General features: G+C 71.2%; 56 protein-coding genes (2 of these 56 cut by a window edge). 31 read left to right on the plus strand and 25 right to left on the minus strand.

All coding sequences use genetic code 11. The features are described 5' to 3' along the window. Window positions 1-701: the 5' portion of a hypothetical protein gene (locus tag QSK18_RS29325; RefSeq protein ID WP_285625787.1), read on the minus strand. The gene continues 49 nt to the left of window position 1, outside the view; 701 of the gene's 750 nt are visible here — the first part of the coding sequence; its start codon is at window positions 699-701; its stop codon lies beyond the left edge, outside the window. 116 nt (window positions 702-817) lie between these two features. On the opposite strand from QSK18_RS29325, the gene QSK18_RS29330 reads away from it, so the two are divergent. Further along, entirely contained in the window at window positions 818-1,675 is an 858-nt protein-coding gene (locus QSK18_RS29330; RefSeq protein WP_285625790.1) for an aminoglycoside phosphotransferase family protein, read from the plus strand. Window positions 1,676-1,757: 82 nt separating this feature from the next. Further along, complete coding sequence (locus QSK18_RS29335; protein ID WP_232812165.1) at window positions 1,758-2,750, plus strand: lysylphosphatidylglycerol synthase transmembrane domain-containing protein; 993 nt, start codon at window positions 1,758-1,760, stop codon at window positions 2,748-2,750. Window positions 2,751-2,762: 12 nt separating this feature from the next. On the opposite strand, the gene QSK18_RS29340 is transcribed toward QSK18_RS29335, so the two are convergent. Further along, entirely contained in the window at window positions 2,763-3,137 is a 375-nt protein-coding gene (locus QSK18_RS29340) for a winged helix-turn-helix transcriptional regulator (RefSeq protein WP_232812164.1), read from the minus strand. Window positions 3,138-3,228: 91 nt separating this feature from the next. Here QSK18_RS29340 and QSK18_RS29345 point away from each other — a divergent pair, with 91 nt between their 5' ends. Continuing rightward, window positions 3,229-4,062: an NAD(P)H-binding protein gene (locus QSK18_RS29345; RefSeq protein WP_285625795.1), complete on the plus strand. Its 834-nt coding sequence runs from the start codon at window positions 3,229-3,231 to the stop codon at window positions 4,060-4,062. Between the two features lie 6 nt (window positions 4,063-4,068). Here QSK18_RS29345 and QSK18_RS29350 read toward each other — a convergent pair whose 3' ends face one another. The 4 genes from QSK18_RS29350 to QSK18_RS29365 are packed head-to-tail and all read right to left on the minus strand — an operon-like array spanning window position 4,069 to window position 9,154. After that, on the minus strand, window positions 4,069-6,132 hold the full coding sequence (locus tag QSK18_RS29350; RefSeq protein WP_285625798.1) for a S9 family peptidase: 2,064 nt from the start codon (window positions 6,130-6,132) through the stop codon (window positions 4,069-4,071). Window positions 6,133-6,186: 54 nt separating this feature from the next. Further along, a complete protein-coding gene (locus QSK18_RS29355; protein WP_232812161.1) occupies window positions 6,187-7,008 on the minus strand; it encodes a carbohydrate ABC transporter permease in 822 nt (273 codons plus the stop codon). Then, window positions 7,008-7,868 carry a carbohydrate ABC transporter permease gene (locus QSK18_RS29360; RefSeq protein ID WP_232812160.1) on the minus strand — a complete coding sequence of 287 codons (861 nt, stop codon included), beginning with the start codon at window positions 7,866-7,868 and terminating at the stop codon, window positions 7,008-7,010. The genes QSK18_RS29355 and QSK18_RS29360 overlap by 1 nt, the downstream gene beginning before the upstream one ends. Then, entirely contained in the window at window positions 7,865-9,154 is a 1,290-nt protein-coding gene (locus tag QSK18_RS29365) for an ABC transporter substrate-binding protein (protein WP_285625803.1), read from the minus strand. The genes QSK18_RS29360 and QSK18_RS29365 overlap by 4 nt, the downstream gene beginning before the upstream one ends. Before the next feature lie 111 nt (window positions 9,155-9,265). On the opposite strand from QSK18_RS29365, the gene QSK18_RS29370 reads away from it, so the two are divergent. The 4 genes from QSK18_RS29370 to QSK18_RS29385 all read left to right on the plus strand — a co-directional run bounded on the left by QSK18_RS29370 (window position 9,266) and on the right by QSK18_RS29385 (window position 12,889). Next, window positions 9,266-10,411 (plus strand): ROK family transcriptional regulator, encoded by a 1,146-nt coding sequence (locus tag QSK18_RS29370; protein ID WP_232812158.1) that lies wholly within the window; start codon window positions 9,266-9,268, stop codon window positions 10,409-10,411. Window positions 10,412-10,474: 63 nt separating this feature from the next. Continuing rightward, window positions 10,475-11,557, plus strand: coding sequence for a hypothetical protein (locus QSK18_RS29375; RefSeq protein WP_285625807.1), 1,083 nt, complete (start codon window positions 10,475-10,477; stop codon window positions 11,555-11,557). Continuing rightward, window positions 11,554-12,078, plus strand: a complete 525-nt coding sequence (locus QSK18_RS29380) for a SigE family RNA polymerase sigma factor (RefSeq protein ID WP_232812156.1) — start codon at window positions 11,554-11,556, stop codon at window positions 12,076-12,078. Before QSK18_RS29375 ends, QSK18_RS29380 begins: the two co-directional genes overlap by 4 nt. Window positions 12,079-12,127: 49 nt before the next feature. After that, a complete protein-coding gene (locus tag QSK18_RS29385) occupies window positions 12,128-12,889 on the plus strand; it encodes a hypothetical protein (protein WP_285625811.1) in 762 nt (253 codons plus the stop codon). A gap of 38 nt (window positions 12,890-12,927) precedes the next feature. Here QSK18_RS29385 and QSK18_RS29390 read toward each other — a convergent pair whose 3' ends face one another. The 3 genes from QSK18_RS29390 to QSK18_RS29400 all read right to left on the minus strand — a co-directional run bounded on the left by QSK18_RS29390 (window position 12,928) and on the right by QSK18_RS29400 (window position 16,544). After that, window positions 12,928-14,583: a DUF885 domain-containing protein gene (locus tag QSK18_RS29390; RefSeq protein WP_285625814.1), complete on the minus strand. Its 1,656-nt coding sequence runs from the start codon at window positions 14,581-14,583 to the stop codon at window positions 12,928-12,930. After that, entirely contained in the window at window positions 14,580-15,548 is a 969-nt protein-coding gene (gene pip, locus QSK18_RS29395; protein WP_285625817.1) for a prolyl aminopeptidase, read from the minus strand. Before pip ends, QSK18_RS29390 begins: the two co-directional genes overlap by 4 nt. A 75-nt stretch (window positions 15,549-15,623) precedes the next feature. After that, entirely contained in the window at window positions 15,624-16,544 is a 921-nt protein-coding gene (locus tag QSK18_RS29400; RefSeq protein ID WP_285625820.1) for a hypothetical protein, read from the minus strand. A 763-nt stretch (window positions 16,545-17,307) separates the two neighbouring features. Between QSK18_RS29400 and QSK18_RS29405 the strand changes: the two genes are divergently transcribed. The 4 genes from QSK18_RS29405 (at window position 17,308) to QSK18_RS29420 (ending at window position 18,830) form a co-directional block, all read left to right on the plus strand. Continuing rightward, complete coding sequence (locus QSK18_RS29405) at window positions 17,308-17,448, plus strand: hypothetical protein (RefSeq protein ID WP_285625823.1); 141 nt, start codon at window positions 17,308-17,310, stop codon at window positions 17,446-17,448. A gap of 114 nt (window positions 17,449-17,562) precedes the next feature. After that, window positions 17,563-17,889, plus strand: coding sequence for a hypothetical protein (locus QSK18_RS29410; protein WP_285625826.1), 327 nt, complete (start codon window positions 17,563-17,565; stop codon window positions 17,887-17,889). A 9-nt stretch (window positions 17,890-17,898) separates the two neighbouring features. Continuing rightward, entirely contained in the window at window positions 17,899-18,144 is a 246-nt protein-coding gene (locus tag QSK18_RS29415) for a hypothetical protein (protein ID WP_285625830.1), read from the plus strand. A gap of 401 nt (window positions 18,145-18,545) precedes the next feature. Next, a complete protein-coding gene (locus QSK18_RS29420; RefSeq protein WP_285625833.1) occupies window positions 18,546-18,830 on the plus strand; it encodes a hypothetical protein in 285 nt (94 codons plus the stop codon). A gap of 10 nt (window positions 18,831-18,840) precedes the next feature. Here the strand turns inward: QSK18_RS29420 and QSK18_RS29425 are convergent, their stop codons facing one another. After that, window positions 18,841-19,557 carry a GntR family transcriptional regulator gene (locus QSK18_RS29425; RefSeq protein ID WP_232812150.1) on the minus strand — a complete coding sequence of 239 codons (717 nt, stop codon included), beginning with the start codon at window positions 19,555-19,557 and terminating at the stop codon, window positions 18,841-18,843. A 121-nt stretch (window positions 19,558-19,678) separates the two neighbouring features. Between QSK18_RS29425 and manD the strand changes: the two genes are divergently transcribed. Both manD and QSK18_RS29435 read left to right on the plus strand, forming a co-directional pair. Then, window positions 19,679-20,887: a D-mannonate dehydratase ManD gene (gene manD, locus QSK18_RS29430; protein WP_285625836.1), complete on the plus strand. Its 1,209-nt coding sequence runs from the start codon at window positions 19,679-19,681 to the stop codon at window positions 20,885-20,887. Next, a complete protein-coding gene (locus tag QSK18_RS29435) occupies window positions 20,884-22,341 on the plus strand; it encodes a mannitol dehydrogenase family protein (RefSeq protein WP_285625840.1) in 1,458 nt (485 codons plus the stop codon). The genes manD and QSK18_RS29435 overlap by 4 nt, the downstream gene beginning before the upstream one ends. A gap of 3 nt (window positions 22,342-22,344) precedes the next feature. On the opposite strand, the gene QSK18_RS29440 is transcribed toward QSK18_RS29435, so the two are convergent. After that, window positions 22,345-23,214 carry a hypothetical protein gene (locus QSK18_RS29440; RefSeq protein WP_285625843.1) on the minus strand — a complete coding sequence of 290 codons (870 nt, stop codon included), beginning with the start codon at window positions 23,212-23,214 and terminating at the stop codon, window positions 22,345-22,347. A gap of 231 nt (window positions 23,215-23,445) precedes the next feature. On the opposite strand from QSK18_RS29440, the gene QSK18_RS29445 reads away from it, so the two are divergent. The 5 genes from QSK18_RS29445 (at window position 23,446) to QSK18_RS29465 (ending at window position 28,806) form a co-directional block, all read left to right on the plus strand. Then, window positions 23,446-24,822, plus strand: a complete 1,377-nt coding sequence (locus QSK18_RS29445) for an MFS transporter (protein WP_232812147.1) — start codon at window positions 23,446-23,448, stop codon at window positions 24,820-24,822. Then, window positions 24,819-25,856: an L-idonate 5-dehydrogenase gene (locus tag QSK18_RS29450; protein WP_232812146.1), complete on the plus strand. Its 1,038-nt coding sequence runs from the start codon at window positions 24,819-24,821 to the stop codon at window positions 25,854-25,856. The genes QSK18_RS29445 and QSK18_RS29450 overlap by 4 nt, the downstream gene beginning before the upstream one ends. A gap of 89 nt (window positions 25,857-25,945) precedes the next feature. Further along, entirely contained in the window at window positions 25,946-26,929 is a 984-nt protein-coding gene (locus QSK18_RS29455; RefSeq protein ID WP_285625848.1) for a sugar kinase, read from the plus strand. A 38-nt stretch (window positions 26,930-26,967) separates the two neighbouring features. Further along, complete coding sequence (eda, locus tag QSK18_RS29460) at window positions 26,968-27,597, plus strand: bifunctional 4-hydroxy-2-oxoglutarate aldolase/2-dehydro-3-deoxy-phosphogluconate aldolase (RefSeq protein WP_285625851.1); 630 nt, start codon at window positions 26,968-26,970, stop codon at window positions 27,595-27,597. A 63-nt stretch (window positions 27,598-27,660) separates the two neighbouring features. Beyond that, the gene (locus tag QSK18_RS29465; RefSeq protein WP_232812143.1) at window positions 27,661-28,806 is read left to right on the plus strand and encodes an acyl-CoA dehydrogenase family protein; all 1,146 of its coding nucleotides are present in this window, start codon (window positions 27,661-27,663) and stop codon (window positions 28,804-28,806) included. Window positions 28,807-28,948: 142 nt separating this feature from the next. Here QSK18_RS29465 and QSK18_RS29470 read toward each other — a convergent pair whose 3' ends face one another. Then, complete coding sequence (locus QSK18_RS29470) at window positions 28,949-29,992, minus strand: zinc-dependent alcohol dehydrogenase (RefSeq protein ID WP_232812142.1); 1,044 nt, start codon at window positions 29,990-29,992, stop codon at window positions 28,949-28,951. Between the two features lie 78 nt (window positions 29,993-30,070). Next, window positions 30,071-30,325: a hypothetical protein gene (locus tag QSK18_RS29475; protein WP_232812141.1), complete on the minus strand. Its 255-nt coding sequence runs from the start codon at window positions 30,323-30,325 to the stop codon at window positions 30,071-30,073. Window positions 30,326-30,483: 158 nt separating this feature from the next. On the opposite strand from QSK18_RS29475, the gene QSK18_RS29480 reads away from it, so the two are divergent. The 3 genes from QSK18_RS29480 (at window position 30,484) to QSK18_RS29490 (ending at window position 33,535) form a co-directional block, all read left to right on the plus strand. Further along, window positions 30,484-31,752 carry a sensor histidine kinase gene (locus QSK18_RS29480; RefSeq protein ID WP_285625857.1) on the plus strand — a complete coding sequence of 423 codons (1,269 nt, stop codon included), beginning with the start codon at window positions 30,484-30,486 and terminating at the stop codon, window positions 31,750-31,752. Next, on the plus strand, window positions 31,740-32,396 hold the full coding sequence (locus QSK18_RS29485; protein WP_232812139.1) for a response regulator transcription factor: 657 nt from the start codon (window positions 31,740-31,742) through the stop codon (window positions 32,394-32,396). Before QSK18_RS29480 ends, QSK18_RS29485 begins: the two co-directional genes overlap by 13 nt. Before the next feature lie 248 nt (window positions 32,397-32,644). After that, entirely contained in the window at window positions 32,645-33,535 is an 891-nt protein-coding gene (locus QSK18_RS29490) for a tetratricopeptide repeat protein (protein ID WP_285625860.1), read from the plus strand. Between the two features lie 6 nt (window positions 33,536-33,541). Here the strand turns inward: QSK18_RS29490 and QSK18_RS29495 are convergent, their stop codons facing one another. Further along, window positions 33,542-33,982, minus strand: coding sequence for a hypothetical protein (locus QSK18_RS29495; RefSeq protein ID WP_285625863.1), 441 nt, complete (start codon window positions 33,980-33,982; stop codon window positions 33,542-33,544). Window positions 33,983-34,116: 134 nt separating this feature from the next. Between QSK18_RS29495 and QSK18_RS29500 the strand changes: the two genes are divergently transcribed. From QSK18_RS29500 to QSK18_RS29515, 4 genes are all read left to right on the plus strand, one after another. Next, window positions 34,117-34,824, plus strand: a complete 708-nt coding sequence (locus QSK18_RS29500; protein WP_285625866.1) for a GOLPH3/VPS74 family protein — start codon at window positions 34,117-34,119, stop codon at window positions 34,822-34,824. Window positions 34,825-35,094: 270 nt separating this feature from the next. Further along, a complete protein-coding gene (locus QSK18_RS29505) occupies window positions 35,095-36,651 on the plus strand; it encodes an N-acyl-D-amino-acid deacylase family protein (RefSeq protein ID WP_285625868.1) in 1,557 nt (518 codons plus the stop codon). Next, complete coding sequence (locus QSK18_RS29510) at window positions 36,648-37,955, plus strand: alanine racemase (RefSeq protein ID WP_285625871.1); 1,308 nt, start codon at window positions 36,648-36,650, stop codon at window positions 37,953-37,955. The genes QSK18_RS29505 and QSK18_RS29510 overlap by 4 nt, the downstream gene beginning before the upstream one ends. Before the next feature lie 62 nt (window positions 37,956-38,017). Further along, the gene (locus QSK18_RS29515; RefSeq protein WP_285625874.1) at window positions 38,018-38,989 is read left to right on the plus strand and encodes a serine hydrolase domain-containing protein; all 972 of its coding nucleotides are present in this window, start codon (window positions 38,018-38,020) and stop codon (window positions 38,987-38,989) included. On the opposite strand, the gene QSK18_RS29520 is transcribed toward QSK18_RS29515, so the two are convergent. Further along, window positions 38,973-39,518 carry a TetR/AcrR family transcriptional regulator gene (locus tag QSK18_RS29520; protein WP_232812132.1) on the minus strand — a complete coding sequence of 182 codons (546 nt, stop codon included), beginning with the start codon at window positions 39,516-39,518 and terminating at the stop codon, window positions 38,973-38,975. The genes QSK18_RS29515 and QSK18_RS29520 overlap by 17 nt on opposite strands. 106 nt (window positions 39,519-39,624) lie before the next feature. Here QSK18_RS29520 and QSK18_RS29525 point away from each other — a divergent pair, with 106 nt between their 5' ends. Beyond that, window positions 39,625-40,017 carry a VOC family protein gene (locus QSK18_RS29525; RefSeq protein WP_285625879.1) on the plus strand — a complete coding sequence of 131 codons (393 nt, stop codon included), beginning with the start codon at window positions 39,625-39,627 and terminating at the stop codon, window positions 40,015-40,017. Here QSK18_RS29525 and QSK18_RS29530 read toward each other — a convergent pair. Continuing rightward, a complete protein-coding gene (locus QSK18_RS29530) occupies window positions 40,007-40,342 on the minus strand; it encodes an antibiotic biosynthesis monooxygenase family protein (protein ID WP_232812130.1) in 336 nt (111 codons plus the stop codon). The genes QSK18_RS29525 and QSK18_RS29530 overlap by 11 nt on opposite strands. A gap of 127 nt (window positions 40,343-40,469) precedes the next feature. Between QSK18_RS29530 and QSK18_RS29535 the strand changes: the two genes are divergently transcribed. Further along, window positions 40,470-41,690, plus strand: coding sequence for a hypothetical protein (locus QSK18_RS29535; protein ID WP_285625884.1), 1,221 nt, complete (start codon window positions 40,470-40,472; stop codon window positions 41,688-41,690). On the opposite strand, the gene QSK18_RS29540 is transcribed toward QSK18_RS29535, so the two are convergent. Then, entirely contained in the window at window positions 41,678-42,238 is a 561-nt protein-coding gene (locus tag QSK18_RS29540) for a TetR/AcrR family transcriptional regulator (protein ID WP_232812128.1), read from the minus strand. The two genes, QSK18_RS29535 and QSK18_RS29540, sit on opposite strands and share 13 nt — an antisense overlap. Continuing rightward, a complete protein-coding gene (locus QSK18_RS29545) occupies window positions 42,238-42,819 on the minus strand; it encodes a sugar O-acetyltransferase (protein ID WP_269810440.1) in 582 nt (193 codons plus the stop codon). The genes QSK18_RS29540 and QSK18_RS29545 overlap by 1 nt, the downstream gene beginning before the upstream one ends. 47 nt (window positions 42,820-42,866) lie before the next feature. On the opposite strand from QSK18_RS29545, the gene QSK18_RS29550 reads away from it, so the two are divergent. Next, the gene (locus tag QSK18_RS29550; protein WP_285625892.1) at window positions 42,867-44,126 is read left to right on the plus strand and encodes an MFS transporter; all 1,260 of its coding nucleotides are present in this window, start codon (window positions 42,867-42,869) and stop codon (window positions 44,124-44,126) included. 12 nt (window positions 44,127-44,138) lie between these two features. Then, window positions 44,139-44,891: a maleylpyruvate isomerase family mycothiol-dependent enzyme gene (locus tag QSK18_RS29555; RefSeq protein WP_285625896.1), complete on the plus strand. Its 753-nt coding sequence runs from the start codon at window positions 44,139-44,141 to the stop codon at window positions 44,889-44,891. Window positions 44,892-44,910: 19 nt separating this feature from the next. Here QSK18_RS29555 and QSK18_RS29560 read toward each other — a convergent pair whose 3' ends face one another. The 4 genes from QSK18_RS29560 to QSK18_RS29575 form a co-directional block, all read right to left on the minus strand. Continuing rightward, the gene (locus QSK18_RS29560; RefSeq protein WP_285625900.1) at window positions 44,911-45,774 is read right to left on the minus strand and encodes a carbohydrate-binding protein; all 864 of its coding nucleotides are present in this window, start codon (window positions 45,772-45,774) and stop codon (window positions 44,911-44,913) included. After that, a complete protein-coding gene (locus tag QSK18_RS29565) occupies window positions 45,771-46,967 on the minus strand; it encodes a sensor histidine kinase (protein WP_232812124.1) in 1,197 nt (398 codons plus the stop codon). The genes QSK18_RS29560 and QSK18_RS29565 overlap by 4 nt, the downstream gene beginning before the upstream one ends. A gap of 106 nt (window positions 46,968-47,073) precedes the next feature. Further along, the gene (locus QSK18_RS29570; RefSeq protein WP_285625905.1) at window positions 47,074-48,654 is read right to left on the minus strand and encodes a carboxylesterase/lipase family protein; all 1,581 of its coding nucleotides are present in this window, start codon (window positions 48,652-48,654) and stop codon (window positions 47,074-47,076) included. A gap of 131 nt (window positions 48,655-48,785) precedes the next feature. Next, on the minus strand, window positions 48,786-49,331 hold the full coding sequence (locus QSK18_RS29575) for a MarR family winged helix-turn-helix transcriptional regulator (protein ID WP_232812122.1): 546 nt from the start codon (window positions 49,329-49,331) through the stop codon (window positions 48,786-48,788). Between the two features lie 23 nt (window positions 49,332-49,354). Here QSK18_RS29575 and QSK18_RS29580 point away from each other — a divergent pair, with 23 nt between their 5' ends. Next, on the plus strand, window positions 49,355-51,469 hold the full coding sequence (locus QSK18_RS29580; RefSeq protein ID WP_285625910.1) for an MMPL family transporter: 2,115 nt from the start codon (window positions 49,355-49,357) through the stop codon (window positions 51,467-51,469). Between the two features lie 41 nt (window positions 51,470-51,510). Here the strand turns inward: QSK18_RS29580 and QSK18_RS29585 are convergent, their stop codons facing one another. Both QSK18_RS29585 and QSK18_RS29590 read right to left on the minus strand, forming a co-directional pair. Continuing rightward, window positions 51,511-53,106 carry a multicopper oxidase family protein gene (locus QSK18_RS29585; protein ID WP_285625913.1) on the minus strand — a complete coding sequence of 532 codons (1,596 nt, stop codon included), beginning with the start codon at window positions 53,104-53,106 and terminating at the stop codon, window positions 51,511-51,513. A gap of 31 nt (window positions 53,107-53,137) precedes the next feature. Continuing rightward, a complete protein-coding gene (locus QSK18_RS29590) occupies window positions 53,138-53,713 on the minus strand; it encodes a TetR/AcrR family transcriptional regulator (protein ID WP_232812119.1) in 576 nt (191 codons plus the stop codon). 87 nt (window positions 53,714-53,800) lie between these two features. Here QSK18_RS29590 and QSK18_RS29595 point away from each other — a divergent pair, with 87 nt between their 5' ends. Continuing rightward, window positions 53,801-54,370, plus strand: coding sequence for a dihydrofolate reductase family protein (locus QSK18_RS29595; RefSeq protein ID WP_232812307.1), 570 nt, complete (start codon window positions 53,801-53,803; stop codon window positions 54,368-54,370). Window positions 54,371-54,536: 166 nt separating this feature from the next. On the opposite strand, the gene QSK18_RS29600 is transcribed toward QSK18_RS29595, so the two are convergent. Beyond that, window positions 54,537-55,146, minus strand: partial view of an NADP-dependent oxidoreductase gene (locus QSK18_RS29600; RefSeq protein WP_285625917.1) — the 3' portion only. The gene runs 326 nt beyond the window's last position; only the last 610 of its 936 coding nucleotides appear in the window; the start codon falls outside the window, past its right edge — the gene reads right to left on this strand; it ends in the stop codon at window positions 54,537-54,539.

The raw sequence follows: 55,146 nt of genomic DNA on the forward strand, positions 1-55,146 counted from the left end.
ACCTCGAGGCGATCCTCTGAACGCTCGGGTGTGGTGAGGACAGTGCCGGCGGCGAGTCCGCCGTGATGCACCCCGTCCAGGTCGGCGCTCCCACCGCCGCCCGAAAAGGTCGCCTGCGCAGAAACATTTGCGGGCAGGGTCAGACTGATGCTGTTCGCTCCACCGCTGATGCGGGTGGGCAGCACGCCGTCCGGGTGAGGCAGGTAGGCCTGGATGGTGGCCACGCCCTGCGTCACGTCCAGGCTCAGCACCCGCCCCTCACGCAGGTCGAGCGTCAAGGCCGACGAGCCGCCATCGATCTGGATCTGCCACCGCACGTCCCGGGCCAGTTTCACCGCCAGATCGACTCCGCCACCGCCGTCCTGGTCGGCTGCTTCGGTCGAGACGCTCACCGTCTCGGGGTCCTGCTCCCGCAGGACCGGCACCGCGCTCTGTGCGTCGGGGGTCTGCGCCTGCACGAGGTCACCACCGAGGTCGGCTGCGGTCACCGTCAGCCGATCGGTGCCACCGTGCACCACCAGGCGCGCCGTGCTCTGCCCCTGACCGGCCAGGGCCGGCGTGTGGTCGACGGCCCGGTGCCCGCCGGACCCGTCACGGGTGAAGTGCACGATCAGGAGGATGGCGAGAACCGTGATCGCCACCGCCGCCACGATCCGGCCGCCCGGCCAGTAGGCGGCGGGTGAGGAATGTGGGGAAGACACGGCTCGATGATTGCGCTCGCCCCGGCGGGCAGCGATCCGAGATGCCTGAGTTTGCCGATCAGACCGTGCAAGGCGCGGTCCTCCGGCCAAGGGGGAACCCGGCATACCCTCCGGGCATGACTTCGGGCTTCGGTCTGCTCACGCCGCAGCAGCGCGAACTGGTGGCCGAGTGGCTGCCGGGGGCCGAGCTGATCCACGACCACAGCCGCGGGCCGGCCGGCACACGAGTGCTGGAGCTGGAGGGCGACCGCGGGAAGTTCATCGTGAAGGCCGGGGACGACGAGCGCGTTGCCCAGGAGATCCGGGCGCACGAGCAGTGGCTGTCCGTATGGGTCCCGCAGGGGCGTGCCCCGGCTCTGGCCTGGGCCGATTCCGCCGCCAGGATCCTGGTCACGCGCTACCTGCCGGGAGTGCTGGTGGAGGGAGCAGGCGCCGAGTTCCGGGCGAACACCTACCACCAGGCCGGCGAGCTGCTCGCCGCCTTTCACGCCCAGGCCGGCGTTCAGGACGACGACTACGAGGCCCGGGCGCGTGCGAAGACGTTGTGGCGGCTGGAGCAGCCGCACCGTATCCCCGCCGCGACCGTGTCCCGGCTGCGGGAGCTGGTGGCCGCGTGGCCGACACCGCCGGTCAGATCGGTTCCCACGCACGGCGACTGGCAACCGCGCAACTGGCTGATTGAGGACGGGGTGGTGCGGGTGATCGATTTCGGTCACGCGGCGCTGCGGCCGGCTTGGTGCGACTTCACCCGGCTGGCGGCCCAGCAGTTCCGTACCGACTCCCGGTTCGAGGCGGCCTTCCTGGCGGGGTACGGCGAGCGTCCCGGTGATGAGGCGGCGTGGCAGCGGGCCTGCGTGCGCGAGGCCATCGGCACGGCGGTGTTCGCGCACCGGATCGGCAACCAGCGGTTCGAGCAGCAGGGGCTGCGCATGATCGCCGCCGCTCTGGACGCGCCGGGGTCGGACCGACGCTGAGGGGCCTCGTTCGCCTGAAGTTCGGCTTGCCTCAACTCGTTGCGTAGCACCCTGTTCAGGGCCGGCTACCCATGATTCGGTCATGAACCCGCGGGAGTTCGCCGTCGCGTACCGGCGCCTGGCCGGCAACGCGCTGCTCGTGCTGTCGGTCCCGGTGATGATCTGGTTCGTGGTGCGCACCGTCTCGGCGATGGGCGCGGGCTGGAGCGAGGCCGGGCACACCCTGCTGAGTGTGGAGATGCTCTGGCTGCCGGCCCTCACGTTCTTCTGGTGGGCCGGGCACTGCGCCCGGGCCGGCCAGGTCACCGCGTGCCTGCCCGGCCTGAGTCTGGGCAAGGCGCTGAGCCTGTGCTTCGCCGGCAGCGCGGTGGCCAACAGCCTGCCGCTGGGCGGGGCGCTGAGCTTCGGGGTGAGCGCGGCCATGATCAAGTCGTGGGGCTTCAGCGCCCGCGCGATGACCAGCTACTTCACCCTCAACCAGATCTACACCGTGCTGCTGCGGGTGCTCTTCGGGGCGCTGTCGCTGGCCTGGTTCATGACCTACGGCCCGGGCGCGCAGATCGGCTCGGCCCCGGTGTGGGTGAGCGTGGGCACGGCCGCGCTGCTCGTGGTGATCTGCGTGCTGCTGGCCCGGGGGCAGGCGGCGGCCTGGGCCGGGCGGCGGCTCGGGGCCCTGCTGACCGCCCTGCGCGAGGACATGGGCACGGCGTTGCGCCGGGCCTGGGTGCAGCTGGTGCTCAGCGGCCTGGTCTACATGGTGCTGCTCGGCGTGCTGCTGCACCTGTGCCTGCTCGGACTGGGCGTGAACCAGCCGTTCGTGCTGATCCTGGCCGTGGTCGGGATCGAGCGCATGGTCACCACCGTGCCCCTCACACCCGGTGGGGCGGGCGCGGCCGAGCTCACCATCTTCACCTGCCTGACCGCGGCCGGCGTGGACCCGGCCAAGGCCCTGGCCGGAGCCCTGCTCTACCGGTTCTTCACGTTCCTGCTGGAGATCCCGGTGGGAGCGGCGGTGATCGTGGGCTGGCGGGTGCGGCACCACTTCACTGCTCCAGTCACTTCAGCCACCGCCTGAGGGGGGCACCTCTCAGGACGCGTCGTAGGCCAGCCGGGCCTGTTCCACCGCCCCCAGGTGCTCGGTGCCCCAGGTGGCGAGGTGGGCGAACAACGGCGCGAGAGTGGCACCCAGCTCGGTGATCTCGTACTCAACGCGGGGCGGGACCTCGCGGTGGTAGGCCCGGGAGACCAGGCCGTCGCGCTCGAGGCGGCGCAGGCTGTCGGTCAGGACCTTCGGTGAGATACCGGGGATGCCCTGCTGGAGTTCGAGGAACCGCTGCCGGCCCCGGAAGTTCAGCGTCCACAGGATCGGCGTGGTCCAGCGGCTCAGCACGACGTCGACCACCGGCCCCACCGGGCAGGTGCCGGACGCCTCCGGCCAGGTTCCGGGCTGTGAAGTCTGCACGTGATCCCCTCCGCCGCAACACTTTCCCCTAGGTGAGTACTGTACCGGGGCGGTTAGGTTCAGCGCATCGCCGAACGGGACGGAGCTGGACATGATCGTGGTGACAGGTGCTACCGGCAATGTGGGCCGGGTGCTGGTGCAGACGCTGACCGGGCTGGGCGAGGAGGTGACCGCGGTCTCCCGGGGACAGGCGCCGGTGCCGGACGGGGTACGCCATCACCGGGCCGATCTGGGCCGGCCCGGCGCGCTGGAGGCACCGTTACGTGGGGCCAAGGCCTTGTTCCTGCTCGTGTCCGGCGCAGGCGCACATGTCGACGCGGGCGAGCTCACTGCTGTCGTTCGCAGAAGTGGGGTGGAACGGGTGGTGCTGCTCTCCTCGCAAGCCGCGGGCACCCGTCCTCAATCTGTTTCTCATGCACCACTGCGGAAATTGGAGGACGCGGTACGCGCGGCTTCGACGGACTGGACGATCTTGAGGCCGGGCGGCTTCGCCACCAACGCCTACGCCTGGGCGCAGACGGTGCGTGACCGTCGGGAGGTGGCTGCGCCCTTCGCGGACGTCGGGCTGCCGGTGATCGACCCGGACGACATCGCGGCGGTGGCCGCCGCCGCCCTGACCCAGGACGGGCACGCCGGCGTTGTTCACGAACTCACCGGCCCCGCCCTGAGCACTCCGCGCGAGCGCGCTCAGGCGCTGGCGGAGGCTCTGGGCGAGCCGGTGCGGTTCGTGGAGCAGACGCCCGAGCAGGCCCGGGCCCAGCTGCTGACCTTCATGCCCGAACCGGTGGTGGAGGGCACCCTGGACATCCTCGGCCGGCCGACCGCCGCCGAACAGCAGATCAGCCCGGCCGTCGAGCAGATCCTCGGACGCCCTCCCCGCACCTTCGGCGACTGGGCCCGCCGGAACGTGGCCGCGTTCGCCTGACGAAGGTCAGCCCTTCTTCAGCGCCCGCTCCAGGATCCAGGCGTAGACCATGGCCTCGTCCTTCCAGGCGTCGTAACGCCCCGAGGGCCCACCGTGCCCGGCCCCCATCTCGATCTTCATGACGATCTGGTTGGGCCCGGTGTTGGCCTCACGCAGCCGCTGCACCCACTTGGCCGGCTCCCAGTAGCTCACCCGCGGGTCGTTCAGGCCGGCCGTGACCAGCATGGCCGGGTAGGCCGCGGGCACCACGTTGTCGTAGGGGGAGTAGCTCTTGATCACGTTGTAGAACTTCTCCTCCTCCGGGTTGCCCCACTCCTCGTACTCGTGCACCGTCAGCGGCAGCGACGGGTCGAGCATCGTGGTCAGCGTGTCCACGAAGGGCACCTCGGCGATCACCCCGGCGAACAGGTCGGGCCGCAGGTTGGTCACCGCGCCCATCAGCAGGCCGCCGGCGCTGCCGCCGCGGGCGATCAGGGTCTGCGGCGAGGTGTAGCCCTCGGCCACCAGGTGCTCGGCGGCGGCCACGAAGTCGCTGAAGGTGTTCGGCTTCTTCTCGAACTTGCCGTCCTCGTACCAGAGGCGGCCCAGGTCACCACCGCCGCGGATGTGCGCGATGGCGAACACGAAACCGCGGTCGAGCAGGCTCAGACGGAACGAGGAGAAGTACGGGTCGGTCGACATCTCGTAGGCGCCGTAGCCGTACAGCACCGCCGGGCCACCGTCTTTCGCCCGGTCGGCGCGGTAGACCAGGGAGACCGGCACGTCCACACCGTCGGCGGCCTTGGCCCACACCCGCTCGGTGGTGTAAGCCGTGGGGTCGTAGCCGCCGAGCACCGGCTGCTGCTTGAGCAGGGTGCGCTCGCCGGTGCGCACGTCGTACTCGTACACCGAGCGCGGGGTGACCATCGAGGTGTAGGAGTAGCGCACCACGTGGGTGTCGAACTCGGCGTTGCCGCCGGCCCCGGCCGTGTACACCGTCTCGGGCTGCTCCATCACCGAGTGCGTGCCGGTGGCCAGTTCGTACAGGGCCAGCCGGGCGGTGCCCTCGGCGCGCTCGGACATGATCAGGTAGCCGGCCATCGGCTCGACCCCGTCGAGCTTCACGTCGGGGCGGTGCGCGATGACCTCCTGCCAGTGCTCGCGGCCGGGAGTGGCGGCAGGCGTGACCATGAGCCTGAAGTTGGGCGAGTCCTCGTTGGTGGTCACGTAGAACTCGTCGCGCTCGGCGTCCTTGTAGTGCGAGAGGTGGTACTCCACCCCCTGCCGGCGCGGCTCGACCACCTGGAACTCACCGGTCGGGTCGCCGGCCGGCAGGATCCAGGTCTCGCTGGTCAGCGAGCTGCTGGTGACGATGAGCAGGTAGTCCTCGGTCTTGGAACCGCCGACGCCGACGAAGAAGCGCTCGTCGTCCTCCTGGAAGACCTTGACGTCTTCGGCCGCCGGGGTGCCGATCACGTGCCGCCACACCTGGTAGGGGCGCTTGGCCTCGTCCTGGCGGGTGTAGAAGAGCACGCTGCCGTCGCGGTTGAAGGTGGCGCCGTAGTAGACGTCTTCGATCACGTCTTCCAGGTCGGTCATCGTGTTCAGGTCGCGCACCCGCAGGGTGAACGTCTCGCTGCCGGAGAGGTCGGTCGAGTAGGCCAGCCGCTCGCCGGTGGGGGCCACCGAGAAGGCGCCCAGGGAGAAGAACTCCGCGTCGCCGGCCACCTCGTTCTGGTCGAGCAGGACGATCTCTTCTTCGGCCGGCTTGCCGTCGACGTCGGCCTTGCGGCAGCTGATGCCGTACTGGCGGCCCTCCTCGGTGCGGCTGTAGTACCACCAGCCGTGCTTGCGCACCGGCACCGACAGGTCGGTCTCCTGGATCCGCGAGCGGAACTCCTCGAACAGCTCCTCCTGCAGCGCCCCGGTGCCCTCGAGGTAGGCCTTGAGGTGCTCGTTCTCCGCCTCCAGCAGCGCGATCACCTCGGGGTCGGACTTCTCCCGCAGCCAGTACCACTCGTCGGTGCGGTTGTCTCCGTGCTTGGTCAGGGTGGTCGGGCGCTTGGGGGCCTGGGGTGCGCTGCTGGTCATGGGGACAGCTTGCCCGAAGCCCCCGACACTCTTCGACCACCGTTCGCCGAGGGCTCACTTCACCGCGCCCCGGGTGACTCCGGAGATCACCCAGCGCTGGGCGAAGACGTAGACCACGAACAGCGGGGCCATGGCCATCAGGTAACTGGCGAAGGCCACCGGGTAGTTGGTCTGGAACTGGCTCTGGAACACGAACTGCACCAGCGGCAGGGTGGCCGAGCCCGGGTCGGACAGGATGACCAGCGGCAGCAGGAAGTCGTTCCAGGCCCACAGACAGGTCAGGATGCCGACGGTGGCGTTCATCGGGGCCAGCAGCGGGAAGATGACCCGCCAGAAGGTTCCCCAGGTGGAGGCCCCGTCGATCGCCGCGGCCTCCTCCAGTTCGCGGGGGATGGAGTTGATGTACGCGGTGAACACGAAGATGTTGAACGCCAGCCCGTAGACCACGTAGAGCACCACCAGGCCGAGCCGGTTGTCCAGGTGGAGCAGGGCGGTCTGCTTGGCCACCGGCAGCATGATGATCGGGAAGGGCACGAACAGCGCCGAGACGAAGTAGAAGTACAGGCCGCGGAAGAGGCGGCGGTGCATGTTGCGGGCGATCGCGTAGGCCACCATCGAGTTGGTCAGCAGGGTCGCCACCACCGCCCCGACGGTGATCAGCGCGCTGTTCAGGGCGGTGGTGGGGAAGTCGGTCAGCCGCCAGGCGTCGGCGAAGTTCGACCAGCGCACCTCCTGCGGCAGCCCGAAACCGGTGCCGCCCAGCTGGTCCGGGGTCTTCAGGGCGGTGACCACGGCGAAGTACAGCGGCACGAGGACGGTCAGGGCGAGCACCGCCAGCAGGGCGGTCAGCCACCAGTTGACCCTTCGGGTGTCCATCAGACGCTCATCTCCCTCTTCTGCAGGAATCGCAGCTGGACGATCGAGAGGGTGACGATGACGACGAAGAAGATCACCGAGTTCGCGCTCTGGTAACCGTACTCGCCGCCCTGGAAGCCGCCCTTGTAGATCAGCAGGGCCACCGACTCGGTGTCGGTGCCGGGCCCGCCGCCGGTCAGCGCCACGATGTGGTCGAAGATCTGCAGGAAGCTCTTCAGCGACAGCACCATGTTGATGGTGAAGAACCCGGCGATCATCGGGAAGGTGATGCTGCGGAACTGCCGCCAGGCGCCCGCCCCGTCGATCGAGGCCGCCTCGTACAGGTCGCCGGGCACGGTCTGCAGCCCGGCGATGTAGATGACGATGTTGAATGCGGCGGCCTGCCACACGGCCAGGACCACGATGCCCAGCCAGGCGGTGGAGGCGTCGGTCAGCAGCGACGTGGAGAGCCACTCCACACCGAGCTTCTGGCCCAGGGCGGGCAGCGAGTTGGAGAACAGGTAGTTGAAGATGTAGCCGACGATCAGGATGGCCAGGATGTTCGGCACGAAGTAGACCCCGCGCAGGGTGGTGCGCCACTTGATCCGCGCGTTCAGGCCGACCGCGATCGCCAGGGAGACGATGTTCACCGCGACGGTGGCCACCCCGGCGATGAGGAACGTGAACCAGTAGGCGTGCAGCACCCGGGAATCGGTGAACAGGGCCACGTAGTTGCGGAATCCGACCAGGTCGAACGGCCCGTAGCCGGGGGAGTCGGTGAAACTGTAGAAGACGCCCTGGATCACCGGCACGGTGTGGAACACGAAGAAGATCACCACGGCCGGGGCGACCATGAGGTAGAAAGCCCGCTGGGTCTTCATGAGATCACCGTTCCCAGGCCCCAGGTGCGCCGCTGGGCCACCTTGTCCCAGTCCGAGTCCAGGTCCCGCAGGAAGGTCTGCTCGTCGCCGCCGAGCAGGAAGGTCTGCAGCAGCGGGGCGAGCGGGATGGCCGGGATGAACTGGTGGTCGGTGAACCCGACGATCCGCCCCGCCTCGATGTAGTCACGCACTCCGGCCAGGGCCGGGTCGTCGTTGGTGAGTCCTTCCAGGGTAGGCACCGCGACCTGGGCCCGGCAGTAGGCGCTCATCACCGGCTCCTGCATCAGGAACTGCAGGAAACGATCCACCACCTCGGGGTTCTCGCCCTCACGGCTGGCGGTCAGCACCACGTCGACGCCGGAGACCAGGGTGGTGCGGGACGGGTCGTCGGTGGCCGGCAGGGCCATGCTGCCCACCGTGAACTCGGACTTTCCGAGCCGGATCTGGGGTACGGCGTAGCTGCCCAGCAGCAGCATCGCCGACTCGCCACGGGCGAAGGCGGCGGTGCCGTCCTCGTACCCCTTGGAGAGCGGGTCGGGCTGGGTGAACCGGAACAGTTGCCCGAGCCGGTCGGCGGTCTCGGCCCAGCCCTGCGCGAAGGTGGTGCGGCCGGCGAACCGTTCCTCGAAGAAGTTCTCCGGCTGCAACTGCGCCGACAGCGGGGCCAGCGGCGACTGCGGCGTCCAGGCGTCGGCCAGCATCCCGTAGAACGGGGTGATGCCCTCGTCCTGGAACGTCTGGGCGGCCGCGATCAGTTCGCTGAAGGTCTGGGGCACCTCGACGCCGTACTGCTCGAACATCTCCACGTTGTAGAGCAGTCCGCTGGCGTTGGCGGCGAACGGAAGGCCGTTGACCTCGCCGCGTGAACCCTGGCCGAGGCTGCCGATCACGTCCAGGTACGAGGGGTTCACCTCCTCCAGGACGGGGTCGCCGCGGAAGTCGCGGAAGATCCGGGCACTGGCGAACTCGCCGAACGTGCCGTTGCCGTTCAGCGTCATCACGTCCGGCACGTTGTCCTTGACCAGACGGGTGCGCAGGGCGGTCTCGGGGTCGGCGGGGTTGTCCACCACCACCCGCACGTCCGGGTTCTGCGCCTCGAACTGCCGCGCCAGGTCCTGGAAATAGCCCTGGGCCTCGGGTTTGAACTGGAAGAAGGTGATCGTGGTGCGGTCGTCGCCGGCGCACCCGGTCAGCAGCGTCGCGAGCAGGCCGCCGAGGACGAGCAGAGTCGCGACCCGGCCGGGATGGGCTCGTGAGCGTGGGGGATGATCTTTTCGTGGTAGCAACGCTGCTCCCGGTGATCTCCACATGATCTGCACTGATATTTTCTTGCTGATTGAAAGTAACTCGGCCCGATACGGGCGACAAGGGTGCGAACCGGATGCGAGGGTGCCGCGGTGAAGTCTGGCGATGAACGGCACCTCACCCCGCGGGCCCTGGCGGTCACCCGCTACCTGCTGATGCACGGGCCCTCCACCCGCGCCGACCTGGCGGGCGAGCTGCAGTTGTCCGACGCGTCGCTGTCCCGGGTGGCCCGGCTGCTGGTCGAGCAGGGCATCGTCACCGAGCACGCCGACCGCGGCGTCAGTACCACCGGTGCCACCGGTGCTGCCATCGGCCGTCCCCGGCAGATCCTCACCGCGGTGCCCGGCAGCCGGCACGTGGTGGGGGTGAAACTCACCGGAGACACCGCCTACGCGGTGCTCTGCGATCTCGCGGGCACCGTTCTGGCCACGGCCAGTAAGGCACTACCAGAACCAGAGGACGGGGTGGTCCCGGTCGCGGGGGCGGTGCGGGTGGTCAGGGGGCTGGTTACCCGGCTGGGCCGCCCGGTGACCCGGGTCGACGGGCTCGGGGTGTCGGTGGGTGGGGTGGTCGAAGGACGCTCGGTGGTGCGTGACGGTGTCTTCCTGGGCTGGCGCGGGGTGGACCTGGGAGCCCTGCTCACGCAGGCCTGCGGCCTGCCGGTGGTGCTGAGCAACGACGTGGTCGGGCTGGCCCGCGAGCAGTTGTGGTTCGGGGCCGGGCGCACCCACGCGACCTTCGGGGTGGTCACGGTCGGAGCCGGGCTGGGCTACGCAGTGGTGCGTGAGGGGCAGGTGCTGGAGCACCTGATCGACAACGGTCACCTGCTCTCGCACTCACCCCTGGACGCGTCGGGCCCGGTGTGCAGGCAGGGTCACCACGGGTGCGTCTCGGCCTATCTGGACCGTACGGACGTGGCGGCGCGCCTCGGGCGGTCGGGCTCGGCGGTGAGTTTCGAGCAGTTGGCACAGTTGGACCCGGACTGGTTCACCGGGGCGGCCCGGGCGCTGGGGCACCTGATCGCCACGGTGGCCGGCGGCCTGCAGACCGAGCGGATCGTGCTGGCCGGGGAGGACGTGGCCACGCTGTACGCCGATCCGGTCACCACCGCCACGCTGGCCGCGCGGCTGCGCCCCGGCGACGACCCGCTGCAGGTGAGCACCGAGCCGCTCGGCTTCACCGACTGGGCGCGCGGCGCCGCGGTGGTCGGCATCCAGGCCGTTCTGGGCGCTCTCTGAGATCCGGCTGAACGAGATCGGAGAAGTTGCCACAACTCACGCCGGTGGCCGCGTCTTGGGGGCATGAACGCAAAGGACGGCGGCAGCGCCGGGGACGAGCAGCCCGACCTCGACCTGGACCAGCCGCGGGCGGGGGACGCCCAGGTGGTCGCTCTCTTCCGGAACGGTCTGGAGGCGGGCACCGGGCCCGCTCCCGACCTGCGGGGGATCGAGCGCAGAGCGAAGAAGAAGCACCGGACGAGTCAGGCCATAGCCTCCGGTGCCGTGACCGCGGCGGCCGCCCTCACCGCGGTGGCGGTGGCGGTCTCCCCATGGTCCACGGGCGGTGGAGGTGACGGGGTTCCGGCCGGGCCGACACCCACGCCCAGCACCACCCAGACCCTGGACACCACGATCCCGGACGTGACCCGTTCGTCGTTGCTGCAGACGGGTGACATCTCCGACAAGAACTGGAGCATTGTCGGCCCCGAACGGCTGCGCGCCGACGGCGAACCGCAGGATCTCTCGGGGGAGCCGTGGATCGGAGGGGTGTGCGTGGACGACACGTTCGGCGCTGTCGCCCCCGACAACGCCTGGGAGCAGACCTGGTTCTCGGACGAGGGCAACACCCCGGCCAACTACGCGATCACCGAAAAGGTCGCCCAGTGGCCCGGTCAGCCGGACCAGGCGGCTGCGGTGCTCGACGGCCTGCGCGCCCAGCTGAAGGAGTGCACCTCCGGTCCCGGGCAGGAGGGCTTGAGCGTCACCACCGACCGCACCTCACCGCGGGAGATCGTGGTGCCCTACCTGGCGGCAACTTTCGAGGATGGCCAGAACATCCCGCAGGCACAGGTCTTCGCGGTCTGGGGTGACGCGCTGATCTCCGTTGAGGTCGCGGTTCCCTCATCCACCGGCGGCCCGCAGAACTACGAGGGCAACGAGGACGAGGCGTACACCGGCGCGATGTCGGTGCTCGACTCGGCTGTCTACCGCCTGACCGGCCGGGTGCCGGGAGACGGGGCGCCGTCCGGGCTGGAGCCGGCCGTGCCCGACGGCGTGGTGCAGGAGGAGGGCGACCTGCCCACCTCTTCGGTCGAGCCGAGTGCGACGAGTCAGCCGGGCGAGACGGTACCGGGCAGCGAGAGCGGAACGGGTGACGGGCAGTGAGACGCCCCTGGCAGGAACCGTCCCTGGAGAAGGCCCCCGGGTTCGAGGAGTTCGTGCGGGCCCGCAGCCCGCGCATGCTCTCCGTGGCCCGCGGCCTGACCAGGTCCAACGCCGACGCCGAGGACCTGGTGCAGGACGTGCTGGCCAAGGTGCTGCTGAAGTGGGACCTGGTCAGCCGGGCCGACGACCCGGCCGCCTACGTCAACCGGATGCTGGTCAACGCCGCCACCTCGTTCTGGCGGCGCGGCTTCCAGCGTGAGTCACCGACCGACAGCGCGGTTCTCGGAGATCGTCCGGTCGACGACACCAGCGGCGCCCTGGCCGAGCGCGACGCCCTGCTGCAGGCGCTGGCCACGCTCCGGCCCAAGCACCGCGCCGTGCTGGTGCTGCGCTACTACGAGGGTCTCAACGACCACGAGATCGCCGAGACCCTCGGCATGGCCCACGCAACGGTCCGGAGCAACGCTGCCCGGGGGCTGGCCGCGCTACGGAAAGCGGGCCTGCTCGGCGCTCACGTGTAGACCAGAGGCCAGAATTGCCACAAACGTCGCAGCATGACAGCGTTCCGGCGTGATGAAGCGCCGGGCCGTCCTGCTGGTCGTGCTGATCGTGGGGGCGGCCCTGGCTGTCGTCCCCACGATTTCGCCGCTGTTCACCGCCCGCAGCGACGCCCCCGCCAAGGTCGGGGCAACGAGCCGGCCGCCGGTGGAGCCGGACCAGGTGATGCTGACGCCCGGGCCCGGCAATCTGCTCAGCCTCATCGACCTGCCGGTCGAGGCGGTGCGGGCCACCGGTGAGTCGACGCCGGTGGATCTGTCCGGCCAGCGGGTCGAGATCGGGGTCTGCCCGACGAACGAGGGATCCGCGGTCACGGACGGGCCCCAGCCGGAACATGCCTGGGAACAGGAGTGGTACGACCGCACCGAGGCGGCGATCTCGCCGGGCGCCTACGAGCAGCTGTACGCCTGGAACGCCGGCCCGGCGCCGGCCCGGCAGGTGTTCCAGGCCATGCTGGACGAAGTGCCCGGCTGCGCGGCGGATCCCAGCGATGACGGGGACAGTCCGGTCCGGCCGGTCGACGTCGCGGGATCGAACGAGCCCGGTGCCGTGGAGATTCCGGCGTTCTTCACGGTCCGCAACCACTGGCGCGGCGACAACGAGGGTGTGGCCTTCGCCCGGCTGGGCAACACCGTGGTGATGGTGCGGAGCCTGATTCCCGGCAACGAGAACCAGGACGCCGAGAACGCCCAGAACCTGAGGCTCCTGATGGACCGTGCCCTGCAGCGAGCTCTCGGCCAGGACGCCGAGTTCCGCTACGTGTCCACCGGCTGAACCCCCTGTCGGGGAGGAACAACCGGTGGACGCCGCGATCAGCTCCGGTTCTCGAAGAGACCGGCCAGCACGGTGAGCGGCAGTGAACCGTGCCCCAGTACCGTGCGGTGGAACTCGGTCAGGTCCAGACCCGACGCCTCCCGGAGCCGCAGCAGCTCCTGCCGGCCGGTGGCGTAGCCCAGGGCCTGACCGGGCCAGCCGACGTAACGGACCACCTCAGAACGGATCTCGTGCTCCGTGGCCGTGGTGTTCTCCCGCATGTACTGCTCGGCCCGGGCCCGTGACCAGCCCAGGGCGTGCATGCCGGTGTCCACCACCAGCCGGGCCGCGCGCAGCGCCGACAACGAGAGCATGCCCAGACGCTGCACGTCGTCCGAGTACAGGTCCAGGTCCTCGGCCAGCCGCTCGGCGTACAGACCCCAGCCCTCGGTGTACGCGCCCAGTTCGATGTCGATGTACCGCCGCCAGTAGGGGACGGGGGCCTGCTGCAGGGAGGACAACTGCAGGTGATGTCCGGGCACCGCCTCGTGGAAGGTCAGTGCCTCGCAGTCGTACCCCGGGGTCTCGGTGGCACCCGAGGTGGTCAGGAAGAACACGCCCGGACGGGAACCGTCCACCGCCGGCAGCCGGTAGTAGGCCGTGGCGGCCCCCTCGGCGTCGGCGCCGCTGATCGACTCGATCGAGCACGGCGGGATCTCACCCAGGTCGAACGCCCGGCCCGCGGCCGCCTCGGCCTTGGCCAGAGCCGCCTGGCACCGCTCGATCATGTTCTCCGGCGAGGAGTACCGCAGCGCCGGATCCTCCCGCAGGCGCGCAGCGATCGAGGGCAGGTCGCGCAGACCGAAGGCCCGCCCACCGATCTCGGCCCAGCGCCCGCGCAGCTCGTCGATCAGCTGCAGGCCCAGGTCGTGCAGCTCCTGCGCCGAGCGCTCGGTGGTGGTGTGGCGGCGCACCGCGTCGGCGTAGCCCTCCTCGCCGCCCGCCACGAACCGGATGCCCACGTGCTCGTCGTCGCGCGCCCCGGCCAGCAGGTCCCGATGCGCCTGGGCCAGCCGCTCCAGCGCCGGGCGGATCCGCTCCTGCACGACCTTCGTCGCCTGCTCCAGAACGGCCGAACCACGCGCCGGCGCCAGCAGCGAGTCGGACGCCTCGTCCGCCTTCAACGCCGCAGTGATCTGCCCCAGCGCCTGCTCCAGACCCACCCGCGCAGAAGGCCTTCCCAGCGCAGCCTCTTCCGCGCCCCGCACGGCCAGCGCCTCCAGCACCGCCGGGATGCCCTGCAGGCGCTGCAGATACCGTTCGGCGCCGGCCTCGTCGGTGATCGTCATCGCCGGAACGGCCTGGAAGATCAGCCCCTGACGGGATACGTACCCACCGGCCGACGTGCTCGCCGCCCACAACGCGTGGGTGGCATCTCCGTGGGAGCCCCGCACCAGTTCGGTGAGAGCCGCGCGATCGACGCGTTCATCGTCCGTAAGCTCTTCGGTGTCCAGATCGCCCAGCTCGCCGAGGATTCCGGCGAACGTGGTGGCCGCCTGCTCACCGGCCGCCCGGCTGGGATCACCGGCCAGATGGTCGAACTCGGACAGACCCAGCATCGTGGAGTTGAACGGCTCGAGCGTGTGCTGGGTACGGAACCAGCGCTCGCCGAGCCGGTGCAGCTGCGCACTCGCCGGTGTTCCGGTCGTGCTCATGATCGGTCCGCGAACTTGTCGGTGGTGGTGACCAGGACGTCCAGGATCCCCGGCTCGTCGAAGGCGTGACCGGCGTCCTCAATGATGTGGAACTCCGCCTCCGGCAACGCCTGGTGCAGATCCCAGGCGGTCACCGCGGGCGTGCAGATGTCGTAACGCCCCTGCACGATCACCGTCGGGATGCCGGCCAGGCGCGGGGCGTCGGCGATGAGCTGACCGGGGGTGAGCCAGCCGTCGTGGCGGAAGTAGTGGTTCTCGATGCGGGCGAACGCGGTGGAGGCCACCGCATCCTGCGCCACCGCGATCAGGTCGGGCCGCGGCTGCACGGTCAGGTTGCCCAGTTCCCAGGTGGCCCAGGCGACGGCGGCCGGCTGGTGCACGGCCGGGTCCTCGTCGAACAACAGCTTGGCGTAGTTCTCGACCAGCTGGCCGGGCACCCGCATCGCCTCCGGCAGCCCACCGAGGAAACCGGCCCAGGTGTCCGGCGCGATGTTCGCCGCGGGGCCCTCGTAGAACCAGGTGATCTCGCTCTTGCGCAGGGTGAAGATGCCTCGCAGCACGAGTTCGCTGACCCGCTCGGGGTGCTTCTGGGCGTAGGCCAGCGCCAGCGTCGAGCCCCAGGACCCGCCGAACACCTGCCACTTCTCGATCCCGCGCTCGGTCCGCAACTGCTCCAGGTCGGCGACCAGGTGCCAGGTGGTGTTGGCGCTCATGTCCACCACCGGATCACTGGCCAGCGGCCGGCTGCGCCCACAACCACGCTGGTCCAGCAGCAGGATCCGGTACTTCGCCGGGTCGAACAGCCGCCGGTGCCGGGCCGAGGCCCCGCCGCCCGGGCCACCGTGCAGGAACACGACCGGCTTGCCCTGCGGGTTGCCGCACTCCTCCCAGAAGACCGAGTGTCCGTCCCCGACCTCCATCAGACCGCTGGCGTGGGGTTCGATCGCCGGGTAGAGCTCGCGCATGAAGTTCCTCTCCTCGCAGACGTCGGCCCAGGATCGCCGGGCCAAGGGCAGGATATGCCGCGAGCTGCGCAGGACTCAGGACAGCGGCAGCGCCCAGAACAGCGACTCGACCCGGCCGGCCACGGTCGCCTCGCGGCTCACCCGGTACAGGCCCTTCTCCAGGGCGGGCAGTTCGACCACGAAGTTGGGCCCGTTCTGCGGTTCGTCGTCGCGGGTGCGCAGGGTGTCGGAGGGCACCACCACCCAGCGGCCCTCGTCCATCCGCTCGATCCGGGCCTCGCCGGTGAGGTCGCCCACCTGCTCCTGCGGATCGAAGACGCCTTCGAGGCGGCCCCGGGGCACGACCATCAGGTTGAGCGTGGCGGGTTCCGCAGCCTCGACCACGTGATCGCCCTCGAACCCGAAGGCTGTGCTGGAGCGCGGGACCTGGTGCTCGGGCGTGCCGCCGACCTCGATCAGGCCGTAGGAGTTGCCCAGTTGGATGCGGTACCAGCCCGGGCTCACGTCACCGATGCGCGTCCACACCGGGGAGCCGAAACTGCCCGCCGGGGCGCCGAGGGCGATCGCCGGAACCATCAGCTCTTCCTGGAGGCTGTGCAGGCCGCCAGGAGGCGAGTCGAGGCTCAGACCGGTGGTCAGCTGACGGTGATCGTGCCACGTTGCTCCGTCCCAGCGCTGCAGCCTGCCCATCACGCCGAAATCGACGCGTTCCGTGGTCGGGTTGGCCAGGATCACGGCCACCTCACCGCCCTCGGCCGGCACCGCCCCCGGGCTGACGATCAGGTGCGCCTGGGACGTGTCGATGCCCGGGGGCCGGGGTACCAGCAGGTCAGGCTCTGCCGGTGTTGTGCTGTCGCTCAAGTCGCCCTCTCCTCGCCACGGTCCCACCACCACGGTCACGATGGCCACGATCGCGACCACGGCCATCGCCGTCACCAGCACCTGCTCGCGCCGGCCGGTGCGTTTGCCGTCGTACGGGTGCTGCCTGCGCTGCATGAGTGGTCGCCCCCCTCGACGATCAGTCGCTCCGCGTGTTCTTGCCACTCCAGATTTAGGACGCCGGTGGGCGCCTTCCCGTTCCCGCCTCACGGCGGGTCGGGCTGACCCACGGGAGGGAACGCGGACGTCCCTGCGCAGATCCTGCCGGGCCAGGTCGAGATAAGAGCAGAGGAAGGGCCGGATCCGGCGCGCCCGGACGGGTGAGGGGAGAGTCGCGTGGAGAGTGCACCTTGGCTGCGCGCGCCCTGGGAACAGCTCGCCGCCGCCCAGAAATGCCCGAACTGCGACCTGGTGATCCACGACGACTGGCACTTCTGCGAGTACTGCGGCGTCGACCTGACCCAGCAGCCGGAGCCCGGTGCCGGGGAGGGCGCGGCCGACGGCCGGGCAGTCTCACGCGGCGCCGCTCGGGACGACGCTCCTGCCGCGCACCTGGACCGGGTGCCCCCGCCGCAGGCGTTGCTGCAGTTGGAAATGCAGAAGCAGGAACAGCCCGCCCCGCCGCCGCAACCGAACTCGGTGGCCGCGGCCGTGCACCAGCCGGGGGCGCCGCTCATGACAGACGTTGCTCGTACGGCGGCGAACCTGACGGTATCTGCGGTGCTTTCGGGGGACGCTGCGCTCGCCGCCGGCCGGGGCTCTGCAGGTGTTGGTCCGGGTTCCGACGCGATGGATGCGGGCACGGTTGCCGGGTCCGTCAATCCGCTGCGCGCCGTGCTGCTTTCGGCTTACGAGGGCAAATCGATCGGTGTGGTGGGGCATGCGGCGCATCTGGGATCGGTGGGGTGGCCCGGGGGAGTCGCTGAAGGTGCTGGTGGCGGGTTCGTGCCCGGTGCTGGCTCGGCGGCTGCGGCAGGTCCGGTGGCCGGTGCAGGGCTACCGGCTGCCCCCGGTGGGTTGACTGGGATGAGTCCCGGTGGTGGGCCGGGTTCGGGTCTCGGATCGGTCGGTGGGTTGAGCGGCCTGGCTGGTCTTCCGGGCGGGCCGGCTCTCCCCGGCGGGCCAGGTGTACCGGGTGGACCAGGTGTACACAACGGACAAGGTGGTCCTGGGGCGCCGGGCCCGGGTGGCGTGGGTGGACCAGGCGTGTCGGGTGGGCCCGGTGGACTGGTTGGCGGTGTGCCTCCCGGCCCGGGTGGCCCGGGTGGCCCGGGTGGCCCGGGTGGCATGGGTGGCATGGGTGGCATGGGTGGCATGGGTGGCGCGGGCGGCGTGGGCGGAATCGGTGGGGCGGGTGGGGTGGGCGGAGTCGGTGGGGCCATCACATCTGGCGGGCCTGGCGGTCCTGGCGGTCCTGGCGGAGCTGGGGGACCCGCTGGCATGGGTGGTCCCGGTGGTTTAGGGGGACCTGGTGGGCTTGGTGCAACGGGCGGCCCCGGTGGACCTGCTGGCCTCGGCGGACTTGCTGGCCCCGGTGGAGTCAGTGGCACATCTACGCCCGGTGGGCCAGCGGGACCTGGTGGATCGAGCGGGCCGGGTGGATCAGGTGGGCCGCGTGGATCGAGCGGGCCGGGTGGACCGGGTGGACCGGGTGGACCGGGCGGGCTGGCTGGGCCGGGCGGCCCAGGTGGTGGCCCTGGCGGCGTCGGGGTGCTGAACGGCCCGGGCTCCGGTGGCTCCGGTGCGAGTGGCGGTCCGGCGGGCGCGGTCCGGGTGGGCAGTGTCGGCGGTCAGACGGTTCGGCCCATGCCTCAGCCTCCTTCCGTTTCCGGTCCTCCGCCCTTGGCCAAGCCGAGATCCCTGCACACCGGCCCGAATGCTCCCGCAACCGTCCCTGCGCCGAAGCCGCCCCCTGCTCCCGCTGCCCCCAAAGCGCCGGAGCGGCCCGGGCCCACCTATCAGGTGGGGCCCAGGGGGTACGGCAATCCCATGTCCAGCCCTGGCGGGGTGTGAGCGTTGCCCGAGCGGTGTGAGTGTGGCGCACTGTTCGCGTCCGGTCTTGAGTGGTGTCCGCAGTGCTACGCGCCTCACCACCGAACTGCGCCGCAGTCGGAGTCGGTGTCCGGGCGAGAGTCTCACCTGGACAGCGAGGAGCCGTTCACCTCGGCTGCGGCGGCGGCCCGGCTGGCCCGCGAGCGCAGCCGGGCGGGCACCGGTAAGTGGGACGCCACCACGGTGACCTTCGGCCTGGCCGGGCGGGTGGTGGGCACGGTGCTGATGACCCTGCCCCTGCTGATCTTCCTGAAGGGGTTCTTCCCGTTCGGGTTCGTCGGCGTGGTGTCCTGGATGGTGGTGTTCCCGCGCGGCATCCGGGAGTTGTGGCGGCGGGCGGACCGTCTGTAGTCCCAGGTTCCTAGTTGTTCCAGACCGCCACGCTGCGGCGCACCGGAACGGCGTCGGGGTCGGTGGCGAACAGTTCGGGGGAGCGGCGGCGCACGCGCTCGACGTCTTCGAACACCGCGCGCAGGTGGTGGCGCAGGGTGGTGCGGGCGGCCTCGGTGTTGCCCGAGAGCACTGCCTCCAGCACGTCTGCGTGCTGGTCGATGAACGGCTTGGGGGAGCCCACCTCGTCGAGGCCGAGGCGGCGGGCGCGGTCGAGGTGGCCCTTGGCCGAGGCCACGGTGGACCAGGAGTTGCCGTGCCCGCTCAGGCGCAGCAGCAGGTGGTGGAACTCCTCGTCGAGCCGGAAGAACTCCTCCCGCTCGATGCCCGCGGCCTGCTGACGGCCCAGGTTCTCGCGCAGCAGGGCGACCAATTCGGCGTCGGGCTCGTCCGGAACATCTTCCAGGGCGGCCAGTTCCACTGCCTCGCGCAGGAACTGGGCGTCGGCCACGCGGGCCGCGTCGACCCGGGAGACGAAGGTGCCGACCTTGGGGAAGACCTGCACCAGGCCCTCTTCGGACAGCAGGATCATGCTCTCGCGCACCGGTGTGCGGGAGATCCCCATCTCGGTGGCCAGGTCGTTCTCCGACAGGGCGGTGCCGGGGGGCAGTTCCAGCCCCAGGATGCGCCGTCGCAGCGACTCGTAGACGGCCTGCCGGCTACTGCCGCCGGCTTTGCGGGGGGACATGAGCGCCATCGTAGTGGACCCCCTTCGGCCCGGACCGGCGGTGCGATGCTGGTAAACAAGTGCTTGTATACTAATGCCAGGTGCATGGCAGTCCCGCTCGGCCGCCGAAGGAGATGGTTCAGTGAGCACGATCGAACGCGCAGAGGTCTTCGTGGCCTCTCCCGGCCGCAACTTCGTCACCCTGCGGATCACCACGTCCGACGGCGTGACGGGTCTGGGCGACGCCACCCTCAACGGACGCGAACTGGCCGTGGCCAGCTACCTGCGCGACCACGTCGTCCCTCTGCTCATCGGCCGTGACCCCGCCCGCATCGAGGACATCTGGCAGTTCCTCTACCGAGGGGCCTACTGGCGCCGGGGCCCGGTGACGATGACCGCGATCGCCGCAGTCGACGTGGCCCTGTGGGACATCAAGGGCAGGGTCGCCGGGCTGCCGGTGTACCAACTGCTGGGCGGTCGCTCGCGCGATGCGGTGATGGTCTACGCGCACGCCTCCGGCACCGACGTGCCCTCCCTGCTCGACGACGTGGCCAAGTTCCGCGACCTGGGCTACCAGGCCATCCGGGCCCAGACCGGGGTCCCGGGCCTGGGTGGCAGCTACGGCGTGCGCAAGGGCGAGGTGTACGAGCCGGCCAACAGCAACCTCCCCGACGAGCAGCCCTGGTCGACCGAGGCCTATCTCGACTTCGCGCCCACCTACCTGCGGGCCGTGCGGGAGAAGTTCGGTTCCGCCTTCCACCTGCTGCACGACGTGCACCACCGGCTCACCCCGATCGAGGCCGCCCGCTTCGGCAAGAGCGTCGAGGACCTGCGCCTGTTCTGGATGGAGGACCCGACCCCGGCCGAGAACCAGGAGGCGTTCCGGCTGATCCGGCAGCACACCACCACCCCGATCGCGACCGGTGAGATCCTGAACTCGATCTGGGACGTCAAGGACCTGATCACCGAGCAGCTGATCGACTACGTGCGCACGACGGTGGTCCACGCGGGCGGGATCACGCACCTGCGGCGCATTTTCGACCTGGCCGCGCTGTACCAGGTGCGCACCGGCTCGCACGGAGCCACCGACCTGTCGCCGATCTCCCTTGCTGCGGCAGTGCATGTGGACCTCACCGTTCCGAACTTCGGCATCCAGGAGTACATGCCGCACGTGGAGCAGACCATGCAGGTGTTCCGCACCAACGTCACGCTCGAGAACGGCATGCTGGACCTGTCCGACGAGCCTGGTCTGGGCGTGGAGTACGACGAGAAGGCCGCCGAGCGCTACCCCTACGACCCGAAGTACCTGCCCGTGGCCCGCCGTCTCGACGGGTCGGTGCACGACTGGTGAGCCCGCACCTCGGACACCGCACCCTGGAGGCGCTCGCCGCGGAGAGCCGTCCTCTGCTTGATCCCCGTGAACTAGCACCGCGGGTGGTGCATTTCGGGCTCGGAGCCTTCCATCGCGCGCACCAGGCCGTCTACACCGAGGCGGCCTCGGCGGCCACCGGCGAGGCGATCGGGATCGTGGCGGTGGCGCCCCGCGATGCCTCGGTGGTGCAACGAGCCCGGCGGCAGGACCACCTGTTCTCGGTCACGACCCGCTCGCCGGAGGGCTCCGGTCCGCGGGTGGTTGCGGCCCTGTCCGGCGCCCTGCATCTGCGGGACGATGCGGTGCAGGTGGATTCGCTGATCAGCTCGGCCGAGGTCAGCACGGTCACGCTGACTGTCACCGAGAAGGGCTATCACCGCGATCCGGCGACGGGGCGGCTGGATCTGGCCGATCCGCGGATCGTGGCCGACCTGGCGCTGAGCAGCCAGGCGGACGCTGCGGTTCAGACGGTTGTGGGTCGCCTCGCGCTGTCGCTGGCGAACCGCCTGAGGACGTCGGGCGCGCCGATCGATGTCGTCTCCTGTGACAATCTGGATGGCAACGGTGCTGTGCTGGCCTCTGTCGTGCGGGATTTCGTGACCGCGGCCGACTGGGCCGACAGCGACAAGGTGCTCGCCTGGCTGGAGCATTCGGTCGGCTTCCCGGCCACGGTGGTCGATCGCATCGTGCCCGCCACCACCCAGGCCGATCTGGACGAGGTGGCCGCCCGGCTCGGTGTGCGCGACGAACTGGCCGTGTCGGGGGAGCCCTACACACAGTGGGTGCTGCAGAACGACTTCCGTGCGGCCCGGCCCGCCTGGGAACACGGCGGAGCCCAGCTCGTCGACGACGTGGCGCCCTACCAGCTGACCAAGCTGCGGCTGCTCAACGGTGCTCATTCCGGCCTGGCCTACCTGGGCCTGGCCGCCGGCTGCCGCACCATCGCCGACGTGCTCGCCACCCCCTGGGGCGCGAAATTCGTTCGGGGATACGCGGCCGACGTAGCCGCAGCCCTGCCCGCCGGTGGTCCGGACCCGGTGCGGTACGCCGAAAGCCTGGTGGCCCGCTTCGAGAACCCGGCCATCCATCACGAACTGCGCCAGATCGGTTCCGACGGCTCACTCAAGCTTCCCCAGCGGTGGTTCACCGTGCTGCGCGAACAACGGGGAACCACCGCCGGGGAACACCAGACCCTCGCCCTGGCCGCGTGGGCCAATGCAACCCGACCCGACCCGTCCTCTGGTGGTCAGCTCTTCGGCACCACCGACCCGGCCGCACCTGCGCTGGCCGACTGCTGGAAAGCGTCTTCAGTCGGTGTGGTTTCGCGTTTGCTGACCGTGCTCGGTGCCGAGGACCTGGCCGAGGACAGCGCGCTGACCGGTTCCGTCGAGGCCCTGTTGCCGGCGTTCGGAGCCGGGGCCGTACTCTTGTGAGAGCTAGTGTTTCAGGATCTCGGTGAACTGGTCATGGGTGATGTAGTTGGCCTGGGCGTGCGGCTCGCCTGAGCGTGCCGCGGCCCGGTTGGTCACCCTGGCCTTCACCTTGCCGGTCAGGATGTCCTGGACGTGCCGGTCGCCGATCTTCCAGATGCCGGGAATCGGCGAGAGCTGAGTGGCGGCGACCATCATCAGGGAACGCCGGTCCGAGACCAGGTTCCACAGTTGTGTGCCCTTGCCCGGGCCGGCGGCCAGGGTGATCTTCTCCTCGGCGGCCAGGGAGTCGAGGCACTGGTCGATCACGGCCTGCCCCAGAGCCAGCTTCTCGGCGGCCTGGATGCGGCGCGGAATCCAGCCCGGGGTCTGGTCTTTGGCGGCCGTCCGGTAGCCGTTCAGCAGAGCGTCCAGGCGTGCCGAGGTCAAGTCGACCGCCTTCTGCACCACCGAGGTCTCGGGATTGCGCCAGCCGCTGCGAGTGCGCTTCCGGGCCGCCTCGAGGTCGGCGAGCTTCGTTTCGATGTCGGCCAGTACCGCGTTCAGTGGTGAGCCCACCCCCGCTTTCGGGGCAGCGGCCGCCGTGCGGGCCAGAGGTTCGTAGAAGGACAGCGCGAAGGCGGTGCCGAAGGGGGCGCGCAGATCCATGAAGTCGGCCAGTTCCTTCGTGGGCCACTGCTGGCCCTGCTGGGAGGCGGCCAGTCGGTCGGGGAACTCGTACTCCTGCCAGTAGCGGTCTGGTCCGAAGATCTTCGTGGTGTAGGCCCGCTCGGCCTCCCGGCGCAGGTCGCTCTCGGTATGCCGTTCACCGACAACGTTCAGTCGGTCCTTCAGAATGGCCGGGGGCCGGGTGGGGACTGCAGCGTCGACGGACATCGGAACTCCCGTGGTCGGAGGGAATCGCGGCTCATCGCGTCCGGTGATCTTGGTGCGCGGACAGCCGCCAGCCTAAAAGGATCTTGGACGGTGTGAGCGTTATGGCCGGGTTTGTGAGCCGAAGGGGCAGGCGGGTCCTTCCGTGGACTTGATCTGCGCGACAGTGCTTGTATATTTCAGCTAGCACACAAGGACCCGACGAGGGATCCGGTCGATGCAAGGGAGCAATCGATGAGCACAGAGGCCTCGGCCGTCAACGACGCGCCGCCGCCCGGCTCCACGCCGGCCAGGTCCACGAAGGACCTGTCGAAGGCCGCCGTCTCCGGCTGGCTCGGCACCGCGATGGAGTTCATGGACTTCCAGCTGTACTCGCTGGCGGCCGCCATCGTCTTCAACGAGATCTTCTTCCCCGACGTCAGTCCCGCGATCGGCCTGCTGGCCGCGATGGCGACCTACGGCGTGGGCTACGTGGCCCGCCTGGCCGGTGCCGTCTACTTCGGGCGGATGGGCGACCGGCTGGGCCGCAAGCGGGTCCTGTTCATCACCATCGCGATGATGGGCGTCTCGACCACCCTGATCGGCGCGCTCCCGACCTACGCGCAGATCGGCCTGTTCGCCCCGGCCCTGCTGGTGGTGCTGCGGCTGGTGCAGGGCTTCGGGGCCGGCGCCGAGATCGCGGGCGCCACGGTCATGCTCGTGGAGTACGCGCCGAAGGGCCGCCGGGGCCTGATCTCCTCGCTGATCGCGCTCGGCACCAACTCGGGAACACTGGTGGCGACCGGCATCTGGGCCCTGCTGCTGGCCACCCTGAGCGACGAGCAGCTGCACAGCTGGGGCTGGCGCATCCCGTTCCTGGCCAGCTTCGTGCTGCTGGTGCTGGCGCTCTGGATCCGCCGGAACGTCAAGGAGAGCCCGGTCTTCGAGGCCCGCGACGACGTGGTCGACGGCAAGGCGCTGGAGCGGGCCGAAATCAGGGAGAGCAAGCTCGAGGCGGGCCTGAAGGCCAGCAAGGGCAAGGCGTTCTTCCTCGCCCTGGGCCTGCGGATCGGCCAGGCGGGCAACTCCGGCCTGATCCAGACCTTCCTGGTCGGTTACATCGGCACCACCCTGGGCCTGGACAAGTCGCTGGCCACCGACTCGCTGCTGATCGGCTCGGTCGTCGGGTTCGCCACCGTGCCGGTGGTCGGCCTGCTCAGCGACCGCTTCGGCCGCCGGGTGATGTACATGGCGATCAGCCTGGTCTCGATGCTGCTGGCCTTCCCGATGCTCCTGCTGGTCACCGGCGGCAGCACCCCGGGCCTGGTGATCGGCATGATCCTCGGCTACAACGTGGCCGTCCTGGGCCTGTTCGCGCTCGAGAACGTGACCATGTCCGAGCTGCTCGGCGGTCGCAACCGGTTCACCCAGGTCGGCCTGGCCAAGGAACTGGGCGGCATCGCCACCGTGGCGGCCGGCCCGGTGATCGCGGCCGGCCTGACCGCCGCCTTCGACAGCTGGTGGCCGATCGCCGCCATGCTCATCGCCTACTCGTTCATCGCCCTGGTCACCGCCTATCTGATGCCCGAGGTGGCCGACCGGGACCTGTCCGCCCTGGAGGACGCCGCGTGAGAGCCGCCGTGGTGCACGGTCCGCACGACCTGAGGATCGACGAGCTGCCCGACCCGGTCCCGGGCGAGGGCGAGGTACTGATCGCCGTGGAGTGGGGCGGCATCTGCGGCTCGGACACCTCCTACTACCGGCACGGCGCCTCCGGCACCGCCCGGCTGAGGCACCCGCTGGTGCTGGGCCACGAGATCGCCGGGCGGATCGCCGGTCTCGGCCCGGGCGTGCAGGGGCTGCACCACGGGTTGGAGGAGGGGCAGGCGGTCACCGTGCACCCGGCGACCCTGGTGGGTGACGGTGTCCTGCCCGAGCGACTGGCCGGCCGCACCAACCTGTACACGCCCAGCCGCTACTTCGGTTCGGCCGCGTTCGACCCGCACACCGACGGCGGGTTCAGCCAGTTCCGCGTCGCCCGGGCCGACCAGATCCGGCTGCTGCCGGACGAGGTCACCACCGAGCACGGCGCGCTGGCCGAGCCGCTGGGCGTGGCCTTCCACGCGGTCGGCCGGGCCGGGCGGCTGCAGGGCAAGCGAGTGCTGGTCAACGGCGCCGGGCCGATCGGCTCCCTGGTGGTGGCGGCCGCGAAGTACTGCGGGGCGGATGCGATCGTGGCCTCCGACGTCAGCGACAGCGCCCTGCACATCGCCAAGCAGATGGGGGCCGACGAGACGGTGAACGTGGCCGCCGGCGGCCGGCTGCCCGAAGACGTGGAGATCGTCTTCGAGGCGTCCGGCTCACCCCGCGCCCTGGGACCGGTGCTGCGGGCCACCGCCCGCGGCGGCACGCTCGTGCAGGTCGGCAATCTGCCCGGCGCCGAGGTCCAGGCCGTCCTGGGCGACCTGGTCACCCGCGAGATCACCTGGATCGGCTCGTACCGGTTCGTCGACGAGATCACCGACGCGGTCGAGGCGATGCGCGACGGTCTCGACGTGTCGCCGCTGATCACCCACACCTTCGCCCTGGAGGAGGCGGCCACGGCGATGGCGGTGGCCCTCGACCCGGACAGCGGCAGCAGCAAGGTGATGCTGCGGATCGGCTGACCCATCGGCCGGCACACCTTGATACCCGGAGGTAACGGCTGGTACTGCTTCAGCACTGACCCACACGTTCGACGAAGACGGATGGTGACATGGCACTGCAGGGCAACGGCGTGGTGACGATCGGCGAGACGATGGCGCTGCTGTCACCGGTACCGGCGCCGAGACTGCGCGACGGCGCCGCCATGACCCTCGGGCTGGGCGGGGCGGAGTCGAACGTGGCGATCGCCCTGGCCCGGCTGGGCTGCCCGGCCACCTGGATCAGCCGGGTCGGCGACGACGACTTCGGCACCCTGGTGGTGCGCGAACTGCGGGCCGAGGGCGTCACCGTGCACGCCGAGCGCGATGCCGCCCACCCCACCGGGCTGATGGTCAAGGAGGCCCGGGGCGCCCGCACCACCCGGGTGCGCTACTACCGCGCCGGCAGCGCCGCCGCCCAGTTGAGCGCCGCCTACGTGCAGCAGTTCTCCGACGTCATCGCCGCCTCGGCGGTGCTGCACGTCACCGGCATCACCCCCGCCCTCGGCCCTGACCCCCGGCAGGCCGTGCTCAAGGCGGTCGGGATCGCCCGCGAGAACAACACGCTGGTCACCTTCGACGTCAACCACCGGGCCACCCTGTGGAGCGACGAACAGGCCCGCGAAGCCCTGGTGGAGCTGGCCCGGCAGGCCGATCTGACCTTCGCCGGCCCCGAAGAGGCCGCCCTGCTGCTGGGCGCCGCACCGGAACCGGTGGAGTCGTTCGAGGCGGGGGAGAAACTGGCCCGCTCACTGGCCGAGGCCGTCGGTGGTGACGTGGTGCTCAAGCTCGGGCACCTCGGCGCCATCGCCCTGTTCGAGGATGCGGCCCACCACGGCCCCACCACCCCGGTCGTGGTCACCGACGCGGTCGGGGCGGGCGACGCCTTCGTCGGCGGCTACTTGGCCGCCCTGCTGGACGACGGCGAACCGCTCGCCTGCCTGACCCTGGCCAACCGGCTGGGGGGCGCGGTCTGTCAGGCGCCCGGTGACTGGGAGGCGCTGCCCACTCGAGCCGAACTCGACGCACTCAACGCCAGCACCGACGTCCTTCGTTGATGCTGCAGTTGACCCACGAAACCGAGGAGCCCCCGAACGTGACCGCCCCCCTGCTGCCCAACCACCTCGTCGTGCCGGTCGTCGTCATCGACGACGCGGACCAGGCCGTACCTCTGGGCAAGGCCCTGCTCGCCGGAGGGATCGCGGTGATGGAGGTGACGCTGCGCACCGAGGCCGGGCTGGAGGGCATCCGCCGTCTGGCCGAGCTCGAAGGAATGACGGTCGGCGCCGGGTCGGTGCTTACCCCGGCCCAGGTCGACGAGGTGGTCGAGGCCAGCGCCACCTTCGTGGTCAGCCCCGGCATCAGCCCCGACGTGGTCCGCCGGGCCCAGGAACTGGACGTGCCCGCGCTACCCGGCATCTCCAGCTCCACCGATCTGATGTCGGCGGTCGCGCTCGGCCTGCGCGAGGTCAAGTTCTTCCCCGCCGGACTGCTCGGCGGCCCCAAGATGATCAAGGCTCTGTCGGCGCCGTTCGGCGGCATCACGTTCATGCCCTCCGGCGGGGTCACCCTGGACAACCTGGGGGAGTACCTGGCCCTGCCCTGCGTGCCCGCCATCAGCGGCACCTGGATGGTGGAGAAGTCACTGGTGAACGCCGGCCGCTGGGACGAGATCACCCGGCTGGCGGCCGAGGCCACGGCCGCCGCCCAGGCAGCGACGGTCTAAGACCGCCGTCTCAACTGTCCGGCAGGCCTGACCAAATCGGGATATCTGGTCTAGCCTGCCGGGATGAGGCGTAGCGTCTACGACGACGACCACGTGGCCTTCCGCGACTCGGTGCGCCAGTTCCTGCGCCGCGAAGTGCTTCCCCACGTCGAGGACCATGCCCGCGACCACGAGTTCGGCCGCGAGATGTGGCTGGCCGCGGGCAAACAGGGCCTCCTCGGCCTGGAGGTCCCCGAGCAGTACGGCGGTTCCCAGGCCGAGGACTACCGGTTCAACGCCGTGCTCACCGAGGAACTGGCCGCCGTCAACCTGGCCCTGGCCTCCAGCCTGAGCATCCACTTCGACGTGGTCACGGGCTATCTCACCGCCCTCACCACCCCCGAGCAGCAGGAACGCTGGCTGCCCGGCATCGCCTCGGGCGAGAGCATCGCGGCGATCGCGATGACCGAGCCCTCGGCCGGCTCGGACCTCGCCGCTCTGAAGACGTCGGCGGTCAGGGACGGCGAGAACTGGCGCCTGAACGGGGCCAAGACGTTCATCACCAACGGCTATTCGGCCGACATCGTGGTCGTGGCCGCCCGCACCACCCCCGGGGCCGGGGCCCGGGGCATCTCCCTGTTCGTGGTCGAGCGCTCGCGGGAGGGCTTCTCCCGGGGCCGCCGCCTGGACAAGGTCGGCATGCCCGAGGCCGACACCGCCGAACTGGTCTTCGACGACGTGCTGCTGCCGGCCGAGAACCTGATCGGCGAGCTCGACCAGGGTTTCAAGCACATGATGGTCAAGCTGCCGCGCGAACGGATCAGCGGGGCGGTGGCCAACCTGGCCCACGCCCGCGCCATCCTCGACGAGACCCTGGTCTACGTGAAGGACCGGCAGGCCTTCGGGCAGCCGGTGGGCTCGTTCCAGCACAACAAGTTCCTGCTCGCCGACCTGGTCACCCGGGCCGAGGTGACCCAGGCCTACGTGGACGACTGCGTGCGGGCGCACACCGCCGGCGAGCTCAGCGCGGTCGACGCGGCCAAGGCGAAGTGGTGGACGGCCGACGTCCAGGGCCAGATCCTGGACGCCTGCCTGCAGCTGCACGGCGGCTACGGCTACATGAACGAGTACCGGGTGGCCCGGGCCTGGAAAGACGCTCGCGTGACCCGCATCTGGGCCGGCTCGAACGAGATCATGAAGGAGATCATCGGCCGCGACCTGGGCCTGTGAAGCGCTGCAGGTAGACGCTGGGCGGAACGCCGAACCGGGCCACGAAGGCGCGCCGTAACGTCTCCGGGCTGCCGATGCCCACCTGCTGGGCGGTGACGGTCACCGAGTGCCCGGCCTGCAGCGCCTGGCCCGAGTGAGCTGCTCAGCGCTGCGGGTCGACGAGGACCTTGGCGTGCGTGGTGCGGCCGGAGTCCAGTTCGTCGAGCATGGCCGCCAGCTCGCTCAGACCGATGGTGCCGGTGTGCAGGTCGGCCACCCGCACCGAGCCGTCGGCGATGGCCCGCTGGGCGCCGAGGAAGTCGTCGCGGGTGTAGGCGAGTGAGCCGATCACGGTGAGCTCGCGGATCTGCCAGTCGCCGTAGCTGACGGTGGAGTCGGTCATCGGGAAGCCGAGCAGGGAGAGGGTGCCGCCACGCCGGACGAGTTCGGCGGAGGGCTGCAGAAGGGCGGCCACGCCGGTGCATTCGTACAGGACGTCGGCGCCCAGGCCGCTGGTGATCTCGAGGATGTGGGCCTTGGCCGCCTCGCCCGGGGCCAGGACGTCGGTGAAGCCGAGCCGGGTGGCGGCTTCGCGGCGCTGTTCGTTGGGCTCGATCACCACCAGGTGACCGGCGCCGGCGTGACGGGCGTGCTGGGCCGCGAGCAGGCCGATCGGCCCGGCGCCCTGCACCACCACGACGGCGCCCAGGGGCTGGCGGGTGCGGCGTACGGCGTGGAAGGTGACGGCGGTGGGTTCGACCAGCGCGGCCTCCACGTCGCTGAGGCCCTCCAGCACCGGCATGACCCGGCGGGCGGAGACCACCAGCGACTGGGCGAAGGCCCCGTGCTGCGGGGCTCCGGGGGCCACGCCGTTGGCCTCGGCGAAGGCCAGGTCGCAGTGGCCCGGGTGACCGGCCTGGCACTGTGCGCAAACCCCGCACGCCGCACCGACACTGGCGATCACGCGGGTGCCTTCCGGCAGGCCCTCGACGTCGTCGGCGGTGGCCGCGACCACACCCGTCCATTCGTGCCCGAAAACGGCGGCCGGGATCTGGCCCCCGCTGGTGTAGTTGTGCGTGTCGGTCGCGCAGATACCGCAGTAGGTGATGTTCACCCGGACCATGCCCGCAGGCAGGGCCGAGGGCACTGCCTCCTGCTCGACGGTGAGGCTGGAAACGCCGTTGACCTTGGCATACGTGGTAGTCACGAATTCAACTTTAGGACGCCGGTGAGCGGCTCGCGCGCTCGGGTCACCAGATAGCCTACAGGTGTAGGATAAACCGGACTATTCGGCCGGGCGAATGATCGGCAGGACCACCGGCCGGGGTGAGCGCTTCTGGGCGAGCCTGCGGAAAAGGCCTTCCAGATGCCGGGCCGAGTAATTCACGGCGGCCACTTCCGGCCGCCGTTCGGGAATTGCCTTTGGGTATTCCTGCTCTATGTAAGCCCGGAGCAGGTGCCAGCTTTCGCGGCTGGAGGCCATGGCGGCCAGGTGTGCCGGAAGTGGGCCCTGGCTGGGCCCCGGCGCATTCTTGTTCATGATCTGTGATCCCCCCGTTCTGTTCCTGAGTGTGGCCCGTGAAGCTTCAAGATCGTGCGGAAACGGCGAACAAAGACTGGTCACCATTTCGGGGGGGCAGGTCAGGTCAGGGTGAGCCGGGATGTGGCACTTTCCGGTGGTCCGTATACGGTCGCGCCGTGGCGCAGAGGCGAGACCGATGGCAGGACATCCGGACCGGGCTGGTCGAGGCCTCCGGCCGGGCCGTGGCCGCGCTCGAGCAGTTGGCCGGGGGGATGAGCACGGCCGCGCTGGCCCTCTCGGCCGCCTTCCTGGTGCTGATCACGCTGATGCTCTGCGTGGTCGGCATCGGCTTCCTGATGGTGCCGACCGTCCTGGGGATCGTGCACAGTGTCGCCGGCCGTGAGCGGGCCCGGCTGACCCGCTGGGGCGAGCCGGTGCTGGGGCCGGCCGAGCCGGTGGTGAAACTGGCGGCTGTGCTGCGGGATCCGACCACCCGAAGGGAACTGCTGTGGCTGCCCGTGCACGGGGTGTTCGGGCTGGCCCTGGGCTTCTTCGGGGTGCTGCTGCCGGTGCTGGCCTTCCGGGACGCCACCTTCCCGCTCTGGTACCCGTTCATCCCGCCGGAATACGCCACCGCCTCGATCGGGGTGTGGACGGTGCATGGCGGGCTGCAGGTCTTCGTCGTGTTCATGATGGGCGTGGGCTGGACGGCGATCCTGCTCGGCCTCAGCCCCGGGATCGCCCGCCTGCAGGGTTGGCCCGGGCGCAGGTTGCTGGCCCCGCCGCCGGGCACTGATCTGTCGGGCCGCATCGCCGAGCTCACCTCGTCCCGCGCGGCCGCGCTGGACGCGCACGCCACCGAGCTGCGCCGGATCGAGCGGTCGCTGCACGACGGCACCCAGAACCGGATGGTCGCGGTGACGATGCTGCTGGGCGCGGCCCGGCGGGCGCTGGCCCGCGAGAACGCCGACCCGGCCGTGGTGGACCAGGTCCTCGCCCAGGCCCAGGACGCCGCCGAGGACGCGCTGAAGGAGCTGCGCGGGGTGGTGCGCAGCATCCTGCCCCCGGTGATCGAGGACCGGGGCCTGGCGGGCGCCCTGTCGGGTCTGGCCGCGAACTGCGCGGTGCCGACCACCCTGGACGTCGCGGTGCCCGGCCGCTGCGCCGCATCGGTCGAGGCCACAGCGTATTTCGTGGTCGCCGAGGCACTGACCAACGTGGCCCGGCACTCGGGGGCCGCCTCGGCCGCTGTTAGGCTGCGCCGCCGGCAGAAGCGGCTGATCATCGAGATCGAGGACGACGGTCACGGGGGCGCCGACGAGAGCGCCGGTTCCGGGCTGGTGGGCCTACGGCGCCGGGTCGGGGCGCACGACGGCACCGTGACGCTGAGCAGCCCGGCCGGTGGACCGACGATGCTGAAAGTGGAGTTGCCGTGCGGATCGTGATCGCCGAGGACGACGCGCTGCTGCGCGAGGGACTGGCCTCGCTGCTGCGCGCCGAGGGGCTGGACGTGGTGGCCACGGCGCCCGGGCCCGAGGCGTTCCTGGAGGTGGTGGACGAGCAGCGACCGGACGTGGCGATCGTCGACGTGCGGATGCCGCCCACCCACACCGACGAGGGCATCGTGGCGGCGGTCGAGGCCCGGCGCCGGCACCCGGAACTGGCGGTGCTGGTGCTCTCGGCCTACGTCGAGCAGTCCTTCGCCACCGACCTCCTGGCCGGTGGTGCGCACCGGCTGGGCTACCTGCTGAAGGAGCGGGTGGGCCGGGTGGAGGAGTTCCTCCAGGCGCTGAACCGGGTGGCCGAGGGCGGCACCGCGATCGACCCGGAGGTGGTGGCCCAGCTGATGACCCGCTCGCGGCCCGACCCGGGCATGGAACGCCTGAGCCCGCGTGAGCGCGACGTGCTCGCCCTGATGGCCGAAGGGCTGGGAAACACCGCCATCTCGGAGAAACTGGTGGTCACCGAGGGCGCCGTGCACAAGCACATCCGCAGCATCTTCGCCAAGCTCGACCTGGCCCCGACCGACCACACCGACCGGCGCGTGGTCGCCGTCCTCAAGTACCTCGAGGACGGCGAGCGGCGGTAGGGACTCAGCACGACCGGACGAGTGCGGTGAGCGTGGTGGTCAGGCCCACGCCGGCGATGGTCAGGGTGACGATCAGGGCCACGAGACCTGCCCGTCGGGTAGGCATCCCGGAGTCCTCCTGCTGTTCACGGTGGTTTGTCGCACTGTTCGGCGGCCGGCTCCAGCATCCCGGGCGGCGGCCGCTGACTCGATCCCGCAAACACCACTCACCGGGTACAGCAGGCACTACCTGATGGTTGACTGTGTGGATGGGAGACACCGCGGAGATCCTTCGCCTGCACACCACTGCGGCCTCGACCCTCCCACGCGCGGTCGGCGTGCTGTTGCTGGACGTGTGGGACGCGGGCGACGAACGGGCGCTCAGCGCGCGGGTGCTGGTCGAGGTGCACGAGCCCGGCCTGCCCGCCCATCCGCGGGTCGTGCTGCGCGGCAACGGGGTGGCCTTCGCCATGTTCCTGCGGCAGGACGGCGCCCGGGTGCGTTCCCTGGCGGCGCGGGCGGTCGCGCTCACCGAGCAGGCGGTCGGGCCCGAGCACCCCTACGCCGCCACCCAGCTCGGCCACCTGGCCGTGGCCCTGGCCCGGGTGAACGAGTGGCAGCAGGCCGCCGACCTGCTCGAGCGGGCGCTCGGGGTGACGGTGGCCGCGGTCGGCCGCGACGACCTGCGGGTGGCCCGGCACCTGAACAACCTGGGCCTGGTGCGGCTGCGCCTGGGCGAGACCGAGGCCGGGCTGGCGATGCTGGAGCGGGCCCGTTCGGTGGCCGAGCAGGAAGGCTCGGCCGGTCCCGAACTGGCGGCGGTGTTCAGCAATCTGGCCAAGGCCCGGCTGCTCGGCGGTGACCACGAGGGCGCCCGGCAGCCGTTGTCGAAGGCGACGCAACTGGCCGAGCGGGTCGACCGCGTGCGCCGGCCCGAGTCGGCCGCCTACACCAACAACCTCGCGGTCATGCTGGCCGCCCACCTCGGTCTGCCGGTGGCGGCGCGGCCTCTGGCCCGGCAGGCCCTCACGCTGGGTGAGAGCAGCGGGCACGGGGTGATCGACACCTACCTGCGCAATCTGGCCGCAGTGATGCGCAGCCTGGGCGAGGAGGAGACGGCCCGTGACCTGGAAGCCCGCGCGGTGCGGCTGATCTCGTAGCTGATCTCACAGCCGCCGGAACTGGCTCCCCGCGGCCAGGCGCCGCTCCAGCAGTTCGCGCAGCGACATCGACTCGCCGTCGCGCGCGCCCCGGCCCACCGCCAGCGGCGGCGCCGAGGGGGCGATCCGGGCCCCGCGCAGCCGCTCGGCCAGTCCGCCGGGGGGGACCAGCACGTAGAACTGCCCGTCCTCGCTGATCCCGAGCGAACCGCTGGGCTGCAGGTACCAGCCGCTCAGGCCGGTGCGGAAGGTGGCCGAACCGTTGTAGGCCCGGGCCCGCAGGGGCCCGGCCGGCAGGCCCAGTTCCCGCGCCCGCACCAGGAAGTCCGCCACCAGGGCCTGGGCCTGCAGTTCCTCCGCCGCCTCGGCGCGCTGCCGGGCCCGTTCGTGTGCCTCGAAGGCCTCACGGCGGCGGGCCGGCCAGTCAGCGTCGTCCTGGTGCTCCATGCCTTCACCGTACGACGGGGCGGTGCGCCCCCTACGGTGGCCTGCGGGCATCGGTGTTTGACTGTGCCGCAGGGGCATGGTCTGCACTGACGTCTGCACTGACCGAACTGCTGACCGACATCGCTGGAGGACGGATGACCGAGTACACGCCGCAGGAGACGCTCCTGGTCGAGGACCTGATGCTGCTCCTGCTCAGCGACGAGAAGGGCAGCGTGCCCTCCGAGCACGTCCTGAACTACATCCTGGGCGGCGCCCTGCTGGTCGAGCTGACGCTGCTGGACCGGGCCGGTCAGGACGACAAGAAGAGCGTGTTCAGCGGGCGCAAGATCCTCGCGGGGGGCGACGGGCCGCTGCCCGACCCGCTGCTGCAGGAGGCGTTCGACGTGGTCGCCGAGAAGCCCCGGGCCTCGATGACGGTGCTGGAGCGGCTGGGCCGGGGCACCCAGAAGAAGGTGGTGGCGCGCCTGGTCGAGCGTGGCATGGTGCGGGAGGAGAAGAAGAAGATGCTCGGGCTGATCCCGCGCACCGTGCATCCGGCCGCCGACGGCACGCACGAGACGGCGGTGCGGCGGGACGTGCGCGCGGTGCTGGCCGACGGTGCCGAGCCCGACATGCGCACCGCTGCACTGATCGCGCTGCTGTCGGGCAGCGACACGCTCAAGCCGGCGCTGAAGGACATGGACCCGCCGCTGCCGTGGTCGTCAGAGGTGAAGAAGCGGGGCAAGGAGATCCAGGAGGGCGACTGGGGCGCGAAGGCGGTCAACGACGCCGTACGGACCATCACCGCCGCCATTGCCTCGGGGGCGGCCGCCGCGGCCGCGGGAGCGGCCGTCACCTCGTAGGCCCTGGATGCACTGGGGGCACGACGATCGTGCCCCCAGGGTGACCTGTAGCACCTTCTGGCACCGGGGCCTCTCCCGACCACCGCATCCGGAAAGGTCCCTCTGGCGTGCAGCGACGTGGTGGTGTTGACTCGCAAACGGGCGTAGATCGTCCATTGCTGGAAATCGCCCGTGTTCGCCCGGTGTCGCGCGGCGGGTGAGCCGGCAGTTCGTGGCGGTGCGTCAGGTGTGCCGGCGGGCGTTCGGCGTTGTTCGGCAGGGAGGTGCGCCGTGGTGCTGGATGTGCTGCTGGCCGGTGGTGAGATCGCCGACGGGTCGGGTGCCGAGCCGCGCCGTGCCGATGTGGGCATCAAGGACGGCACGATCGCGCTGATCGGGGCGGGTGACGGGGTCGAGGCCGTTCGCACGGTCGACGTGCGCGGCCGGCTGCTCCTGCCCGGACTGGTCGATGCGCACAGCCACGCGGAAGGGCTGATCGGCTCACCGGAACTGGAGCTCGCCTGCCTGAGGCAGGGAGTGACCACGGTGGTGCTCGGGCAGGACGGCGTGTCGGTCGCCCCCAGCTCGGCCGCCGCGGCGCCGGAGCTGTCGCGCTACTTCGCCGCGGTCAACGGGCCCTTCCCGGAGCCGCTGGCCGCTGGCGCCACGGTGGCGCAGTTGCTGGAGTACTACGACCGGCGCAGCGCCCTCAACGTGGCCTACCTGGCCCCGGCCGGCACGGTGCGGGCGTCGGTGGCCGGGTTCGGGGCCGGCCCGGCCGATCCGGCCCCGCAGGCCGCCCTGCTCGAGCACGCCCTCGACGAGGGCGCGGTGGGCCTGTCGACCGGCCTGGAGTACGTGCCCGGCGGGTATGCCGGGCCGGACGAGCTCTCGGCCCTGCTGAAGGTGGTCAGCCGGGCCGGGGGTGTGCACGTCTCGCACATCCGCGGCTACGAGCAGGATGCGCCGCGGGGGATGGCCGAGTTCCTGGCGCTGGCCGCCGAATCCGGTGTGCGAGCTCACGTCTCGCACTTCCACGGTCCGGCCGACCTGCTGCTGCCCGAGGTCTCGCGGGCGCACCGGATGGGGGTCGACCTGACCTACGACACCTACCCCTACCGGCGTGGCAACACTCTGCTGGCCATGCTCGCGCTGCCCAGATCCCTGCAGGACGCGGCCCCTTCGCAGACCCTGGCCCGGCTGGCCGACGCGAGCGTACGAGAGTCGCTGCGGCAGGAGTGGTTCCCGGCTCTGGCCGAGCTCTTCACCCGGGTCACGCTCTCCTCGGTGCCCGCCGCCCCGTGGGCCGAGGGGCTGACCGTGCCCGAGGCCGCCGCCCGGGCCGGGCAGACGCCGGGCGACCTGGTCTGCGACCTGATCCTGGCCAGCGACCTGGCCGTCGCCTGCGTGGTGCAGCAGCCCGCCGCCAACACTCCGCAGGACATCCGCGATCTGCTGAAACAGCCCGAGCACATGGGTAGTTCGGACGGGATCCTGGTCGGCGGCCACCCGCACCCGCGCGGTCGGGGGGCGTTCGCCCGGATGCTCGCCCGGCACACCCGCGACCTGGGCGACTGGACCTGGGGCCAGGCGGCCGTGCACCTGTCGAGCCGGGCCTGCGAACGCTTCGGTCTGGCCGGGCGCGGGCGGCTGGAAGAGGGCTACGCGGCCGACGTCGCCGTGCTGGAGGTGCCGGCGCTGGCCGACCGGGCCACCTACGCCGAACCGCTACGGCTGGCCGAGGGCGTCGAGCTGGTGCTGGTGAACGGACAGATCGTGCTCGAGAAGGGGCAGCTGACGGGCGGCCGGTGCGGCCGGGCCCTGCGGCGAGGGGAGAAGGTGCGATGAACGGTGGGGCGGATGTGAACGGCATGCGGGCCAAGGCCCGGCACGAACTGGCCGGCCTGCGCGTCGGCGTCACCGAGAAGGGCTGGGGCGCGCTGGTCTCGCGCGGCACGGTCACCGCCCAGCGGCTGCGGGAGAGCCCGGTGCCGCTGCACGAGGGCGACTTCACCTTCCCGCTGGCGGTGATCGACCGCGCGGCCCTGCTGCACAACATCGGGGCGATGGCGAGCTGGTGCTCCGAGCACGGCATGCAGATCGCCCCGCACGGCAAGACCTACATGTCGCCCGAGATCGCCCACCACCAGCTGGCCAACGGCGCGTGGGCGATCACCGTGGCCGGGGTGTCGCAGCTGCAGGCCTACCACGCCTACGGGGTGCACCGGTTCGTGGTGGCCAACCAGCTGGCCGACCGGGCCGGGATCACCTGGCTCTCGCGCCGTCTGATGGCCGAGCCCGAACTGCGGGTCTACGTGAACGTCGACTCCGCCGAGGGCGTCGCGTTCCTCGCCGACGAGCTGGTGCACGCCGGGGCCCGCCGCGCCCTCGACGTGCTGGTCGAGCTGGGCCACCCGGGCGGGCGCACCGGAGCCCGCTCACCCGACGAGGCCCGGGCCGTGGCCGTGGCGGTGGCGGCCCGCCCGGAACTGCACCTGGCCGGAGTCAGCGGCTACGAGGGCACTCTGGGCCACCACGGCACCGCCGAGGAGAACGAGCGGGTGGCCACCTGGTGCCGGGAGCTGGCCGAGCTGGGCGCCGACCTCTTCTCCGCCGGGCTGCTCGCCCCCTCGTACGTGGTCTCGGCCGGGGGCAGCGCCTTCCCCGACGTGGTGGCGCTGACCCTGATGACGGCCGCGGTCGAGGGCGACCCGGTGATCGTCCTGCGCAGCGGTGCCTACGCCATCCACGACGACGGCTACTACGCCTCCGTCACGCCGCAGCAGCGCGCCGCCGACGGCCCGCCGCTGCGTCCGGCCCTCTCGATCTGGGCCCCGGTGCTCTCGCGCCCAGAACCCGGGCTCGCGCTGTTGCTGCTGGGCCGTCGGGACGCGGGATTCGACGAGGGCCTGCCCATCCCGCGTGAGATCCGCCACCGGGACGGGCGCCGCACCCCGGCCTCCGGCCTCACCGTCACCGCTCTCAACGACCAGCACGCCTTCCTCGACCTGCCGCCCGACACCGAGCTGGCGCCCGGAGACCTGGTACACGTGGGCATTTCCCACCCCTGCACCACCCTGGACAAGTGGCGGGTGATCCCGGTGCTCGACGAGGAGGAGTTCGTGGTGGACCTGGTGCACACCTTCTTCTGAGTGTCGCGGGCTGGTCCCGACGTCGTGGACAGCGGGCCGCCGGGCCAGCCAGGATTGCGCTCGTGAGCGACGTTTGGGGGGACGCTGCGCTGGCTGGGCAGGCGCAGCGCATGCTGGGTAAGAAACATCCGGTGGCCGCGGTGGCGTCGGTGAACCGCGACGGCGTGGTGACTGCCGGGTGGGGCGCGCCGGCCGAGGCCGACTTCGAGATCGGCTCGATCAGCAAGGGCGTCACCGGGCTGCTCTACCGCGACGCGGTGGAGCGAGGGGTGCTGCGCGGCGACACCCGCATCGGTGAACTGCTGCCGGTGCGGGCGGGCTGCCCGGTGGCCGGGGTCGAGCTGGAGGCCGTCTCCAAACACCGCTCCGGCATCCCCAGCATTCCGTCGGCCCGCTCGCCCTACCGCCGCTCGCTGCGGTTCTGGTGGAACGGCACCAACCCCTACGGCGACACCGTGGCCGAGATGATCGAGCAGGCGGGCGCGGTCGAACTGCGCAACCCCCGGCCCCGCTACTCCAACTTCGCCTTCGAGCTGCTCGGCCACGCGGTGGCTGCGGCTCAGGACTCCACCTATCCCGAGCTGGTGCAGGAGCGGATCGCCGGCCCGCTGGGGCTGAAGTCGTGGTATCTGCCCGCCACCGAGGCCGACCTGCGCCCGGGCTCGCTCACCGGTCGCACCCGCGGCGGCCGCCCTCGGCCGGCCTGGCCGGGGCAGGCCCTGGCCCCGGCGGGCGGGGTGCGTTCCAGCATCGGCGACCTGGCCGAGCTGACCCGGGCGCTGCTGGAGGAACGGGTGGCCGGGCTGTCGGCGCTCGACCCGGTGGCCCGGTTCGTGGGCGGCGTGCGGATCGGCGCCGCCTGGATCACCCTCGAGCACAAGGACCGGGCGATCACCTGGCACAACGGGGGCACTGGCGGATTCCGGACCTGGCTGGGGATGGACCGCGAGGCCGGCTGCGGGGTGGTGGTGCTCTCGGCCACCGCCGCCTCGGTCGACCAGGCCGGCTTCCGGCTGCTCAGCGAGCGGAACTGAACCGCAGCCCGTCGATCAGCAACCGCACCATCCGCCGGGTGTGCTCCTCGTCGCCGGCCAGCGACAGGTTGGCCACCGCCCGCAGCAGGTCGACCGGCTCCACGGCGCCGGCCCGGATCTGGCCGGTGGCCTCGGCGGCCTCCAGCAGCGAGTGCACCACCGGGCCGAAGTTGGCCTCGAAGTAGCGCGGCAGGGGCTCGTAGGCCGGGTCGCCGGAGTGCAGGGCCGCGGCCAGGCCGCCCTTGGTCGCGATGAAGCCGGTGAAACGCATGAGCCACTGCAGCAGCGCCTCGATCGGCTCGTGCTCGGCGCTCAGCCGCGGGGCCTCGGCCGCGGCCGCGTCGACCTCGCTCTTGAACACGGCGGTGATCAGGTCCGAGCGCTGCGGGAAGTGCCGGTACAGGGTGCCGACCCCGACCCCGGCCCGGGCCGCGATCTCGCGCACCGGGGCGTCCACACCGGACTCGGCGAACACCGCCTTGGCGGCCTCGAGCAACTGCCCGACGTTGCGCTGGGCGTCGGCGCGCATGCGGTACTCCTGCCACGATCGTTACTGGAGGGTTGTTCCGCTTCACAGCGTAGGGCCTCGGTAAAGCAGACGACGAACCCGGCCACGACCTGGTAGGCAGGGGCCCATGACTTCTCGAGTGCAGCACACCACGTTCGACTGTGCCGACGTCTGGGCGGTGGCCACGTTCTGGCGGGAGCTCACCGGTTACGGCGACGACCCGGCCGACCCGAACGAGCCGGGCGACACCGAACTCCTCCTGGTCCCGCCGGGCGGCGGGCCGGGCCTGCTGTTCGCCTCGGTGCCCGAGGGCAAGACCGTGAAGAACCGGCTGCACATGTGCATGACACCGCTGGAGCGCACCCGCGACGAGGAGGTGGCGCACCTGCTCACGGTGGGCGCGACGGTGGTGTCCGACCAGCGCACCGAGGACGGTGCGGGCTGGGTGGTGATGGGCGACCCGGAGGGCAACGAGTTCTGCGTGCTGCGCAGCGACGCCGAGCGCGGCCTCAGCGCATGAGGATGTCGCTGAGCACGCCGGGGCCCTGCAGGTCGAGGCTCGGGCGCTCGACGAACACGTCGATCAGCAGCGGCCGGGTCAGGTAGGGGCGCACCGGCGCCCAGGCCTGGTCGAAACCGTCCGAGGCGACGAAGTCGCCCAGCTCCTCGGCGGTCTCCCAGAACACCTGGATCTGGTACTGCGAGGGCTGGTCGGCGCCCTGGGCCACGTCGAAGCGGCGGAAGCCGGGGGCGGCGAAGGCCCGTCGGCGCACGTCGAGCAACGCGGTCTCGAAGGCGGTCTGGCGCCCGGGCACGACCGCCACCTGAACCTGCTGGATCAGCATCTGGTCAGGCTAGAGGAATCCGGGCCGCGCGGCGCCCGGTGAAACGCCCGATACAGCAGCAGTGAATCGCCGGTTCCTGCTCGCCGATCGCCTATGGTTGTCGGTGGTGGTCAGTACTCTCGGCGGCATGGTGAACGAGGGGGACGTTCCAGGTGCGGGGCTGCCGGCTGAGCTTTCGGCCGGAGTGCTGAAGTGGCTGATCGACTCCGACCCGGCGCTGCGCTGGCAGGTCGAGCGGGACCTGGCCGACGAGCCGCCCGAGGTCTGGCAGGCCACCCGGGCGCGGGTGGCCCGGGAGGGATTCGGGGCCAGGCTGATCTCGCTGCAGGATCCAGACGGCCAGTGGGCGGGCGGGGCCTACTTCCCGAAAGAGCCGACGGGGGTGGGGGAGCCAGCGTCGGTGGGAGAAGCAGAGTCAGCGTCGGTGAAAGAGCGGGCGTCGGCGGGAGAAGCAGAGCCAGCGTCGGTGGGAGATCCGACGGCGGCGGGAGAAGCAGTGGCGGCGGGAGATCTGGTCCGGCCGGCGGAGCTGGAGCCGACCGGGGAGCTGGAGCCGACTGAAGAGCTGGAGCCGACTGAAGAGCTGGGGCCGCCGGAAGAGGGGCAGCCCTGGACGGCCACCACCTGGTCGCTGAACACCCTGCGCGAGTGGGGTGCCGACGCCGCGGCCCTGGCCGGCACCGCCGAGAAGCTGGCCGCGGGCTGCCGCTGGGAGTACGACGACCTGCCGTACTGGGACGGCGAGGTCGACTGTTGCATCAACGCCTTCACCCTCGCCAACGGGGCCTGGCTGGATGCGGAGGTGGGCGGCATCGCGCGATGGCTCGTCGAGCACCAGATGGTCGAGGGCGGCTGGAACTGCATGTGGGTGGAAGGCTCCAACCGCGCTTCGTTCCACTCCACGCTCAACGTGCTCAAGGGCATCCTGTCCTACGAGCAGGCCACAGGCGCAGGCTCAGCCGAGCTGCGGGCCGCTCGCCGGGCCGGCGAAGAGTACCTGCTGAAACGGCGCCTGCTGTACCGGCTCTCGACCGGTGAGTCGCCAGGTCCCTGGGTCGGGCATTTCACTTACCCGTTCCGCTGGTTCTACAGCGCACTGAACGCTGCGGATTACTTCCGGGAGGCCGCCCTGCACGACGGCGTCCCGCCCGACCCGCGCATCGCCGAGGCGGTCGAGCTGATCCGGCAGGCCCGCCAACCCGACGGCACCTGGCTGCAGGCCGAACCTTTCCAGGGGCAGGTCTGGTTCGACGTCGACGTTCCCGAGGGCGAGCCGTCCAAGTGGCTCACGCTCTCGGGCACCCGGGTCCTGCGCTGGTGGGAGTCAGAGCAGGTTCAGGCGTCCTGAGGTGGTGGGGCGGGGCGGGTGATCCGGGCGACCGCCTCGACCACCGCGGCCGTGTCGTGCGGCTCGGTGTCCAGGGCGCGGTGCAGGGTGAGTCCCTCGTTCAGCGCGTCCAGCAGGCGGGCGGTCAGCGGGTCGAAGTGGCGTTCCAGAGCAGCCCGGCTGCGCGCCATCCAGGCGTTGGTGATGGTGCGGAAGGCCGGTTCCCGGGCCGCCAGCGTGTACAGCTCCTGGGTCAGCACCAGCTCCCTCTGGTTCTGCAGCGTGTCCTGGGTGATCAGCTCCACCGCAGCCCGCCGGGCTCCCTCCAGGTCCGGCACCGTCGCCATCCGGGCCTCGAATCGGTTGCTGATCTCCTGGGCGAACCGGGTGAAGGCCTCGCGCAGCAGTTCGTCCATGCCCGCGAAGTGGTACGTCATCGAGCCCAGGGGCACGTCGGCGGCGGCCGCCACCCGGCGGTGCGACGTGCCCGCCACCCCCGACTCCGCAATCACGTCCAGGCAGGCGTCGATGATCCGGTCCCTCCGCTCAGGGTCGAAGCGCCGGGCCATCAGACGGAACGCACCACCCGGGCCGGATTCCCGACCGCCACCACGTTCGCCGGGATGTCGCGCGTCACCACCGCTCCGGCGCCGATCACCGAGTTGTCGCCGATCGTCACCCCGGGGCAGACGATCACCCCGCCGCCCAGCCAGACGTTGTCGCCGATCGTGATCGGCCGGGCCGCCTCCAGCTTGTCCCGGCGCGGCCGGGGCTCCACCGGGTGGGTGGGCGTGAGCAACTGGACGTTGGGGCCGATCTGGCAGTCCTCACCGATCCGGATCTCGGCCACGTCCAGCGCGGTCAGGTTCATGTTGACGAACGTGCGCGCACCCACGTGCAGGTTCTCGCCGTAGTCGACGAACAGCGGCGGGCGGATCGCCGCGCCCTCGCCGACCGTGCCCAGCACGTCGGCCAGGGTCTGCCGGGCGGCCTCGTCCTCGCCCCGCACCGACTGCAGCCGGTACTCCTCCAGCAGCAGCTGGGCGCGACGGTAGATCCGCTCGCTCTCCGGGTCGTCGGCGATGTACAGGTCCCCGGCCAGCATGCGCTCGCGGTTGGTCCGCGGGTCACCGGCGAAGTAGTCGGTCATGCGTACGACTGTACCCAACTACTGGGCGGGTGTGTACAGTCGTACGCATGACCTCCGGTTCGCACGTCCGGGCAGAGACACCGCAGGCGCCCGGGGCGCCCGAGCGTCGGGCCCGGGTCGCCGTGGCGGCGCTGTTCTTCACCAACGGCGCCCTTTTCGCCAACCTGATTCCCCGCTACCCGCAGATCAAGGCCGATCTGGGGATGAGCAACGCGGTCTACGGCCTCTCGGTCGCCGCCTTCCCGATGGGTGCCCTGGTGGCCGGCACCGCGGCCGGGGTGGCGGTCCGCCGGCTGGGCTCGGCCCGGGCCGCGGTGCTCAGCACACTCCTGACCGCTGTCGGGGTGCTGGTCGCCGGTCTGTCCCCGACGGCCGTCCTCTTCGCCCTGGCCCTGTTCGCGGCCGGCGGCTTCGACGCCATCACCGACGTGGCCCAGAACGCCCACGGGCTGCGGGTGCAGCGCCGCTACGGGCGCTCGATCATCAACTCCTTCCACGCCACCTGGTCGATCGGCGCGGTCACGGGTGGCGCGATGGCGGCCGGGGCCCTGGCCGTGGGGTTGCCCATCGGCCTCCATCTGGCGCTGTCGGGGGTCCTTTTCGCCGTGGTCTCGCTGGTGGCCCTGCGCTACTGCCTGCCCGGCCCGGACGTGGAGCCGGCCGTCGCCGAGGCAGCACCTGCGGGCCGGGCCGGGAGCGCCCTGAGGACCCGCACCCTTTTGATCGTGGCCGCGCTGGTCCTGGTCGCCACGGCCGGCACGCTGGTGGAAGACGCGGGGAACTCCTGGGCCGCGGTGTATCTCACGGCCGATCTGGGCACGCCGGAGGCTCTGGCGGCCTCGGGCTACATCGCCATGGTGGGGGCCCAGTTCTTCGGCCGAACCATCGGCGACCGTCTGGTCGACCGGTTCGGCCAGCGCACGATCGCCCGGGCCGGGGGACTGCTGGTGGCCGCCGGGATGGGCCTGGCCCTGGCCGTACCCAACGTGCCGATGACCATCCTGGGTTTCGCCGCGGCCGGTCTGGGCGTGGCCACGCTGGTGCCCGCCGCGATGCACGAGGCCGACGAACTGCCGGGCCTGAAGCCCGGTACCGGGCTCACCCTGGTCTCCTGGCTGATGCGGATGGGGTTCCTGCTGTCGCCGCCGGTGGTCGGGTCGATCGCCGACGCCACCAGCCTGCGGGTGGGCCTGCTGGTGGTGCCGCTGGCCGGGCTCGTGGTGGTGCTGGCGGCCGGGGTGCTGACCCAGCGACCCGCCCCGGCGGTGAAGGACGAAAATGGTTCGCCGGTCCTCGAAGCCCGGTGATAGACAGCCCCGATGGAGTTTCACGAGCTACTGCGGCGCATCGACGAGCGGTCGACCGTCCTGCGCACCACGGTCGCCGCCGCGCCCAGCCTCGACGTGCAGGTGCCCACCTGCCCCGAGTGGACGCTTCTCGATCTGGCCCGGCACATCGGCGTGGGGCGGCGTTCCTGGGCCGCCACCGTCGCCGCCGGGCCCGATGCCCCGGCCAAGATCACGGTGGAAGATGCCCCACCGGGTGAGCGCGAGGCTCTGACGGCCTGGCTGGCCGCATCGACCCAGGAACTCCTGAACGCACTGCGGGAAGCCGGCCCGGATCGCGGGTGCTGGACGTGGTGGAGGCGGTCGCAGTCGCCGCGCACCTGCGCAGCCGTGGCCCGCCACCAGCTGCAGGAGATCGCCGTGCACACCTACGACGCCCAGCTCGCTGTGGGTTCCGCGCAGCCTCTACCGCCGGAGGTGGCCCTCGACGGCGTCGAGGAGTTCCTGTTCACCTGCTGCGCAACCACAGCCGCCTGGCCGCACGAGAGCGCAGTCGTCGATCATCACGCCACGGAAGGCCGCTCCTGGCGTCTGTGGCTCTCCGCCGACGGCGCGCGGATCGCCCGCTTCACGCCCGCCACCGACGAGGAGCCGGACGTCAGCGTCCGGGGCACGGCCAGCGACCTGGTCCTGCTCTTCTACGGCCGCGTTCCGCTGGATGACCTGAAGGTGGAGGGCGACCGGCAGGTCTACGAGCGGCTGATCGACTGGGACCCGGGCGTGTAGAACGGCATGTGAAGCGGCATCAGTTCACGCTGATCTGGTCGAGGTCGGGGGCCAGCCCGATCGGGTTGTGGAACTTGATCGAGTTCTTGCCCTGTTGCAGGTCGACACTGACGCTGGTCCAGCCGGGCGTTTCCCAGCCGCCGGTGCCCTCCACGGTGAGCTTCTGCGCGGCGCCGCCGTTCACGCTTACGTACAGGTCGCGCTGGCGCTTGGACTCGTAGGCGATGCTCAGCTGCCGGGTGCCGGCGGTGTCCGACTCGACCGGCACGGTCAGGGTGGCGAGCAACCCCAGGCCGATGATGCGGCTGCCGGAGACACAGGTGGCGCAGTCCACGGCACTGACCAGCCAACGCTGGTTCGCGCTGTCGGCCGCGGCCACGGTGATCGGCTGCGCCGCGGGAACCTCGGGCTCGGAGGACGGCTGTGGCTCGGTGGGCGGCTGGGTCGCCGCCGGGTCGGTCGCGGTGGGGTTGGGCTCGTCGCTCGCCTCGGGGGAGCCCGAGTTCGAGGGCTTGGAGACGTCCTTGGTCTCCTTGGGTGCCTCGGAGGGGGTCTCGCTCGGTTCGGTTGAGGGCGTCACACCGGTGACGGTGGGTACGGAGGTCGGGTCGCTGCCAGGAACTGCGTCCGGAGCGCCGCCGTCTTCTGGGGCGTCGGATTCTTCGTCCTGGGCGGGTGCCTGCGCCGCGGGGGACTCCGCCGGCGGGGGCTTGTCCGGCAGCACGGTGGGCAGGGTGGGCACGGCTACGGAGGTCAGGGCGACCGCGGCGCCGAGCGTGGTGATCTGCCAGATGGGCGGTCCGGCGGGCCAGAGCCAGGCGCCGGGCAGGAAGGTCAGCGACTTGCCCAGCGGGGCCCCCGCCTTGAAGGTCTTCTTGCTCATGACGGCATCCCGTTCATCCGCACCCGGATCTCGGTGCCCGAGTGCGGCTCCGTGATGATGGTCAGGTCGGCGCCCAGGTAGGACGAGCGGGTGATCATCCGGCAGATCCCGTCGTAGCCGCCGCCGCGCAGCACCGCGGGGTCGTCCGGCAGGTCGAAGCCCTGGCCGTTGTCCTTGATGGTCAGCGTCACGACGTGTCTCCGTTCGGCCAGTTCCACCCGGGCCCGGGTGGCCCGCGCGTGGTGGGCGACGTTGCTCAGCGCGTCGTCGACGATCAGGGCCAGCTGGTGGCGCACCGGTACCCGCAGCCAGACCGGCGGCAGGTCGGTGTTCAGGCTGACCCGGGCCTGGGCGGCCCATTCCTGGCAGAGCTGCTCGAGCGGGTCGGCGAAGTCCTCGTGCGCGTAGTCGAAGCGGATGCCGCCGATCGGGGTGGCGGCCCGCTCCAGGGCCACGTAGGTGTCCTGGGCCAGGGTGCGCGCCAGTTCGTCGGCCAGGCGTCCGGCCCGGGGCCGGCGGGCGAACGAGAGCGAGGTGGTGCGCAGCGTGGACAGCACCCGGGCGTAGAGCTCGGGCATCGGCCGGGCCGGGTCGAGGTCGCGGTTGAGCCGGTCCTGCAGCACGCGGGTCAGGGTGATGGTGGAGGCCCCGGCCGCGACGATCAGGCCCGGCGCGGCCACCAGAACCACGGTGGTCAGCGGGGGAGCGACCTTGTCGGAAAGGACCAGCCAGCAGGTGGCCGCGGCCTGCACCGCCTGCCCACCCCACAACGGGATGCCGTGCAGGCCGAGCAGGGCCCCGGCCAGGGCGGCGGCCCCGACCTGGAACAGGACGTAGACCGGGTCACCGGTCCAGACCAGGAACAGCACCAGGGCCACGGCCGAGTCGGCGAGCACCAGACCGACGCGCGGCGGGCCGGAGGCCATCCGGCGCAACAGGTGGCACTCGGCCAGGGTGACCACGGCGATGATCAGGCACGGCAGCAGGTAGCGCTGGGCCGAGTCGCCGTCCACGCCGTTGAGCAGCAGGGCCGTCGCGGCGTAGAGCGCCGAGGCGGCCAGACGGGACAGCAGCACCGCCCGGGCCAGCGCGAGCACCGCGGCGGCCTGGACCCCCGGTTGCCCGGCCGGGACCAGCCGCGGCGAAAGACCGGGGGCCTCGGTCGACACCCCGGCGACACTCTGGACCAACACGCCCCTCCGGACAGTAATCAGGCATTACTCAGTAAGGACGCAAGCTATGACACGCCGGAGTGTAATGGTCGGCGAGGGGAGGCACCGACCCGCTGACCGGGCGTGGCTAGAGGTCGGCCCAGAAGTCGCAGCGGTGCTCGACGCCGAGGTCTGCCGTCTCGATCAGGTCGGCCCGCAGTCGCAGGCTCTGCCCACCCGGCCCGCTGTACTCCGGCCACGGCGGCTGGTTCTGCGCCTTGGGCATTCCGTTGTGCGCGAACGAGGTCCAGTAGGCGACCATCGTCGCGGCCAGGTCGAGCTGCTCGCCCTCCAGCGGGTCCTGCCCGCGCAGGTCGAACAGGTAGGGCAGGTCGCTGCCCAGGCCGGCGGCCGGCTCGGCGAACTGGGCGGCGTAGACCGGGGAGCCGTTGGCGGCCAGCGCGGTGTCGCCCTCGAGCGTGGGGCACACCCAGGAACTGTCGGTGATCAGCGCCGACCAGGCCAGGGCCGGGCTGTCGTAGTCCGACAGCGGGTACTGGGCCAGCACCTCGGTCTCGTGGCCGGGGTAGGCGGCGGCGACGTAGGCCGGGTAGGACTTGCGGGTGAACGACTTCTCGTCCGCGGTGACGAAGGCCCGCGCCTCGTGGCGGTTGACGCTGGAGATCACCGGGACGGGGGAGACCCGCCCCTCCAGGACCGCCTGCGCCGGGTCCACCGGGAGCAGCGGGGTGCCGTAGGCGAGCACGTCGTGGAACTGCGGGGAGATCTCCAGCAGGTCCTCCACCGGGGTGGCGCGCAGGCAGTCGAGCACCTCCAGGCCGCGGCAGCCGGCCTCGCGGGCCTGGTCGACGCCCAGCGCCGCGCCCTCGGCGAGGCTGACGTACGGGCTGCGGGCCGGCGCGGACAACGTCAGCCCGTTCTCCGGCCAGCGCAGCCGGCAACTGCCGCCCGAGGACATGGCCACCTTCGAGGCCAGGCCCTCGAACTCGGGTGAGGTCAGGAAGGCACAGGCGCTCATCGCCCCGGCCGACTCACCGAAGACCGTGACGTTGTCCGGGTCCCCGCCGAAGGCGGTGGCGTTGCGCCGGGCCCAGCGGGTGGCCATGACCTGGTCGGCCAGGCCGAAGGTGCCGCTGCCCTCGAGGCCGGGCAGGGAGAGGTAGCCGAAGACGCCCAGGCGGTAGTTCACCGTCACGACGATCACGTTGCCCTCGGCGGCCAGGCGGGCGGCGTCGTAGTCGGAACCCGAGCCGTGGGTGTAGTCGCCGCCGTGCCACCAGACCATCACCGGCAGGTTCTGGCCACCTCGGGCGGTGGCCGGGGCGGTCACGTCGAGGAACAGGCAGTCCTCGGAGCGGCTGAGCGGGTTCTCCTCGGTCGCCGTCTGCGCGCAGCGGGGCCCGGACTTCCGGGCACTGACCGGTTCGACGGCCCGCTCGGCCAGTTCCGGCAGGGTCCAGCGGCGTTCGCCGGTGGGCGGCTCGGCGTACCGCACCCCCAGGAACCGGTTCACGAGCCCGTCGGCCTTGCCCTCCAGCCGCCCGCTGGTGGTCTCCGCCACCAGTGGGTCACCGGTGGGTGTGACGGCCGACGGGCTCGGAACGGTGGGGGCCGGGCTGTCGTAGGGGTTGTCGCGGGTGCAGCCGCCGACCGCGAGCACGAGCGTCAGCAACGCGGCCGGCACAGCCAGCGCGGACCGGGTGAACATGCGACTGCCTCCCCCCAGGCGAGTGGCTTCGACGCTACCTATGGGCGCCTTCGCCGCCGGTTGGTGCTAGCGGGGTTGCAGTGGCGATGCCGCCCGGGTTCAGTGCACGGCACCCACGCGGGCGGAGCCGGTCAGCGCTCGTCGATGTCGGCCCGGGCCGCGTGGGTGGCGGCCGTGGCCTCTTCCAGGAACTGCGCGATCAGCGCCAGCTCCTCGGCGCTGCGCCCGGCCAGGACGGGGGACATCCGGGCCCCCACCCGCCCGAACATCGCTGCTCCGACCGTGTGGGCGTGATCGGTGGCGACCACCACCACCGAGCGGCGGTCGCGCGGGTGCGGGTGCCGTTCGATGTGCCCCAGGCGCTCCAGCCGGTCGAGCATGGCCGAGGTGGCCGGCGCACTGAGCTGCAGGGCCTCGCTGATCCGGCGCGGCGTGACCGGCTCGGCCCCGGGGGCGGCGCCCGCCATGACCACCCGCAGCCCGTTCAGGTCGGTGCGGTGGATCGCCTCGTCGCGCCCGGTGGCGGCCAGGTACATCTCCGACTCGTTGGCGAAGGCGGCCATCGCCCGCACCGCCCGGACGGCCTCGGGCCGGGGATCGCGGTGCGAGTGCCGGGGACGGGCAGCCGTCGAGGGCTCTTCTTCGGTCACTGGGCGTTGCGGATTGGCGTCGTGCACCCGCTCATCATACTCTTTCGCTCGTGGAACTATTCGACGGTGGAACTAAACGCCGACTGCCCCATCTCGTCGGCGCGAAACTCAGCTGGATCGTCGTCCTGCTCGCGGTGATCTTCTCCGGGGTGGCCCTGTCCGCACCGATCACCGCCGACGAGTCCCAGAACGGGGTCGCCAACGTCCCCGCCGACGCCGAGTCGCGCCAGGCCGCTGACCTGCGCGACGAGATGGGCGGCAGCGAGGTCGTCCCGGCGATCGTCGTCCTCGACCGGGAGGGCCAGGCCCTCACCGAGTCCGACCGCACGGCCGTCGAGGCCCTCGCCAAGACCCTCCAGGAGTACTCGGTCGGCGGTGCGCCGGTCTTCCAGCAGCTCGCCGAGGACGGCCAGGCCGCCCTGATCGGGGTGCCGCTGTCCTCCAGCGCCTCCAACGACGAACTGGTCACGATCGTCGAGAAGATGCGCGCCCAGCTCGCCGACGAGGTGCCCGAGGGCATGCGCGCCCAGGTCACCGGCGGCCCGGCCTTCACGGTCGACCTGGCCGGGGTCTTCGACGGCGCCGACACCCGCCTGCTGTTCGCCACCGCCGGCGTGGTCGCCTTCCTGCTCCTGCTCACCTACCGCAGCCCCTGGCTGTGGCTGGTGCCGCTGGCCGTGGTCGGGGTCGCCGACCAGGTCGCGATCACCGTCGTCGCCGTGGGCACGAAGTTCCTGCCCTTCACCACCGACGGCGCCTCCGTCGGCATCACCTCGGTACTGGTCTTCGGCGCGGGCACCAACTACGCCCTGCTGCTCATCGCCCGCTACCGCGAGGAGCTGCGCCGGCACGAGAACCGGTACGACGCGATGAAGGTCGCCGTCGACCGGGCGGCCCCGGCCATCCTGGCCAGCTCCGGCACCGTCGTCCTGGCCCTGCTGTGCCTCGGCTTCGCCGAGAGCCCCTCCAGCCGCAACATCGGCCTGGGCGGCGCCCTGGGCATCATCACCGCCGTCGTCTACGCCCTGCTGGTGCTGCCCGCCGCGATGACCGTGCCCGGCCGCGCCCTGTTCTGGCCGTTCGTGCCCCGGGCCGGGCAGGACGTGCCCGAGCGGGCCGGCTTCTGGTGGCGCGTGGCCGAGGGGGTCACCAAGCGGCCCGTCCTGGTCGGCGCCGTCGCCCTGGCCGCGCTCGCCGTCCTGATGATCCCGCTGACCGGACTGAAGAGCGGTCTCTCCCAGACCGAGCAGTTCCGCGCCACCCCCGAGTCGGTCACCGGTCAGGAGACCCTGGGCGAGCACTTCGCCGCCGGTTCCTCCCAGCCCACCATCGTGGTGACCAGCACCGACAAGGCCCCGGCGGTGCGCGCCGCGGCCGAGGACGTGGAGGGGGTCCAGTCGGCCCGGCCCGGCACCGAGGCCGACGGCCGCACCGTGATCGAGGTGGTGATCAGCGCCGCCCCGGCCACCGACGAGGCCTTCGCCGTGATCGAGGACCTGCGCTCGGCCACCTCCGAGGTGGACAGCGGCGCCCTGGTCGGCGGCACCGACGCCGAGGCCCTGGACGCCGACCGCAGTGCCGACCGCGACCGCTGGCTGATCATCCCACTGGTCCTGCTCGTGGTGCTGGCCGTGCTGCTGGCCCTGCTGCGCTCCCTGGTGGCGGCCGTCCTGCTGGTGCTCACCGTGGTCGCCACCTACGCCGCCGCGATGGGGGCCGCCTGGCTGGTCTTCACCAACGTGTTCGACTTCCCGGCGCTCGACCTCACCGTGCCGCTGCTGGCCTTCCTCTTCCTGGTGGCCCTGGGCGTCGACTACAACATCTTCCTGGCCACCCGGGCCAAGGAAGAGGCCGAGCAGTCGCCCGGAGACGTCTCCCGCGGCCCGATCTCGCTGGCCCTGGCCGTCACCGGCGGCGTGATCACCAGCGCCGGCGTCCTGCTGGCGGCGGTGTTCGCGGTGCTCGGGGTGCTGCCGCTGATCGTGCTCACCCAGATCGGCGTGATCGTCGGCATCGGCGTCCTGCTCGACACCCTGGTGGTGCGCACCGTGCTGGTGCCGGCCATGGTCACCCTGCTGGGCCGCTGGTTCTGGTGGCCGGGCCACCTCTCCCGCAAGCCCGCCGGCGACGAGGCGCAGCCGCAGAAGGAGACGGTCGCCCCCTGAGCCCGGCCGGCCCGCCCTCGTCAGCGGGGGCGGGCCGGCGCTCAGACCACCTCGAAGTTCGCCATCATCATCATGTCCTCGTGCTCCAGGTTGTGGCAGTGCAGCACCGCAGCCCCACGATGACCGTCGAAACGCACCAGCAGCTCGGCCCGGCCACCGTTGTCCAGGTTCACCGTGTCCTTCCAGCCACCGTCGGCCCGGCCGGCGGTGGCTCCGGTGGTCCCCAGCACCTGGAAGGCGCCCAGGTGCACGTGGAAGGGGTGCTCGTTGTTCTGCGAGACCACCGTCCAGCGTTCCACCGTGCCCATCCGGACCTGGGCGAGTACCCGTTCGGGATCGAACGCCTCCCCGTTCACCGTCCACAGCGACATCCCGTGCGCCTCGGCCCCGCCCCGCCGGAAGGTGAACTCCCGCGTGGCCACCACGTCGGCCTCGCTCAGCACCTCGGGATCGGCCAGACGGTCGGGCAGCCGGCTGCCGTCGCGGACGTCCTCAGTCGTACCGGTGACCACGAACCGCATGACCTGCGCCGTCGCCCCCTCACCGCGTTCGTTCACCATCGTGACCAGATCGCCGTCGGCGTGGGCCGAGAAGTCGACCACCACGTCGAAACGCTCGCCCTGAGCCACGTCCAGGCGATCCAGTGGCACCGGCGCCGCCAGAAGTCCCTGGTCGCTGCCGATCTGGACGAACCGCGCCCCGCGGTCGAGGTCGTCGAGCTCGCTGTCCAGGCGCAGCCGGAAGCGACGGGCGTTGGAAGCGTTGAGGATCCGGAAGCGGTAGCGCGCCGGCGCGACCTCCAGCACCGGCCACGGGGCACCGTTGACCAGTACGCAATCACCCAGAACCCCGCTCATGTACTCGGCGGTGACTCCGGGCGTCCCCAGTAGTGAAGGATCCACCGAGGGGTAACGGAACGAGCCGTCGGCGGCGAACGAGCGGTCCACGATCATCAACGGCACGTCCCGCTCACCCGAGGGCAGCCCCAGGGCCTCTTCCTCCTCGTCGGTGACCAGGTGGAAACCGGCCAGCCCGCGGTAGACCTGAGGACCGGTGAAGTCCATCCGGTGGTCGTGGTACCAGAGCGTGGCCGCGGGCTGGTCGATCTCGTACACGTAGTCCCGCGAGCCCTGGGCGCCGTTGAGTCCCTGGCCGTGGCTGTCGGCCACCCGCCCGCTCACCGGGTGCAGGTAGTCGGTGGGGTATCCGTCCTGGTCGGCCGCCACCCGTCCGCCGTGCAGGTGCACCACCACCGGCACCGGCAGCTCGTTGGTGTGCTGGACCACGGTCCGCCGGCCCGAGCGGGACACGATCGTCGGGCCGGGGAAGACGCCGTCGTAACCCCACACCTCGGTGTCCAGGTCGTCGAGGATCCGGGCCGTACCGCGCTTCTGGGTGATCTCGTAGTAGTCGGTGCCGGCGTCACTACGAACCGGTTTGAGGACGGGTGGCAGCGGCAGTGCGCGCAGGAACGGTTGCGGGAGTGGGGCCTGACTGGGCAGGAGCCTTCCCGCGCTGCCCTGCGCACTCGTGTTCGCACTGTTCTCCACCGCTCGGCCGCCACAGCCGGCCAGGACGATCGGGGCGGCGACCGCCAGGCGGAACAGGTCACGACGGGTCGGCGAGCGGCGGAGCATGGGGCCAGTCTGCTGTACCCCGCGCCCGCCCTCAGGAGGGACCCGGCAGCAGCCGATCGACCAGCGTCTGCACCACCTCGTCGACGGAGGTGCCCGGATCGATCGGGGTGGTCAGCCGATCCAGCACCAGGCCCTCCACGGCGTAGTGGAAGAGGGCGATGTCCTGAGCGGTCCCGGGCAGGCCGGCCGCCCGGTTGAAGTCCACGTCCGCGGCGAACCCGGCCTGCTGCCAGGCGGTGAGCGGCCCGGCCAGTTCCGGGCGGCGGCGCGACTCCAGACGTAGTTCGAACAGGGCGATGGTGGCCTCGGGAGCGGCCAGAAGCCTACGGACGATGTCGCGCGTGTACTCGGCGAACAGGGCCTTGGTCGGTTCCCGGGTACCTACCTGGGCCCAGACCTCCGGCGCGGGGGCCAGCCTTTCGCCGATCCGGTCGAACAGGCCCTGGATGAGGGCTTCCCGAGAGCGGAAGTAGTTCGACGTGGTGCCCGCAGGCACCCCGGCCGCCGCGTCCACCGCCCGATGCGTCAGCCCCCGGGCCCCCTGCGTGGCCAGGACGTGCAGGCCCGCATCACCCAGCGCCTGACGTCGTGCCTCGTTCCGTGCCATGGAAACACCCTAGACGAACCACTACGGCCGTTGTAGTTTCCTTTCGTCCACGACATCTGTAGTGATCGGAGTACCGTCTTGCGTGAAGTGACGTACTACGTGGCCACCAGCCTCGACGGCCGCATCGCCGACCCGGAGGGGGGCTTCGACGCCTTCCCGATGGAGGGCGACCACATGCAGGTGCTCATGCACGAGTACACCGACACCATCCCCACCCACCTGCTGCAGCGGTTCGGCCTGACCGCCACCCGCTCGCGGTTCGACACCGTGCTGATGGGCTGGGAGACCTACACGCCCGCTCTGAAGGAGGGCATCGACAGCCCTTACCAGCACCTGCGCCAGGTGATCGCCTCGCGTCAGGAACGCGAGGTCCCTGACGGGCTGGAGGTGACCGCCGATCCGGTGCGGCGCCTGCGGGAGCTGAAGGCCGAGCCCGGTCAGGGCATCTGGGTCGCCGGTGGCGGCCGGCTGGCCGGCTCGGTGCTGGACGAGATCGACCGGCTGGTGCTGAAGATCAACCCGATCGTGCTCGGCGCGGGCATCCCGCTGTTCGGCGGCATCGAGTACTCGCCCCGCACGTTCACCCGGGTCGGCTGGCGCGCCTTCGAGTCGGGCACCGTGATCGCCGAGTACGAGCGAGCGGGTGCCGGGTCCTGACGCGCTCCGGCCCGGCGCCGGCCACGGGCGGGCAGCTTGCTGTATGTGTACACATGGTTCACCTGGTACACCGCTTCTTCTGCTCGCCGCCCTCGTCGAGTCAGGTCCGTGACGCCGTCGCCCCTCGCCGGTCGGTGCGCGGGGCGGACGGCGAGCACCGGCCGGCTCAGGCCACGACGATGACGGTCTTGCCGAGCAGCTTGCCGTCGGCGGCGTCCTGGTGCACGGTCGGCAGTTCGTCGAGGGAACGGCGGTCGGCGATGTTCAGCTGCAGCCGTCCGTCGTCGACGCGGGCCACCAGGTCGGCCAGGTGGGCGGCGTCGGGCGCCACCCACACCCCGGCGGTGCGTACCGAGCGGGTCTCGTCGGCCGGCACCGGGCCCGCTGAACTGACCACGATGCCACCGTCGGCGACGAACGCGGTCAGCTTGGCCAGCTGCTCGGGGGCGAGGCGGACGTGGTTGATCACGACGTCGAAAGGCCCTCCGACGGCCGCCGGTCCCGCGTCGAGATCCAGCGGACCGACCACCTGGCCGGCGCCGTAGGCGGTGAGACGCTCGGCGTGCTGCAGCCCGTCGACCGCGGTGACCTTCGCCCCGGCGTGGGCGGCGAGCTGGACCACGAGACTGCCCACCGCCCCGCCCGCGCCGTTGACCAGCACGGTCTGGCCGGTTCGGATGCCGGCCAGCTCGATCGCCGCCTGCCGGGCGGCGAGCCCGGTCAGGGGGAGCGCAGCAGCGTCGGCCAGAGCTATGCCACGCGGAGCGGACGCCACG

The sequence above is a fragment of the Kineosporia sp. NBRC 101677 genome, from assembly GCF_030269265.1.
Taxonomy (GTDB): Bacteria; Actinomycetota; Actinomycetes; order Actinomycetales; family Kineosporiaceae; genus Kineosporia; species Kineosporia rhizophila.

Coding starts and splice junctions, on each gene's coding strand:
- QSK18_RS29330 (WP_285625790.1), top strand. CDS start 818: ATGACTTCGGGCTTCGGTCTGCTCACGCCGCAGCAGCGCGAACTGGTG.
- QSK18_RS29335 (WP_232812165.1), top strand. CDS start 1,758: ATGAACCCGCGGGAGTTCGCCGTCGCGTACCGGCGCCTGGCCGGCAAC.
- QSK18_RS29345 (WP_285625795.1), top strand. CDS start 3,229: ATGATCGTGGTGACAGGTGCTACCGGCAATGTGGGCCGGGTGCTGGTG.
- QSK18_RS29350 (WP_285625798.1), bottom strand. CDS start 6,132: ATGACCAGCAGCGCACCCCAGGCCCCCAAGCGCCCGACCACCCTGACC.
- QSK18_RS29355 (WP_232812161.1), bottom strand. CDS start 7,008: ATGGACACCCGAAGGGTCAACTGGTGGCTGACCGCCCTGCTGGCGGTG.
- QSK18_RS29360 (WP_232812160.1), bottom strand. CDS start 7,868: ATGAAGACCCAGCGGGCTTTCTACCTCATGGTCGCCCCGGCCGTGGTG.
- QSK18_RS29375 (WP_285625807.1), top strand. CDS start 10,475: ATGAACGCAAAGGACGGCGGCAGCGCCGGGGACGAGCAGCCCGACCTC.
- QSK18_RS29390 (WP_285625814.1), bottom strand. CDS start 14,583: ATGAGCACGACCGGAACACCGGCGAGTGCGCAGCTGCACCGGCTCGGC.
- pip (WP_285625817.1), bottom strand. CDS start 15,548: ATGCGCGAGCTCTACCCGGCGATCGAACCCCACGCCAGCGGTCTGATG.
- QSK18_RS29400 (WP_285625820.1), bottom strand. CDS start 16,544: ATGCAGCGCAGGCAGCACCCGTACGACGGCAAACGCACCGGCCGGCGC.
- QSK18_RS29405 (WP_285625823.1), top strand. CDS start 17,308: ATGCGGCGCATCTGGGATCGGTGGGGTGGCCCGGGGGAGTCGCTGAAG.
- QSK18_RS29425 (WP_232812150.1), bottom strand. CDS start 19,557: ATGTCCCCCCGCAAAGCCGGCGGCAGTAGCCGGCAGGCCGTCTACGAG.
- QSK18_RS29440 (WP_285625843.1), bottom strand. CDS start 23,214: ATGTCCGTCGACGCTGCAGTCCCCACCCGGCCCCCGGCCATTCTGAAG.
- QSK18_RS29445 (WP_232812147.1), top strand. CDS start 23,446: ATGAGCACAGAGGCCTCGGCCGTCAACGACGCGCCGCCGCCCGGCTCC.
- QSK18_RS29455 (WP_285625848.1), top strand. CDS start 25,946: ATGGCACTGCAGGGCAACGGCGTGGTGACGATCGGCGAGACGATGGCG.
- QSK18_RS29465 (WP_232812143.1), top strand. CDS start 27,661: ATGAGGCGTAGCGTCTACGACGACGACCACGTGGCCTTCCGCGACTCG.
- QSK18_RS29475 (WP_232812141.1), bottom strand. CDS start 30,325: ATGAACAAGAATGCGCCGGGGCCCAGCCAGGGCCCACTTCCGGCACAC.
- QSK18_RS29490 (WP_285625860.1), top strand. CDS start 32,645: ATGGGAGACACCGCGGAGATCCTTCGCCTGCACACCACTGCGGCCTCG.
- QSK18_RS29495 (WP_285625863.1), bottom strand. CDS start 33,982: ATGGAGCACCAGGACGACGCTGACTGGCCGGCCCGCCGCCGTGAGGCC.
- QSK18_RS29500 (WP_285625866.1), top strand. CDS start 34,117: ATGACCGAGTACACGCCGCAGGAGACGCTCCTGGTCGAGGACCTGATG.
- QSK18_RS29510 (WP_285625871.1), top strand. CDS start 36,648: ATGAACGGTGGGGCGGATGTGAACGGCATGCGGGCCAAGGCCCGGCAC.
- QSK18_RS29520 (WP_232812132.1), bottom strand. CDS start 39,518: ATGCGCGCCGACGCCCAGCGCAACGTCGGGCAGTTGCTCGAGGCCGCC.
- QSK18_RS29525 (WP_285625879.1), top strand. CDS start 39,625: ATGACTTCTCGAGTGCAGCACACCACGTTCGACTGTGCCGACGTCTGG.
- QSK18_RS29530 (WP_232812130.1), bottom strand. CDS start 40,342: ATGCTGATCCAGCAGGTTCAGGTGGCGGTCGTGCCCGGGCGCCAGACC.
- QSK18_RS29535 (WP_285625884.1), top strand. CDS start 40,470: ATGGTGAACGAGGGGGACGTTCCAGGTGCGGGGCTGCCGGCTGAGCTT.
- QSK18_RS29540 (WP_232812128.1), bottom strand. CDS start 42,238: ATGGCCCGGCGCTTCGACCCTGAGCGGAGGGACCGGATCATCGACGCC.
- QSK18_RS29545 (WP_269810440.1), bottom strand. CDS start 42,819: ATGACCGACTACTTCGCCGGTGACCCGCGGACCAACCGCGAGCGCATG.
- QSK18_RS29550 (WP_285625892.1), top strand. CDS start 42,867: ATGACCTCCGGTTCGCACGTCCGGGCAGAGACACCGCAGGCGCCCGGG.
- QSK18_RS29555 (WP_285625896.1), top strand. CDS start 44,139: ATGGAGTTTCACGAGCTACTGCGGCGCATCGACGAGCGGTCGACCGTC.
- QSK18_RS29560 (WP_285625900.1), bottom strand. CDS start 45,774: ATGAGCAAGAAGACCTTCAAGGCGGGGGCCCCGCTGGGCAAGTCGCTG.
- QSK18_RS29570 (WP_285625905.1), bottom strand. CDS start 48,654: ATGTTCACCCGGTCCGCGCTGGCTGTGCCGGCCGCGTTGCTGACGCTC.
- QSK18_RS29585 (WP_285625913.1), bottom strand. CDS start 53,106: ATGCTCCGCCGCTCGCCGACCCGTCGTGACCTGTTCCGCCTGGCGGTC.
- QSK18_RS29590 (WP_232812119.1), bottom strand. CDS start 53,713: ATGGCACGGAACGAGGCACGACGTCAGGCGCTGGGTGATGCGGGCCTG.